Source organism: Indibacter alkaliphilus LW1 (genome assembly GCF_000295935.2).
GTDB classification, from domain to species: Bacteria; Bacteroidota; Bacteroidia; order Cytophagales; family Cyclobacteriaceae; genus Indibacter; species Indibacter alkaliphilus.
Map to the genome: position 1 here is coordinate 57,672 of NZ_ALWO02000040.1, position 57,671 is coordinate 115,342.

A 57,671-nucleotide genomic window follows, 5' to 3' on the forward strand; every position below is an offset into this window, starting at 1 on the left:
TGATTCCCTTCTATTTGTATGGTTTTATCGCTCTCGGCGATGATTTGATTATTCCAGATTGCTTTCATAGTCATTCTACTTGGTTTTAGTCTTTGTAAGATTCTACTTCCTCTTTTATTTTGCTGAGTTGCCTCCACCTCGCTGTTTGGTAAAGCACTATGTACAATATCAAACATATTGGGGTAGCTATCAAAGCCCAACCTGAAATCGCCATCATGATCCTGGAAGAAAAGACTGCAATCATCTCTGTAAATCCTCCAGCAATGGAAGCTTGCAGCTGCTCAATGGTCAATGGGTATTTTTCTGCACCATGTACAAATTCCCCTACCCTGACAAAAGGAATTATGCTTAAGAGTTGCAGTGGTGTAAGCAGATAACTGACACTCAATGCCAAAGGAAGGTTTAGATTTAGCTTCAGGATGACCAATGTCAACAATACTGTAATAGTCCCCAAAACAGGGAAAACACTGATGTACACTGTCAAGGTCAGACACAAGGCCAATTCTTTTGGATTCAATCCTTTTCGGAGATAAAACTTGATCTGATTTTGGATTTTTCTGAAATCCATTCCTTGTATTTTTGTTGAAGTTTTGTTTTGACGCTCTTTATACAACCCCCGCAATGGAAAAATTGATTCATATATTCGTTGAATTCTCAAAAAAACACAGCGATACTCTAATTTTTCCTAATTTCGAACTCCAAAAAGGATTATTACATTTTTTATAACAGACTTGATTTATGGCTGAAAAAGAAAATCTCAACAAACAAGATCTTATCAGTAAGCTTCAAGATTGCAATAACCCCTACATTCTCTTCCAGGTCAATCAGATTCTTAGAAGGCAGGAAAAGCTTGAAGAAATCAAATCCGTTGCCGAAGATTACCCGATGTTTTTGGAAGAATCTGCACCCAGAGATATGCGGATCATGACCCATCAACATCCTCCCAAAGGTTCCCTTCTGGCAAAATACGAGAATGCGATGACACCCCTTATGTACACTCTGGGCTTGTTTATGCTTATCCTGGCAGCAGCTTTGATCAACTTGCTGGCCCATGAGGGTGAAAATATCAGCGTTGCAATCTTTCAAAGCAAGGTAGCTATCCTTTACCTGATAGGCTGGGCAGCGTTTATTCTGGAATTTGGGATAATGCTCTTTGTGAAAAATAAAAGCAAGGCTGAATTAAACAGATTTCAATTTATTGGCAGAATGCAGGCTTTGCTTTTTCCTCCCTCAAGGATGGGAGGAAGGCACTTGATGGATCCTGACATACAATGGATCCCTTTTATGGGCTGGTCCCACAGGAATGAAGGCTTGCTGAAGTATTTGAAAGAGAAATTCTCCATTCCAATGATTGTAATTGCCCTACTGATTATCCCGGTCTTGGTGATTGAGTGGAAGTTTTATGATCAGGTTGAAAATTATCTGCAAACAGATTTGTCATTTGTATTAGACCTTGCCCAGGCATTTATCTGGCTGGCTTTTGCTTTTGAGTTTATTTTAATGGTATCCATTAGCCGTGAAAAACTCGAATATGTCCAAAAAAACTGGATAGACCTTCTGATCATTCTTTTGCCGTTTATTGCCTTTGTCAGGACCATGCGCATCATCAAGGTGGCTAGATTGTCTCAGCTTGCGCGTGGCTATAAGTTGCGGGGTCTTTTGATGAAGGCCCGGCAGGGACTGTTTTTTGCGGGTTTTTTCTACAGAATACTGACTTTCAGAAACTTTCAAATGAAGACTATCAAGAAAAAACTGGAAAAGAATCAAAAGGAAAGAGAAATTCTTGAGGATGAACTCATTGAACTTTACAGAAATATCCGAAGTTAAAAGCTATCGGAAAAATTGATTCGTTGCTCTGATCTAAATTATTTTTGAATCCTGTAGAAGACAAATTAAAGCTATCTCTTACCTAATAACTTCTTTTGCTCTTTTGTTATCTGATGGTTTCCACTTTGACATTTTCCAACAAAATATCAGAAAGTAATTCAAGTTCCCCTGCTTTGAAAAGGTCTTCCATTTCTTCTAATGAGGCCCCCTTAACCTTGGGCTTATAGTTTTCATAATCCTGCAGTACCAGACCTTCTATTTCGTGTCTATTGCTTACTTTTCGGAACCGTACCCCTCCCCCTTCGGTCAGGTATGAATAGGCCAAATAGTCAGTCAAATAAGTATCCTGATTGATCCAATACAAAAATTCATCTTCAAAATCTTCTCCTCCCCCATCTTCGGAAAAGGTCACTTTCACCAGGTGATATTTCTGATCCTCAATTTCAGATTCACCAAGATAAGTCTTGAATACAGCCGGGTCATTTAAGCCATAAGGAAGAAAAGCAAAATATGCCACTGAATTTACGGAATTGGAATAGGCTTTTACCCATTTTTCTTCCAGTTCGACTTGTGTTCCATTCACCGTCCTAACAAATCCGGAATTGTTCAAAACGTCTCTCACCAAGCCTGTGGAGTCGGTAAATTGACGCAGGTATTCAAATGCCTCGGAAGATTTAAAAATCTCATAATACCTGTCTCTAAAATCAAAACTGACTCTGACCTTTTCAAATTGCATGCCTCCATGAGCAAGAATGGCCTTATCAATGATTTTTTCTGCTTCGGATTTTTGACTACAGGAGCTGATAACAGTCATTGCAAGAAAAAGGTAAAGAAAGAATCTCATATTTAGAGAGGTGTCTGGGGTTGAATATATTTTTTTGAAAGGAAGCTCTATAAGCATGCAGGAAGTCTTCAGTTTATTTGTAATGAGTCTTCTCATTTATCCACATCATACATACCATATCCATAAATAGCTCGTCGGTACAAATGGTTCCCTAAAGAATCCACCCTAAAACTTTCTCTCTGAGCGGGCATCAACAAACCAAAAGTACGGTCCCAACCTTGATTGTAAACTAAGCTGTAATGATCACTTGTTTTTACCTTATATGCATAGAGTTCAAAGCTTGATGGGTCGAAATAGTACCACCACTCATCAACACTCGGGTCATTTGGGTCGCCGTCAATGACTTTGACAGTTTCCATCATCAATCCTCCTGTTAGTTCAGTTTTCCCTTCGTAGCTGAGCACCTTTCCCGCATCCAAAAGGTCAAAGGGCTTGCTCAATACATAAAAAGCTGCATCAATATCCTTTTTCTTAGCTGCTAAAAACCCTTTGTTTTGAATATCATTGCTCCCCATCCAATATTGGGTTTTCTTTCCGTCGAAAGTCACTCTATGGGCAATTCCATCCTTCTCCCAGCTCATTTTAGCTTCAAAATAAGGCTTAAGGCGAAATGTATTCTCCTGTGTCACATAAGATTCCGGTTCACCGGATTCATCAAAGAGCCAAATCTCCCGTACCATGGAAATGGACTGAACCTGTTCCCAAGCCTGCCAACCTCCGTGAGCTTCTATGGATTTTTCTATAATCGAAACGGCCTGCTTGTCGCGGGCGGAACAGGAGGAAAGTAAAGTGATAAAAATTACTACAAAGAAATATTTATTGTTCATATAGATTCCTCTTGGGATATATAGTTTTAATTAAGGGCGAAATTAGAAAGAAAATCAATATCCCATACTCCAAAAATATCAAAACAAAACTTTCTGCTACCGGGTCTGATCTGTAAGCACTATAGGACAAAAAAACCAAGCCAGTCCACACCAAAAACACCCTGTCACGAACCAATACCCCTAGGCCAAATGCCGGTATCAAATACCAAGGGTGTACCACTGGCTGTAACAAGAGGTAAATCAAATATATCCATACGGCACCTTGGGTAATCTGGGAGAACGAAGCCACCTTCCAGAAGTATGAAAAAATCAATATTGAAACCAAAGTCACCACACTCAAAGTCGGCCCTAGGTAAATCTGCGGATTATACCCAACTACACCTGCCCAAACCTCCCTTATCAAATAATATACTGATGCGTTGAACTCAAATTTGCTTTGATAAAGCCGGAAACTTTCCCAAAAGCCCTGATGGCCATTCCCCAAAATCAGAGGTATCAGGAATACGGAAATCAGAATCATTGAAGTCAAAAGAAATTTCCACAATTGTTTTCCTGACCAAGACTTCAACCATAAAGGACCTAATATTAAAGGAGTCAGTTTCAGACCAGAAGCCAATGACCAACCCAAAGCAGCTGAGTATACCTTTTTTTTCTCCCAGAAGTATATCCCCAACAAAAGCCCAGTAAGGACAAGTCCTTCAAAGTGTAGATTCCCGGTCAATTCCAAAATCACTAAGGGATTGAAGGCATAGAGCCATAGAAAATTCAAGGAAAGTCCTTTCAATCTGATGATCTTGAATAGCAGTAAAAAAGACAATCCTTCAAATACCAAAATCACCAGACGTAGCAAAATGATATTCCAAAGCAGTTCTTCACCGGCCAGGCTGCTTACCCAAAATATCACCTGATGCACGGGTGGGTACACTGAATAATACTCAGGTGAATTCATATTGGATAACAAATGACTCCAGTATGAAAAGTCATGTTCAGGGTGTAGCTTGTCCAAGACCTCAACTGGCAAAAAACTGTAAGGATTAATACCATTGGCGATCAATTGCCCATCAAAAACAAAACGGTAAAAATCATCAGATAAAACAGGAATTGCAGGCAACAAAATCAACCTGATGAGTAAAGCAGCCAGTAAACCCTCATTGAGTCCAATTTCAATCTTTTCTCTATAAATGACCTTGTAATAAAGTCCGAATAAAAAAGTGTAAAGCCCAAGCTGCCAACCAAAATCAGTTCTTTCGAAATGATAGTTCATCAAAGCAAGTGCAAAGAGAACAGCAATCAGCAGTAAGGCTTTTTTCACATCAATAAATGGAAAATGATCAATATTTCAAATTCAGCTCTTTTCTCAAAAACTCATCCTCCACTTTATTTCTTGTCCAGTAATCTACCACTTTCAATCCCTTTCTTTTGGCTTTGGTCACCTCTTTGCTGCCATCAGAGCGGGTATCTTCTTCCTCCCAAGCCATGATTTGAAAAGGAAACTCTTTTTCAAAATCAATTTTGACCACCCTGCTTCCGTTACTGTAAGCCACTTCAACCTGACTTCTGTTTTCGCTGATGTCCCTTACTCTAACGAAGGCTTCTTGCTTCTCAAAATCCTTGTGTGTAAATCTCTGGTAAAACAAGGAAGGAAGCATCTGAACACTTCCGGTTGGAATCTGGCCAGGGTCAATCCTGATCAGGTTCCAAATATCATCTTCGGCCAAACCACTGAATGAAAAAGTATCATCACCTTCCTGCTCAAAATAGGAGAATAATTTACCTGAGTAACTTTCTCCGCTTTTCAGATTAAGCTGCGCAAATGACTGGCCGCACCATTCTTGGGAAGAAAGCGTGAACTTGACCCCATTCGATTGTTCCTTGGTAGGTGTAAATGCAGAAAGCATCATATGGTAAGGGTAAATCCCAGTGACAAAGTCTCTGGTTTGGTTCATTTTGATCACTGAAAGTTTGTCCCTTCCTGCATCCCCAGGATTATCCAATTTCACCTGTTTTTTTCTGGAAAAATCTTCTGTAACAAAAATCAAAACGGCTTCCCCTTCTCTGGGCTCTCCATATCTATATTGGGTAAGCTCAAAGCTGCTAAGTTCCGCTTTACCCTGAAACCAGTATTTCCCCCAGGCATCAAAATCAATATTTTCTCTTTGAGGCTTACTGCAACTTGCAATTATTACCAAGCTCAATAGTCCAAAAATTATTTTTTTTAGCATAACTCTTTCCTTAAGGTTCTAAATAAACTGTCTTTCCTGATTTCGCCGACTCAATCGCAGCATCCAGGATTTTGGCCACAATCACATTATTCTCCAAAGTGTATAACCCAAAGGGTGGTAAATTGATTTCCCCATTGATCACCTCTGCAAAATACTGAAAAGGATTGGAATAGGTCCCTGTTTTATTTTTGTCCAGAAACTGTACCATGTCTTCAGACTGTCCTTCAATGCGCATATCCAATCTCTCTTTTTCAGGAGCTTTGAGATATCCTTTTTCAAAATAAACATCCATGTCTTTCCTGTCAAAAGGCCAATTCCAAGAAGCTTGTATGATGGCTTGAGATTCTTTGTAGGTTAAAATAATAGTTGCTTCATCCTCCACATGGGTATAAATGTCATCCTTATAGGTCTGGGTAATGGCAGTCACAGAATGAGGAACCTCTCCATCAGTCAGCAAAGTCATGATATTGGCACCATAACATCCAAAATCTACCAATGCACCTGCTCCGTTTTGTTTCGGATCTGTCAACCAATCCAAAAACTCTTTACCAACACCGATCTCTTTTGGCCCTTTATGCCCATGATGAAAAACTGCTTTTCTTATCTTCCCAAATTGATCTTCTTCTGTTTTGGCTTTATGAACCAAAGCATCTGTGCTGGGATACCAGGAAGTCTCATAATTGACCAATAAATGAATACCGTTTTCTTCGGCAAGCATTTTCATGGCTTCTGCTTCTTGCGCACGAAAAGCCAATGGTTTTTCTACCATGACATGAATCCCCCGTGGAGCAGCTGCTTTGACAATATGGATGTGGTCGGATATTGGACCGAAAGCAAGAACGCCATCGGGTTTAATTTCATCCAGCATTTTCTCCAAATCATCGAAAAACAGGCCATCATCCAAGCCATAATTATCCTGAAACTGCTTTTTAACTTCAGGGTTGGACTCATATATCCCCAAGAGTTCGAAATCTCCTTGAAATGGTTTCTGAAAAATCCAATGGGAATGTCCATGGGTCAAGCCGGCCATGACAAACTTGGATTGGGCGAAAAGACTTGCTTGAGTCAGAAAAAATAAAAAAAAGCAAAGGCTAATGATTCTTTGGGTCATTGTTTTTGGGTTTGATTGCAGAGTCAAAAATACAGAACACGCACCCAATCACACAAAAAGAAGGAAACTAATTACCAGTATTTCCAAATGGTCCAAAGAATCTTATAGCCTGCACCAAAAACTCCCTTCACCGTTCCGCTAACTTTGGAAACACCAATTCGCTTCCTGTAATCCACCGCTACCTCTGTGGTCTTCCAGCCTGCTTTGGCAGCTTTGATCTGCATTTCTATAGTCCAACCGTAATTCTCATCTACCATCCCCAGAGATTTCAGCTTTTCCCACTTGACGGCACGAAAAGGCCCTAAGTCCGAATAATCTGTTTTGTAAATCATTTTCATCAAAGAGGTAGCCAACCAGTTGCCGAAGATTTGGGGAAAGGTCATGGAGCCGACTTCCTTTTCACCTTTTGCTCTGGATCCAATTACCATATCAAACCCTCTCTCGGTAATTGGAAGGATCACATCCTCCATCTGTTCGGGGAAATCACTGTAATCTGCATCTAAAAAAACAAGGATGTCAGGTTGGGTTTCCTGTTGGCCAATATATTCCATTCCTGTCAGGCATGCTTTGCCATAACCTCTTTTTGGTTCATCTAAAACAATAGCTCCAGCAGCTCGGGCAACTTTCACTGTACTGTCATTTGAATTATTGTTGACTACAATAATATTTCTGACAAAATCAGGAATATCCCTAACCACCAGTCCAACGGAGTTTTCTTCATTGAAAGCAGGAATAAGCACATCCACTACCGGCATGCGCTTATTCCCATGCTTAAACTCTTGCTGCATCAAAGGAGGCAATTAAGAAAGTTTGGCTAAAGCTCCTGCAAGATCTTCTTTCAGGTCCTCGACATCTTCTATACCCACACTCAGTCGGATCAGTGAATCTACCAGACCAACTTTCTCTCTCTCTTCTTTTGGAATACTGGCATGCGTCATGGAAGCAGGGTGACCGCAAAGTGACTCCACACCTCCCAGTGATTCTGCCAAAGAGAAATAATGCAGATTTTCCAATATTTTATTAGCGTCTTCAATTTTATTCCCCTTGAGTGTGAAGGAAATCATTCCCCCAAAATCCCTCATTTGTTTTTTGGCGATATCGTGATTTGGGTGATCCTCAAAACCAGGCCAGTAAACCTTATCAACCTTTTCCTGAGTCTTTAGGAATTCGGCTATGGCTTTTCCATTTTGGCAATGCCTTTCCATTCTCAAATGCAAAGTCTTAATCCCTCTCAACACCAAAAAACAATCTTGAGGACCAGGGGTAGCTCCACAGGCGTTCTGTATAAATGCCAATTGTTCTGCCAATTGATCGTCATTTACTACAATTGCTCCCATCACTACATCTGAGTGTCCTCCAAGGTATTTGGTCACTGAATGCATGACCAGATCGGCACCTAGATCAAGTGGGTTTTGTAGAAAAGGAGTAGCAAAAGTATTATCCACACCAAAAAGCAATTTGTGTTTCTTCGCTACTTTGCCGATTTCTTCAATATCAATGATATTCATCATTGGGTTGGTTGGTGTTTCAGCCCAGATCAATTTCGTATTTTCATTGATGTATTTCTCAATGTTTTTGGGTTCTTCCATGGAAATAAAATGAAATTTAATGCCATAGCGCTCAAATACTTTGGTAAAAATTCTGTAAGAACCACCGTAAAGGTCATTGGTGCTGATCACTTCATCCCCTGGATTCAACAATTTGATGATGGCATCAATTGCGCCCAAGCCTGAGGAAAAACACAAACCATGTTTTCCATTTTCCAAAGCTGCCAGATTATTTTGTAAGGCAGTACGGGTAGGATTATGCGTTCTGGAGTACTCATACCCTTTGTGATCCCCTGGAGATCTTTGTATATAAGTAGAGGTTTGAAAAATCGGGGTCATGATTGCACCTGTTGATGGGTCCGGTTCTACACCGGCGTGTATTGTTTTTGTTCCGAATTTCATAAGCTTTAGTTCTAAAATTAAATGGGTTTGAATGGTTTATTTTTTTCCTTTGTGATTGCGCAGCTCAAAGATGGAAAAAAAGCAAAGTATATTCAAGGAATTCAAAAACGCCGGCAGGAATAATCCAAAAGTGGCATTTGCAATTCTTTGGGTGACTTTGATGCCTTCCATTGGGAGCCTGGTAACCGTCCCTTGGGCTTTGGCAAACTCAGCATGGATGAGTCAACTTGCTTTTGACAATAGCATAACCATTCTGATAGCCCTTTTAGTTTCAATTCTTTTGATGGGCCTTGCCCTGATGCCTACCACACTGATTGCAGGACTTTCAGGTTTCTTTCTGGGATGGCAAGCATTTCCTTTGTTAGTAATGGGTTACACACTAGCCACCGTACTTGGTTATGCATGGGGAACGGGGCTTGGAGGAAACAGCCTTTCTTTGATTTTAAACAAATATCCTAAGGCCGAAGCTTTGATAGAAAAAAAGAAACATAATCTGGGGGAGCTTATATTTTTTGTAAGGCTAAGTCCGGTAATTCCATTTGCCATGTCCAATTTGCTTTTTGCACTGATGAAATCCGGCTATACAAAACTAGTCATCTTCGGCACTTTGGGAATGTTGCCCAGAACCCTTTTCGTATTTTTTTCAGGAACATTGGCCTCAAGCATCTATTCCGCAATCATGCAAAAAAGTGGGACTGGGGAAATTGTTGTATTAATCGCTTTATTCGGTCTTAGCGTTTGGGGTATCTGGCGCTTTTTTACCAAAAAAACTAAAATTCCATAGCATAAAGGTCCAACACTTCGTCCTTACCCTGTAAATAAAAATCACCCTGTAAGCCCATCCCCAATTTCAACAAAAGCTTTTGCGATTTGAAATTTTCTTTGGAGACGATCGCATAAAGTTTTGAAAAGAGCTTTTGTCTCTGAGCATTTTCAATCAAAGCTTTTGAACTTTCGAATGCAAAACCCTTTCCCTCATATTCGGGTAAAAAAGCAAATCCTATATCAGGAGCATTCAATTCTTCTCTTTGAAGAAATCCAAATAAACCGATCTTCTCTGAGGAAAGGGGCTTCAACTGAACCAGATACAATCCAAATCCATTTTTCCCATAACTACTTAATGGACCGGAGTCCAAATAATCCTCTGCGTCCTCTATATCCCTGACTCCCCGATCTCCAATATGCTCTAACCAACCCTTTGTATTGAGCAAATGAAGAATAAATCCCGAATCCTCATGTGTAAGTTTGCGTAAATGCAATCGTTCAGTCACCAAAATGGGGTCCATAGACTCAATTAAAGAAAATTACCTCAGTAGATACATTTTGCCATAACCCTGCTTAAAAGCTTTGTCTCCAGCAGTAGCCCTAGGCTCTACGAATGTACCATTTTTCCTGACCAAAACTCTGTAAATATAAACTCCATTGGCCAACTGATCTCCAAATTCATCCCTTCCGTCCCAGGCATAATCTGAGAGATTATTCCCTATACGGATTGGTCCAAGCTCATCTTGAAGGATTTCCCTCACTACTCTTCCTGTGACAGTCATGATTTGGATTTTCACCTGATCAGGTACTTCCGAGCCTGTTACGGTAAACACAAAGCGTACTGAACTGCTGAACGGATTCGGATAAGGGTAAAAGTTAGTAATAGTCGCTTCATTGATTACTTCAAAATTAATTTCAAAGGGTTTTTCCACTCCCAAATCCTCCGTCACTACCCTAAAGGTGTACATCCCATCTTCCAAAGGCCCAGGTTTCAGTTCAATTTTGAAATCTGAGTCTTCAGTGGCTTCTGTCCAATTTACTTTTTGATTGCTGAAGCTCAATCGCTCAAACTGACAACCATCACATTGTTTTTTGAGGAAAAGATCAATTCCCATTGTATCCTTTTTGTAAATAAGCGTCTGCTCATTTTTGAGCAAAGTATTGATCATTACCGAAGGAGAAACAATATCTCCATCCATAATATAAATCCCATCAAAATTGACATCCAAAATAGCCGTACTGTTGTCCGGAATCACAATAAAATAGGACCCTAAGTCAATGAAATTATTCCTGAAAGTCTGCTCCATTTGTATTCGGGGATTAGCAAAAACCTCCACTTCCACATTCCCTCCTCTTCCGATAGAATTAAAATCCAAACTGAACTCAAAGCTCTCCCCAGCGGGCAAGGCAGGAATTTTTTTCCTGAATTCCTCTCTTCTTCTCTGACTGGCATTATTGAAACTCCATTCTACTACAATTGAATCCGTAAAATCATATTTGGAAATATTGATAAACTCAAAATTCAAAACCGACTCCTCCCCTTCCTGAAGTGTAATCTGGTCTTCCCTGTTTTTGAATACCAACACACCTTCCGGTACTCCTGTATAATTGACCTGCCATTTGTCCAACTGCGCCGGAGCTGTTGACTCTTGGTCATTCATGGCATAGCGCAACCTCAGGTAAGGATACGCCGAAGGATTGATTGATTCCAAGTTAAAAGTAGATTCCCGAACACTATTGAAAAGGACTTGTTCTTCCCCATTAGACCTGATACCGATCACATCAAAGGAAGCCAGCTCTTCATTGAACCAATCCCTTTGGTTAACATTATTGAAAAACTGCTTCCACTCAGCAGCGGGACCAATCCTTGGTGTAAGAATGGTACCTGAGGTAAAATAACCCTCAAGGTCTGTTTCAAATTGAATTACCTGTTGGTTGGTCTCCAATTCCAAGTCTCTCTGGGCGACAATCTCCATTGCTTCCCCTGGTCTCATCCCCTTTCTGCCATAAAGCACATAGGGGTCTCCGCTTTTCAGGTTACGGAGAAGGGCTTCATTGGCACCTACTTCTTTCATTTTTTCAAAAGCCTCATCAGGCCATTGCTCAAAGGTCACATTGCCAACTGAGAAAATAACCACATAATCGCCTTCTTTCAATCCATCTATGTAATCAATCAAAATGGACTGTCCCGGCTGGGTGATCCAGGCATTTCTTATACTTTGAATTACCTGAGGCACCCTTCCACAAGACCTTCCATCCAAAATATCAAAACCCGGAACAGGTATCACTAAATAAGGTGTCAGAGAGCGCTGTTCAAAAGCAACCAGCCCTAGGGAACCATCAGGACAAAGCCTGGAATTGACATTGTTTACATTGTCAATAATGTAGGGAACTCTATCGAGATAAAACTGGGTATTTCTGAATGTAAGGCTGTCAGCTTGATTGCCAAATGTAAATACCTCAATGTTCAAGTTGGTATCAGGATATTTCCAGATTCTCTGATTCTGGTCTATTTCAAGATTACTTAATAGATTACTTTCCAATTGAGGCATGGTGCGTTGTGTCCAACCCTCCGGTCCATCATTGATATAGCTAAAAGAACTTACGGTCCAGTCCTCTGATTCTCCTTCTCTGGGTTCAGAAAATCTTGACCTCCAATAAAAGGTCAGAGAATCTCCGGGATTTACATTTTGGAACAAATCCAGCTTCCAATTGATAAGGTTATTGGTGGTGATTCTATTTTCCTTTCTGTTGGCTGAAGAAAAATTGGGACTGGTATCTATTTGAACAATTACATTCCTCGGCTCTACGGATTTACCAGGAATCTGAGCAATCAATTCAACCTCATTTGTATTGACTATACCAAACTCAGCTGGTAAGACATGCAAAGTCCCACTGAGAGGAACAAATTCTGTCACCGTCACTGAATTATTGGAAAAAGTCATCTCAGACACACTCCTGTCATGATTGATCTCAATGGTGAAGATATTTTCGCCAAAAGCAGCAATACCGGTATTGGGGACTGCGAAGTCTATAGTATCCTTTCGAGTAATCGGTGCTAACATTTTAACAGGATAATTCACACTGTTGCCATCCGGCAACCTTCTTCCCACCCGCAAGGTGATGGAATCAAGATCTACTCTTCCAAGGTTCTTGACCACGAATGACAGCCTTAATGAATCCGCCAATGCATTGAATGGCTCCCCTTCAAATGCTCCCAAAGTCACATCAGAGGCTTCTATTGAATAATCCGCTTTATTGGCAGGAAAAAGGCGAATGGCCGGATCTCCTAACATAATCAGTTGCTCAGCATGCGCCCTATTGACGACTGAGGTACCATAACGTTGGAAAAAGAGTTTTTCTGTTTCCCTGATGACTTCACCCACTGGCTTGTATATCGTGGTAGAATCAGAAAAAGCTTTGGCATAAAATGACTCAGAGTACCTTCTCAAATAAACATCCACTCCTATGCTGGCGTGAGCCATGAAATTGGTAGCACCTTTCCCAGGGGCGAGCACCCAATCTTCTCCAAAAGTGTAGGCATTGCCAAATGCATTCCCCGCATCACATCCATTGAGCAATAACATGGGATATCTGCCCCGATTGTTATATCCCATAGTGGGGTCCGACGCAAAGCCAATTTCAATATCTATCACAGATGGGGCTCCATGACCAAAAAAAGTAATCAGGTTGGTTCCTCGATTCACATCTTTGGAGATATCGATCAATTCAATAGTAGAGTTGGATCTTTTTCTGTAAGTGGTCACATTCCCTCCCAGAAAAGGACCTTCTGCAATGGTTTTGAAACCATTCAGAAAGTTAAAATATCTTGTGAGTTCAAAAGCAGAAACACCTCCACTCAGGTGAATAATTTCTTTCATCCAGTCTTCCGACACACCCATGGCATCTTTTTCTTTGACCTTATCCAAGTAATTGGCGACATCCTCAGGAACTCTTGCCGGTATTCTACCTGTGGCTACTGCCTGAGCAAAAGGGTTTTGGGCATCCAGTCCTATGGAAAAATTATTATCAGCATAAGGATAACCCGCTGGTGGTACCAAATCCTGGAAATTGAAAATAGCAGGTCTTTGTCTGTAGAAATAGGTAACATTATTTTGCCTTGCAGTAGTAAACATTCCCATGGCTCTCCCTACAAGAAAAAGGAATTCCGGTTGATGTCTCGGGTAGTATTCTCTTAGAAACTCGTAAACCGCCAATGGAGTTTTTTCTCCAAAAGTAAATTGATCATACAGTTCATCAATATTGACCACCAATGTGTCATAGCCTCCTCCTCCCGGGGATGCTCTGTGTTCTGCATAAGCCTTAACAGGGTCAGCATAAGTAGAAGTAGGTGTTCTCAGTACCCTGTGTGTGAGAATAATGAAATCAGCCTTTATAGAAAGTAAATTTCTGAAATTCACCCTAGGCATGATATTTATCTCTTTGATGTTGAGCTGATTTTCGACCAAAATTTTTGTTTCCTGACCTTGAATACCTCCTGTCAAACGAACAGTATTCCCAGACTTATTCACAGGAATCCTAACAGGATTGATTGGATCAGCTATATCATAGGCCACATAGTTGGAAAGGGCATTATCTATCTCTATGTTGGAACTTTGCGGATCGAGGATAAATACCTCTGCACTGAAATCGCCATTCTCTACTTGCTTAGGGTAAGTAAGTCTTATATATGCGACTGAAACATTGTCCACATTTCCACTTCCCATGGATGTAATCCTAATACTTAAACTACCATCAGGGTTGAAGTCATTGGAGTTCAGTGTCAGGGATTCGTTGACTACTTCAAACCCACTGTACTCAAATCTTCCTATTTCCCTTACTGAGCCAGTGGTTGGGCCTGCAGAAATTGCAGTCAGGTGTGGAGTATCTGACCTTCCAGCCAATCCGATTTCCAGTATTGCAGTTCCTGTTGAAGCTATCTGGCCCAATTCATTCAGGGAAATCAAAAATGGATTGTTCTTTGGGATAGGAGCACTCATCCAGCCCTGACCCTGCTCAAAAGCAGCTAAACGGACACCTGGATTGTAAGTCCTCCCAAGGTTATATTGATTGGCAAAAACTTCAGTTTTTTGAGTTTGGTAATTACTTAGACTTGGGTTGGAAGAATTTGGGTTGGGTCGGGTAGCCATTCTTTTCCCGGGGGTGTTTCCTATGGTGAGAAAAAAAGCAGTGGAATCATTATGCTGATTGTACAGGCGATTTCCCAAATGAGATGGATCTGAAAAGAATTTTTTATCAAGTTCGGCATCATTCTTTTTTCCATAAAAATCTATAAAGTCATTGGGATCAAATCGTCCATCTTGCTCTCCTTGGACAAATATGGCAACTTCCTCTCCCCGGTGAAATAGTTTGATATTCCTTGGATCAACGGCGCTGGGATTGATTCCCGAAGCTGATAATGAAGTAAAAGTAATTCTATGAATGCCGTCCTCAGCAGTAGACACTTTGTAGTATGGCTGGCTATAATCAATCCAAGCAGACTGGGAAAACCCTAGCATTGGGACCAAAAGTGTAAGCCATATAAAAACCAATTTTTTAAGCATCAGTCATTCCATCCTTTATGCAACCTGAACCTGTTGCTGTGTTCTTTCAAACTCACTTTCACGCTGATCACATGAGAATAGGGTGTTTGGGAGATTCCGCCAATATCCGTAAGTGCGTAGTCAATATAGAATTTTTCGTTGAGAAAAACCCCTAGTCCAAAGCTTGGCTTCCAAGCCATGTAAAACGATTCATCAAAATCCTTGATCCTTTGGACATTACTTCCTCCGGCTCTCAGGAAAACCATATTTTTATAACTTGCTTCAATACCCGCCCTCGGATCAAAACTCACCAGATTGGTCCTTAATATTGTATTCCGCATTCCGTCAAATGTAAAATCCAGATCCAGCACACCCTGCAACTTAATTTCATCATTGATTTCATAATCTCTGGTCACACTGAAAATTGCCCTTGGCAAAGTGAGTTCAATACTATTGACCGGAATTACATTGTTTGTCTGGGAATAAACATCCCTGACCATATCGGCATTGTGAAACCAAGCATTGAATGTGGATGTCACATCTCTTAGCATAAAACCAACCCTCCATTGATCCAATAGGAAAATACCGCCTACGTCCAATCCAAACCCCCAAGCCTGGGCGAATTTACCCACATTTCTATGGATGATTTTAGCATTTCCTCCTATTTTAAAGACATCACTCACATCCCTTGCATAAGATAAAAGTAAAGCATAGTCCGCAGCATTGAAAAACTGAATATTGTTATAATTCAAAGCTCCATTGGCATCATACAAAAACCTGGTATCCGGAATATCATCCACACCAAACCTGATCACTGAAATCCCTATTTGGTTGTCCGCATCGATTGCAGTACTGTAACCTAGATAATCAAACTTGGCTATACCTGCGAAATATTCCGCATGCATCAGGGAAAATTCATGCTCGTGCTTGATTCCGATCAAGCCTGCAGGATTCCAAAAAGCCGCAGTCACATCACGAACAGAAGATACTTGCGCCCCCCCCATTCCGAGTGCACGTGCTCCGATTCCAATATTCATAAACTCATTGGAATATTTGGGCGCAATAGTCTGTGCACTTATAGTAGTACTAAATGCGAAAAGAAGTATACAAATGAAAAACCGCAAAACGCCCATGTTTTTTGTGGAAAATACCAGTGCAAAGTAAAAATAAATACTTTACTGAAAAGCTTATTTTTAAAAAATTCCACGCTTAAAAAAATCACAAAGTGTACGCTTACGAACATGTTTATGTCCACTTGGATCACAAATTCAGTTTCTCAAAACAAAATCTGTTTCTTGGAAAAAGATTTTTCGCTTTCATCAAATATTTTTCAAATGCGCTCTATTTGAAATTAAATGCAGTTTTTTTTATTACCAAGGTAAAAAACAGTACCTTTTATAGCCTAGTAGCGGGCAATGAGCTGGGGCTTACAGTTGAATTGGTACAGTTTTTCTATCAATCTTGGCACGGACCGGAAATCTTATCTCAGATTCCTTTCCTGTCAAACCATTTATCATAGAAAAACATGAATGCTTCAAACACCCAAATACAGATGAGAAAGGGACTTTTGGAGTTCTGTATTTTACACATCATTTCCAGAGGTGAAGTATACGCCTCAGACATGTTGGAAGAATTGACAGAAGCCAAAATGATTGTAGCGGAAGGTACACTTTACCCATTATTACAACGGCTTAAGAATGCATCACTGGTCTCGTACAAGTGGGTGGAATCAGAGTCAGGCCCACCTAGGAAATATTACCTGATTACTGAAGAAGGAAGGGACTTCCTAAATACACTCAACGAAACTTGGGAATCCCTTGTAAGCTCTACGCAAATGATCACCTCAAAGCAGTAAAACAATGAAAAAGACCATAAGCATCAATATAAGCGGAATCCTTTTTCACATAGAAGAGGATGGGTACGCTACTCTCAAAAAATACCTGGAAGCTATCAACAGGCATTTTTCCCATTATGAAGACAATCAGGAAATCATTTCTGATATTGAAAACAGAATTGCTGAGATATTTCTGAGCAACCTCAAAAACAACAAACAAGTCATTACAGCTGAGAATGTCAGTGCCCTGATTGAAAAAATGGGGACTATAGCTGATTTTAAAGCTGTGGAAGAGGTGGAAGAGCCTGTAGCAGAAGAAAAACAAAAATCCGAAGAACCGGAAAATGACTTCTATAAGTACATTACCCCTCCGGGTCAAGGACCAAAAGGTTATAAAAAACTCACCCGACTTGAAAACAGAAAAATCCTTGGAGGTGTATGTGCAGGAATAGCCCATTACCTTTCCATTGATCCTTTATGGACAAGGTTGGTTGCGATTTTATTGCTTTTTAGTGGCAACATTAATTTTGGCAGACCTGCATGGGACTTTCTTCCCTGGAACCTAAAGTTCAGCTTCTCATTGGGTGCTTGGGCACTGATCGCTTACATAGTCCTGTGGGTGGTCCTGCCTGTCTCCTACGATGAGCCTGAAGATAAGCATATCAAAAAACTGTACAGAAACCCAGATGACAGGACCATTGGCGGGGTAGCGAGTGGTTTGGCTGCCTACTTCAACATTGAAGTAATATGGGTGAGATTGCTATTCATTGGATTGATTTTCGCTGGTGGCTCCGGATTTGTAATTTACCTGATCCTTTGGATTATAACCCCACAGGCCAAATCCATCACTGAAAGAATACAGATGAAAGGAGGTGCGATTACTTTGGACAATATCGAATCCACCATCAAAGAAAACCTGAACCCTTTGCCTCCTAAAGAAGAAAGTCAGACAAGAAAAATACTGCTGACCCCTTTCAGGGTTTTAGGGAGAATTATTGAAGGAATAGGAATGGCTCTTGGGCCCTTTGGAAAATTCTTACTCTCTGTGGTAAGGGTGTTCTTCGGCCTGATTATCTTCTTGATAGGCATGGCTATCACCATTACCCCACTGGTTTTGCTTGGTGTATATTTCGAGCTCTTGCCCTTCAATGGAAACCAGATCTATATGGATGACATTCCTGCTCAATGGATTACAGATATACTTCCATTTTGGCTGGCAATAGCCACAGGTTTCGCGGTCATGATTCCTGGGATTGTTATACTGCTGCTAGGAATCAGTGTGATCATCAAGAAAAGCCTGATCGAGGGAAGATTTGGATTGATTGTACTGGGAGTCTGGTTACTGAGCATTGGCATAGCGGCTTTCCAACTTCCAAAAACCATCGCCCAATTCAAAAATGAGGCTACTTATACTCAGGAAAGTGTTCTGAATATAGAAGAAGGAACATTAGTCCTTAAAGCGGAAAATTACATATCAGGACGAGGATTGTATGAAATGATCAATCTTCAATTGCAGGGCACGGACGGAGAAGACTTGGTTCTGATTCAGGACTTCAAATCAAAAGGAAGAGGACATGAAGATGCTTTGAACAATGCCAAACAAATCGAATACAATTATAGCGTACTGGATTCCATTTTGACCTTGGAAAGAGGGATAGACCTCAAAAAAGTGGATCGATTCAGAGGGCAAAATCTCAAGCTCACCTTGGAAATCCCCTACGACCGAGCCTTTATCATGGACAAATCTATCCTACCTATCATCAGAAATACACTTTACAAAAATGGATATAGAACTCGAGATGTCAATACCAAAAACCACTGGGTCTTCAATGAGGATGGGTTACTTTGCCTGAATTGCTCAAACAATGCAAAGCTCACTTCTTCGGATAGTTTGTCGATCGAAAAGTTTAAAGGTTCATATTTTATGAATGAGTAAAAAGAATGATACTAAACCAAAAATAGCGGCCTGTTTCTCAGGCCGCTATTTTTTTGACCAATTTGCATAAATTGCTTTTCTCTGATATACAAAATATGAAGAGATGAAACCGAGCAAGACGGAAGCTTCACACAGTGGAATGAATATTCCAAGCGAGGTACCATATGACCGCTGAAAAGAAATTATAAACATATGAAATATTACAACTCATTTCCTGTAGGAATCATTACCTTGAAGATAATCCTGTTATTTTTAAAAAAATAAACCCAAACAATATGCAAGTTAAACTTAAGTTTTTAGGCGGAGCAAAAACTGTTACAGGTTCAAGATATTTGGTAGAAATTGGGCATTTCAGGATCTTGGTAGACTGTGGCCTTTTTCAAGGACTGAAAGACTACCGAATCCGTAACTGGGAAGCTTTTCCTGTCAATCCAAGAGAAATTGATGCCGTGATCTTGACTCATGCCCATATTGATCATTCCGGCTATCTACCAAAATTGGTTAAAGAGGGCTTCAATGGCCAAATACACTGTACTTATCCTACAGCCGAATTGGTAAAAATACTCCTTTTGGACTCTGGTAAATTACAAGAAGAAGAAGCACAATATGCGGCCAAAAAAGGCTACTCCAAGCATGAAAAACCATTACCACTTTACACCAAAGAGGACGCTGAAAAAGTATTCCATCTGCTCCAACCGGTAGAAATGACCGAAGAAGTAAGCATCTCTGACAACATCAAATTCACTTTCTACAATGCAGGGCACATACTGGGTGCTGCAATTGTAAAGCTTAAAATCAAAGGGGAAAACCAAGAGAAGAAAATCGTTTTTTCAGGTGATCTTGGCAGGTACCATGACCCCATTCTCAATCCGCCTGCAAGACTTCCCTTTGCTGATATATTACTACTTGAATCAACTTACGGAAATAGAAAACAGGCGCATGTAAAACCGGAAGAAGAGCTTGGAAGAGCTATAAGAGAAACATATAGAGCAGGTGGGGTTTCCGTTATACCGGCTTTTGCAGTAGGCAGAACCCAGATTATTTTATACTATCTTTTTCTCTTGAGACAAAAAGGAAAGATTCCGGACATTCCCATTTATGTTGATAGTCCCATGGCAATTGATGTCACCAAATTGTACAAACAGTTCAGCAATTACCATAAACTGGGCTCCATGTTTGAGGATGATGGAAGCAATCCATTCATGTACAAAAAGCTTCATTATTACCAAAGCCAAGAAGCATCAATGTCACTAAATGCCATCAGGGGTGATGCCATTATTCTCTCAGCAAGCGGCATGGCCACAGGAGGAAGGGTTCTCCACCATCTTTACAACAGACTTCCAAACGAACAAGACAGCTTTATTTTCGTTGGCTATCAGGCAGAAGGTACCCGAGGCAGACGAATATTGGAAGGAGAGAAAACATCCCGTATGTATGGAATTGAAGTCCCTATAAAATCCAAAATTTACTACATAGAGGGGCTTTCAGCGCATGCAGATCAGGATGAATTGATAGAATGGACTGAAGGTTTTGTCTCTAAACCCAAAATGACATTTTTAATACATGGAGAAAAAGAAGCCGCAGAAGGCCTTTCCAATAGGCTTAAAGAAGACCTGGATTGGTCGAGTATCATCCCAGAATATTTAGAAAGCTTTGTTTTATTTGACGGCCTCTAACTAAGTCTTCTGAATAAATTTGCCAATCAGGAAGCTATTCCGCTTCTTGACATAAATAATTTTGCAGAGTTCAGGAAATCTACCTATATCGAAAACTATTTACAGAATAATACTATTTATGAATTTTAATTTCAACAAGACAAAAATCAATCAAGGAACAATCAAAGGGATCTGTTTGCTGTTTTCCGGAATCCTGATCAGTTCCTGTGCTTCCTTATCACCGGGAAATAATACTTTGGTTGCTACATCAGCACTTCAACCCAAAAAAGCAGAGATGAGCAAGGAAGCCCGTGAAAACTGGCAACATTTAGATCTGCTTCAGGATACTATCCCAGGCATGAGTGTGGATAGAGCATATAAAGAAATTATCAAAAAGAAAAAAGGCGAAAAAGTCATCGTCGCGGTCATAGATTCTGGTATAGACCTAAAGCATGAAGATCTTACAAGCGTACTATGGACGAATTCAGGAGAAATCGCCGGAACAGGTAGAGATGATGACAATAACGGGTTTGTGGATGATGTCCATGGTTATAACTTCCTTGGAGAATCTTATAATGAGCAACTGGAATTTGCCAGAATTCTTAGATTAGGCATTGGAGATGAAGCCTACCAGGCCAAAGCAAGAGCAAGATTTGAGGAACGATTGGCTGAAACCAGCCAAATTGTGGGCCAAGTCCAACAAATGTTCACCGCGCTTAATGAAGCCGATGCTGCTGTACAAGAAGAACTTGGTCAAGAAAATTATACCCTTGAAGATCTTGAAGGAATTCAAGCCAGTGGACAACTTGCCATGCAGGTAGGATTCCTCAGTCAAATGCTCAGCAGAGCAGATGATCTGGAAGAAGTCATGGAATCTTTAAATGGGGCTTATGATTATTATTCAGACCAGTTGAATTACAACCTGAATGTAGATTTTGATGGCAGAGAAGAAGTCGGTGATGATCCTTATGATTATGATGATCAAGCCTATGGCAATGGCAATCCTAGCCATAGGGTAAAAGATGAAAGCCATGGAACACATGTGGCCGGAATCATTGCTGCCGATAGAAATAACGCTGAAGGAATCCGTGGTGTAGCTAATAATGTGTCCATCATGAGCGTAAGAGCGGTTCCCAATGGGGATGAGTATGACAAAGATATCGCCTTGGCCATTCGATATGCTGTAGACAATGGAGCCAAAGTCATAAATGCCAGTTTTGGAAAAGACTTTTCACCCAACAAAGAGTGGGTTTACGAAGCTTTACAGTATGCTAGTGAAAAGGATGTTCTTTTTGTGCATGCTGCAGGAAATGATGGCAAAGACCTGGACAATCCGGAAAATCCAAATTTCCCCAATGACCATGATTTCAATAATGGACAGGAATTTACAGACAATGTCATCACTGTTGGGGCATTGACAGCACAATATGGTCCTGGTATGATTGCAGCCTTCTCAAATTATGGAGCCAAAAATGTAGATGTGTTTGCACCAGGAGCTCAGATTTACTCCACCATGCCAGAGGGAGAATACACTTTCCAGAGCGGAACTTCCATGGCAGCTCCCGCTGTAGCAGGCTTAGCGGCATTGATCAGATCATATTACCCGAAATTGACTGCCGTACAAGTGAAAAAAATCATTATGGAATCAGGCCTGCAACCGGAAGTGAAAGTCAGGGTTGGAGGTGAATCCAATGAGCTTTATGCATTAAGCGAGATTTCAAAGTCAGGCAAAATCGCCAATGTATACAACGCTTTGGTGTTGGCAAATCAAGTATCCAAAGGAAAAGTAGAACTATGATACTTCGGTACCAGTGTTCCAATTGAATAAATTTTCTAAAAACCCAGCAATACCTAGAACTTCAAAAGATCACAAAACCGGTTCATGATAGGACCGGTTTCTTTTTTGCTTTCCTATTTCCTACCTTTGAGAAGCTTTAGGGGTGCCCGGGCGGGCTGAGAATATACCCTTTGAACCTGATACGGATGATACCGGCGAAGGAAAAAGTCCCACCTGACCAAAGCCTTGGCTTGCTGTGCTCCTGAAGTTTTTTATCTCATTCATCAACCCATTTTCAAATCATGGAAGCAATAACCAACGCATTTAAAAAAGTAAAAGAGCAATCCCCACTAGTCCAGAGCATTACCAATTATGTGGTCATGAACAACACGGCCAATGCATTGTTGTCATTGGGTGCATCTCCAATCATGGCCCATGCAAGATCCGAAATGGAGGACATGGTCAGCATTATAAGTGCTCTTGTAGTCAATATAGGTACTTTGGATGAATACTGGGTGGAAAGCATGTTGGCAGCAGCTAAGAAAGCCAAATCAATGGAAAAACCTTTTGTGCTCGACCCCGTGGGAGCAGGAGCCACTCCATACAGAAATCAAACACTTACCCAACTGATCCAGATCGGCCCATCCATCATCCGGGGAAATGCCTCTGAAATCATGTCTTTGGCATCCGTTAATATTCAATCAAAAGGTGTGGATAGCAGCAACACTTCTGATGAGGCTTTGGATGCTGGAAAAAGACTTTCAAATGAAACAGGTGCTGTTGTCTGCATTTCCGGAGAAGTAGATTATGTGATTTTAAGAGATAAAGTCGGAAAAATCAAAAACGGAAATCCTATGATGGCCAAAGTAACTGGAATGGGTTGTACCGCTTCTGCTATAGTTGGAGCTTTTGCTGCCGTTGAAAAGGACCTTTTCACGGCTACTATGGCGGCTATGGCTGTAATGGGAGTTGCAGGAGATTTAGCTGCTGAAAAGGCCGAGGGACCAGGAACCCTTCAACTACATTTCTATGATGCACTTTATCAACTAAACCCAGAACAATTGGCTGAAAAGGCTATTGTAGAATTCCAATAATGATAAAATCATTTCCTTACAGACTATACTTGGTAACAGACGAGGCACTTTGTCTGGGTAGAGATTTTTTTTGGGTAGTGGAAGAGGCGATCAAAGGTGGAGTAGACCTTGTTCAGCTCAGAGAAAAAAATCTTGGAATGGAAGCGTTTATCCAAAAGGCAATCAGGCTCAAGGAAATATGTGAGAAGTACAGGGTGCCATTGATCATCAACGACTCGGTAGCTGTGGCACAGGCCGTAAATGCCGATGGCCTGCATATTGGCCAAAATGATACTTCAATATTTTCTGCCAAGAAAATATTGGGCATAGACTACCCAATTGGGCTTTCACTGGAGAAAAAAGAAGAATTATATCAAGCCCAAGCTAAAGAGGCCTGGTATTTTGGTATAAGTCCAATTTACTCCACCCCTACCAAAACGGATACTTTCTTTGAATGGGGACTGCAAGGACTTGCTGACATGAGAAGGTCCACAGACAAAAAACTGATTGCTATTGGTAGAGTCAAAGAGTCCAACGCAGCCGAAATTATAAGTCATGGGGCAGACTGTCTCGCTGTAGTCTCAGGAATCTGTTCTGCCAGTGCACCTGCAAAAGCAGCAGAGGCTCTCAGAATTGAAATAGAAAAAGGCTTAAAGCAACAATTATGGTGAAAACTTACATACCTGTACTCAGCATTGCAGGCTCTGATAGTGGAGGAGGTGCAGGGATTCAGGCAGACCTGAAGACATTCTCTGCATTAGGTTGCTACGGCATGACCGTAATCACCGCAACAACTGCCCAAAACACAAAAGGAGTAAGAAGTATCAACAGTATTCCTGTCAAGCATATCAGGGAACAATTGGAAGCCATTTTGGAGGATATCTACCCAAAAGCAATAAAAATCGGTATGGTCAACCAACCTGAAGTGGCCATTGCCATTGCTGATATGCTCAAAAATCATCCAAAGGTCCCTATTGTTTTTGATCCGGTAATGGTCGCTACTTCAGGGGATCGCTTAATCGCTTTTGATACCATTCAGGTATTAAAAGAAACACTCTTCCCCATTTCTACCCTGCTCACTCCAAATTTGGATGAAGCAACTATACTTTCAGGCCTGGAAGTGAATTCTGAAAATCTGATGGAAGCATCGGGAAGGGAGATTGTCAATATGGGTTGTCAGGCCGTTTTGATCAAAGGAGGTCATCTTAAAAATCCTATTGTCAAAGACCTTTTGATTCAGAAAGGTGAAAAAGCGATCACATTTGAAAGCCAATATGTCAATACTAAAAATTTACATGGAACCGGGTGCACGCTGTCCTCTGCGATAGCTGCTGAATTGGCAAAAGGAAATTCCATGCCCGTAGCGATTACAAATGCCAAATCCTATATCAATGGAGCCATTGAATCCGGCAAAGATATCACTACTGGAAGCGGCCATGGTCCCTTAAATCATTTTTATGAACCTCAAAAACAAATCATCGATGAAGTGGAGTGAAAAAGCCTGGGAACGTATAAGCCCGCTATATAGTAAAATCATTCAAATGCCTTTCAACCAAGAATTGATGAATGGCTCCTTACCCAAAGAAAAATTTAAATTTTATATGGCTCAGGATGCCTATTATTTGGGTGAGTTTGGAAAAACACTGAGCACCATTTCAGGCAAACTGGGGGATTTGGAACAGGTTTTGGCGTTTTCCCAATTTGCTTCCGGGGCTATTGTTGTAGAAAGAGCACTGCATGAAAGTTACTTTGTGGAATTGGGCTTGCCTGAAGAGGTTCAGCCCTCCCCTACCTGTCTGCTTTACACCAATTTCCTACTCAAGACTGCTGCTTACGGTAATGTGGAGACAGCTGTAGCCGGTGTGTTGCCATGTTTTTGGATTTACAAAAAAGTAGGGGATCATATTTTTGCAGAGCAAGACAAGTTCCCCAACAATCCCTACAAAAACTGGATTGATACCTACTCTGGAGAAGACTTTGCAGAATCAGTGGTCAAAGCCATTGAAATAACAGATAAATTGGCAGCCAAGGTCAGTCCTTCAGCCCAAGAAGAAATGTTTACGGCATTTGAAATGGCCAGTAAATTGGAGTGGATGTTTTGGGATTCGGCTTATCGGTTGGAGAAGTGGGCTGTTTAAAATCTAGAATTCATTTCCCGCAATGACGCAAAGAGAAAAAGAAGTTGAAAAGCTTGATTGACCAAAATGGCTGTTTTCTTGGTGTTTTTGCTTGAACTGATGTTTTGAGGACGAGAAGATTTGTGCAGGAGACTCAACCTGATGGTAATGCCAATTCATCAAATCTTTCAAATTTACAATTTATTGGTAAACAGACGATTTTCAATCTGAAATCTTAAATCTTAAATCTTAAATCTTAAATCTTAAATCGCATATAGACCCCTCCTCCGTCGGGGAGACATGGTGAAGATTGTTCCAGTCTTGATCATCAAAAAAAACTTCATCCTTCATCCCTCATCCCTTATCCTTCATCCCTCATACCTCATCCTTCATCCTTCATCCTTTTTCCCCCTTCTACCTCAGCGCTTCCCACAAAATCTCCACTGGATGCTTAGCTTTTTTGCCTGTACCATCGGCAATCTGATGGCGACAGGATGTACCCGGAGCAGCAATCAATGTACCTTCTGCAGCTTCCCTCACAGCGGGGAACAAGACCATCTCCCCAATCTGCATACTGAGCTCATAATGTTCTTTTTCATATCCAAATGATCCTGCCATCCCGCAACAGCCAGAGGGAATGATCTCTACACTGTAATTTGTTGGAAGGCTAAGCAATTTCTGCGTCCAAGTAAGGGATGATATAGCTTTCTGGTGACAGTGACCATGTAGTTTGATATTCTGAGCCTGGCCGGTAAACTGATCGCTTGTAATATTGCCTGCAGCAATTTCCCTTCCGATAAATTCATCAATGGTCAGGGTATGAAATTTCAGTTTTTTTGCCGCTTCCACCCATTTCGGGCTGACCAACTTGGGATACTCATCTCTGAAACCCAATATTGCCGATGGCTCAATCCCTACCAGAGGAGTATTGCTATCAATCAGTTTTTCAAAAATTTCCACATTGGCATCTGCATGCTTTCTGGCCTTAACCAATAAACCTTTGGAAAGTGCTGACCTTCCGCTTTCCTGATGGTCAATCACCTTTACGTCATAGCCTAATCTATTAAGTAATTTGATGGCAGTAATTCCTATTTCAGTATCGTTATAATTGGTGAATTCATCCACAAACAAATAAATGGTTTTGATGATTTTCTCTGGAACAGGAAGTTGTGGATAGCTTTTCTTATACCAAGTTCTGAGATTCACCTTTTGGAGGGTGGGCAACTGCCTTTTTGATGCCACTCCAAGAATGGATTTCATCAAGCCACTGGTCAGACCATTATTCAATGCAAAATTGCTTAGCCCAGGTAAAACTCCCGCCAGTCCATTGAGGTCATTGATATGGGCAAATGCCTTAGAGCGCAGAGGGACTCCATGTTGCTTTTGGTATTGGTAAAGGAATTCGGCCTTCATAGAGGCCATATCCACATTGGAAGGACATTCAGCCGTACAGCCTTTGCAGGAGAGACAAAGGTCCAAGGCCTCTTTGATTTCAGGATGGTCAAAGGGGTTGGATTTTTTATCCAAAGTCAAAAATTCCCTCAGGGTATTGGCCCTGCCCCGTGTGGTATCCTTTTCATTTCTGGTGGCTTGATAGCTTGGGCACATGGTTCCTCCTGAAGCCGGTAATTTCCTGCAATCTCCCGAGCCATTGCACTTCTCCGCCATTCTCAAAAATCCGCCCACATGTCCAAAATCCATCAATGTTTCCTGCGCAGGAGTCTTCATGTCAGGCTCATATCGGAGAAAAGTATTCATAGGAGCCGTATCCACGATTTTACCGGGGTTGAAGATGTTATCAGGATCCCAAGTGTATTTGATTCTTCGGAAAAGTTGGTAATTATCCTCTCCGACCATGATGGGAATAAAAGGTGCCCTCACACGACCATCTCCGTGTTCACCGGAAAGTGAACCATTGTATTTCTTCACCAGTTTGGCTACATCCAGAGAGATCTGATAAAATTCTTCCTGGTCTTTCTTTTTCTTCAAATCCAATATTGGCCGTAGGTGTATTTCCCCTGCACCCGCATGAGCATAGTGGACAGGTTCCTGCCCATACGCCTCCATCATTTTGTCAAATTCATCAATATAGGCGGCAAGGTCTTCGATATCCACTGCGGTATCTTCTATACAGGCTACTGCTTTTCTGTCTCCCGGGATATTGGCAAGCAGTCCAAGGCCTGCCGAACGAAGGGCCCAGGCAGACTTGGTCTTGTCAGGCCCGATAATAGGGTAGGCATAACCTAAATCTGTAGCCTTAAAATCTGCTATCAGCTGTTGAGCTTTTGATCTGGCTTCATCTTCTGTATTCCCGGTGAATTCCACCATCAACAAGGCCATAGGGTCGCCTTCCACGAAATACCGATTTTTGCTGTATTCAATACTTTCTTTGGTACAGTCCAGGATAATCTTATCCATCAATTCTACTGCTGTAGCGGGATGTTTCATGGCGACCTGCGCAGCAAGCATGCTTTGGTGAATGGATTCAAAATGAGCTGCGACTACTACTTCTACCGGATCCGGTAAAGGGTCAAGGGATATTTTGATTTCCGTGGTAAATGCCAAGGTTCCTTCTGATCCGGAAAGCAGTTTGCAGAAATTAAACAGCTCTCCTCCTTCTTGAAAAACATCTGTATCCAGCAAGGCATCTACAGCATAACCTGTGTTTCTTCTATGGATACTTTTCTTTGGGAAATTCTCCTCTATATTTTTTTTAGCTGTGGGATCGGACAATTCAAGTTTGAGTTGCCTATAGACCTCTCCTTCTAGACTATCCAACTTGCATTTTGCTTCAAACTCATTCTTTGAGATAGGTTCGAAAATAGCCTCATTTCCGTCAGAAAGTATAGTTTTCAACTGAATGACTTTATCTCGAGTGGTACCATATACAATGGAAGTTGTTCCAGAAGAGTTGTTGCCCACCATGCCGCCTATCATGGCCCTATTGGCAGTGGAAGTAATGGGGCTGAAAAATAGTCCGTGTGGTTTAAGGAACCTATTGAGTTCATCTCTGACCACACCAGGCTGAACCCTGACCCACCTTTCCTCCTGATTGAATTCGAGAATAGAGGTGAAGTACTTAGAAACATCCACTACTATTCCGTTGCCCACGCATTGGCCTGCCAAGGAAGTCCCAGCTGTGCGGGGAATCAATGAAGTCTTATTTACCTTTGCGAAAAGAATCAATTGCCGGATGTCTTCTACACTTTTAGGAAGTGCCACTGCCAAGGGCATTTCTCTGTAAACAGAGGCATCCGTGGCATAAAGTGTTTTGGTGAGGGAATCAAATTTCAGGTCTCCTGCCAGTTTTGCTTTAAGGTTTTCCAGGGCAGGCAATAGGTTAGGTTTGGTCAAAGTCATAGCTCAAAAATAAGCAATAGAAGTTTTCCTTTTAGGGATTGGAGGAAGAAAAAGGGTAAGTGTAAGTTTTAAAATATTTTTGAATCTGAAAAATTAAATTCTACCGACAAACCATCTGCGCACATCAGCGATATCTGAGGGGTAAAATCCAATGAAATTTTGATAAACAATATGTTTTCCCTAACTTATAGCATGGTTGTAAGAAAAAAACATACCAAGATCCAAAAATCCGCTAGTTATCCAAGCCTTGACGTCATGGAAAAATCAGCAGGCAGACAGCTACAGTACCATAACCTTTACCAGGTCAGTGAACAGAGTTCGGAACTTTTTGTGGAAGATTTGGATCAAGAAGAAAATGACAGCACTTCCAACCATTTGGTTTTGATAGTTCTTGGTTTCCTTGTGATCCTTTCTATCTCTCTCTTTTTTCTTTAATTTCCCCCTAATTTGCATTTAGATTATACGATAGTTTTGGAAGCTAGTTCCAGACTGTTTTATATTGCCGGAAAAATAGGCCTATGTTCTTTTACCTTTCCCAGTTTCTGAGTTTTTTGGCAATGCCTCTAACGATAATAATTCTGCTTTTTGCTGCGGGATTTATATTTCATAAAAAATCATATTCCAAAAAACTGTTAATCGCAGGATTTGCTTTCTTACTTTTATTCAGTAACCCTTTTTTGTCCAACTTAACCATGTTGGCCTGGGAACCTAATTTCAAACCATTTGTAAATCTTCCTGAATATGAGCTGGGAATCGTACTAACAGGAGTCACCAACTTAAGCAAAACAGCTTATGACAGAACTTTCTTTGACAAAGGGGCCGACAGGGTCACTCATGCCATACAGCTTTACAAACTGGGGAAAATCAAAAAAATACTCATCACTGGTGGACAAGGATTAAACCCTGTCAATACGAATACAGAAGCTGAATGGCTGAGAGATGTGATGCTTTTGGCAGAAATCCCTGCAGAAGATATTTTAATAGAAAATCAAGCCAAAAACACCTACCAAAATGCGGTACTGGCAAAGGAAACTTTAGAAATTGCTGGATACAGACCAGATCAAGAGCATTTGTTGATCACTTCTGCATTTCACATGAGAAGGGCCAAAGGTTGTTTTGATAAAGTAGGGCTTAGGACTGTGACTTTTCCGGTAGATTATTACACCCACGATATCAAGATCGATATTCCAAATTTACTTTACCCTGACCCAAAAAGCATGGCAACTTGGCACACGCTCTTTAAAGAATGGATCGGAATTACTGTGTATAAAATTGCAGGCTACATTTAATCTACCAAGTGGTTTCCCGAAGCTTAGGGAAAGCCCTTATGATATCTGAGAGACTTATTTGTCCTACTAATTGACCGTCTTTGAGAACCGGAAACCTTCTGATTTTCAATTCCAGAAATTTTTGTGCAGCATCGAATAAGCTCATTTCCGGTGAAAGGGTAATAACATCTTTAGTCATATGCTCTTCCACTTTCCCTGGAAATGAAGGGGTGTTGGAATATTTTCCTTTGATGATTTCCTTGAGACAATCAACTTCGGATATTATGCCTACCAACTTTTTGTCATGATTGATGACCGGAGCACCTGAAATTTTTCTTTTGGTCAGCATGTCCAAAACATGATCTATAGAATCTTCAGGATAAAAAGTAACGAGATTGGTACTCATGTGATCCTTGACCATTATGGGAGCGTCGGTCTTTTTGGGTTCTACAACCCTGACACCTTGAAAACTTTTTACCATGGCTATTTTGAATTTTATTGAGCTGAATAAATTAACACTAAAACCTCTAAATTCAAAATCTCATTTCACAAATCATGTTTTAAAAAGAATTATACAACTGAAATACCTTGAACCTAAAAATTGTTTTCGAGATAAATATAAGGCACCCAATCACCCATTGGAAAAGCTCTGGAGGTGGAAAAATCAAAACAACCCAATATCAAATCCTTCTTCCCATTCCCTGAAATATCAGCAGCATCCATGGTCATTAAATTATACTTGCCCAAATCATCTTTTTTATAAATATCAAAATTCAAACTTCCGGCATTCTCTAGATACAGAAAATTATTTCTTTGTCCGTTTTCCCTTTCAGGAAAATAAGACAACACTGCCAAATCAAGCCTTCCGTTGAGATTAAAGTCTTCTACCAAAAGGGCACTTGCTCCATGAAAAGGTTGAAAATAGGATTCGGTGAATTTATTTTGGCCATCATTCTTATAAATCCTCACACCATGATAAGGCTTAGGAATGATTGAAAGATCTGCATTGTCCCCTGATACCATTATGATGTCTTTGTAGCCATCTCCATCCATGTCTTCAAAAAACATATCCGAAGCCCCGAAAAGCGGTTGGAATCCCAGCCATTTTTCTTCCCTGAATTTCCCTTTGCCTTGATTGAGGTAAACATACACCCCTTCATAGGCCTGAGTCATCAAAGCTATCACATCCGGAAGTCCATCTCCATTAATGTCTTCTATAATTGTCTTTCTTGCACCTGGCCTGTTATTAAAGTATCTTTTGGTGTATCCACTATCATTTTGCTCATACCAGACCAATTGACCGACATGATGTCCAAATTCAGAGATGACAATATCTTGCCTTCCGTCTTGATTGAGATCTTCATAAACAAAGTGTACTGGTCTAGTGAGACTATCCAAAACGGGACTAACTCTTTTATCCGAAAAATTACTATATGACTCCAACTTACCGATAGAGGTATTGGAAGGATCCATTACCCCCATAGTGAGAAGGTCATACCTATCTTTTCCATAGAAATAGATATCCGAAGCAGGACTTGAAATCCCAATAGAATCTTTGAGATCATTGCGCAAGACATCTGCCTTAAAAACCTGCCTAAATCTATCCCCGAAATAAAGGACACCTTCTTCCGACTCCCATCTTAAAAAGGTGGTGAAATTAGGTCTTTGTTTCCCTGTCTTGGGCACTATGATTTTCCAATTTTCAGCCTCTTTAATCGACTGAAAATCAAGACCATTATCCGGCAAACTCTCGGGAGAATTTTCCAAATAATAGGATTCCATCATTTTCCATTCGCTAAGAGAAATCAATGCCTGCTTGGCATAAATCCCTTCAGGAGCATCAATATCAGCGCCTACCGCATGTCCAAAATCCTCTTCTGTAATCAGCCCCATCCTTCTTCTCATATCCGGCAGAACAGAATTTTTCCAAGTAGCTTTGTCCAACAATGCCGGATCGGGTTTAAGGTGACAAGCTCCACAATAAGCATCCGTAAGGGTTTTTCCATTCATTACCTCTTCAGCTATACTTATAGAAGCGACATGGTCGAGGTCAGACTTTTCACTTTCACTTCTTTTGGAACAAGCAAATAAAAAAACACAGAGCAGTAAAAAAGTGGATATATTTTGCATTTGGGATTTGATTTTCACTAGAAAAATAGTGTCAACTTTACAGTTAAACCACCTCTTTGGGATAAATGGAAAAATGATTATACCAAATCAGGATAATTGTCTGATAATTTTAGCGGGGCTTCCCATAGCCAGGACATTGGCTGGAATATCTTTTGAAACCAGGGATCCTGCGGCAATGGTGGTATTCTCACCTATGCTTACCCCAGGAAGAATCACAGAATTCCCTCCTATCCAGCAGTTGTCACCAATACTGACCGGTAAAGCTTTGGTGAGATAAGGTGCAGAATCAGGCTCCTGATTCTGTAAGACGCGTTCTTTGGCCGAAAGGGGATGAGTAGCAGTATAAACCTGCACGTTAGGACCTATAAGTACATTTTGACCAATTATTATTTTGGCACAGTCAAGCAAAACAGCTCCGGTATTAATGAAAGTATTTTTCCCAATTTCTATGTGCATCCCATAGTCACAGTAAAAAGGTGCTTCTAACCAAACACCCTCTTCCAACCTGCCAAAAAGCTCCTTCAGCAACAATGCTTTTCCTTCAGTATCTCTGGAAGACAAAGCATGCCATTTTTGCAAAAGCTCCTTGGCCCTATGGTAGCATTCCAATAGTTCGGGATCCCTGGAATTGTAATATTCCCTGCTTAGCAACTTTTCTCTTTCGGTCATTTAGCTTATCGCTTTTTTAAATTTCAATACTTCAAATTCATCTATTGTCAGGACCTTTTTAAACATTCCAGGATCTGAGGAAAGGCTGACTTTTGAATACACAAACCGGCTTTTTGAAGGTCTGAATCCCTTACAACTGGCATGAATCTCTTGAAATGCTGAATGATTTTTGAACTCATGAACATGTTCGGATCTGGATCCACCACCTGGCATGATGATAATCCTTCCTGCTGCCCAATCCATGTAGGATTTGATATTCTCCAGTCCCAAGCTGACTGTATTTTCTCCTCCGGAAGTAAGTATCCTCTTAAATCCAAGGGATACAATTTCCTCCAGTGCTATCTTTTTGTCCACCGTAATGTCAAAAGCCCTGTGAAATGTGCAGGGCATTCCTTCTGCAGCTTCCAGCAAATACTGACAGGCTGCTTTGTCGACCTGTCCGACTTCATCCAAAACCCCAAAAACAAAACCCTCAGCTCCATAAGATTTCAAGATCTGAATATCATTGCGCATTGCTTCCAATTCTTCTTGCTCATATACGAAATCCCCCCCTCTTGGTCTTATCATCACAAAGACAGGGGTATTGATTTTTGATTTGATCAGCTTCAGCAGTCCTGCACTGGGGGTAGTACCACCCTCGCCAAAATCCGCACACAATTCCAGCCTGTCAACCCCAAATGCTGATGCCCTCAATGCCGCTTCAACTGTATAGACAGGAGCTTCCAAAAGTATTTTTCTCATTTAAACCAAGATTTAGAATCTACCAAAACTTTCTCCTGTTGGTTGTGTCTGGCAAAGTTAAAACCAGGGTGTACTGCAAAAGCTCCTGATTCCCCATCCTTATTGATGGCCAAAAAACCCGCCTGAATATCTTTGATATCCTTGCTGTTTTTGGCTACCAGTCTTCTTACCGCTTCTTCGCATGCTTCCTGGGGTGTCCTTCCTTGACGCATCAGTTCAACAATCAAAAAACTTCCACAAATTCTAATAATTGACTCCCCCAATCCTGTGGCAGTGGCAGCCCCGACTTCATCATCCACATACAAACCCGCACCTATGATAGGACTGTCCCCTACCCTACCGTGCATTTTGAATGCAAGACCAGAAGTAGTACAAGAACCCGCCATTTTCCCGTTTGCATCAATTCCGATCATTCCTATGGTATCATGGTTTTCTATATTGATGATCGGCTTGTATTTTGACTCTACTTTCCACTCCTTATACATTTCCTCAGCTTTGGGGCTTAGTGTTTCCTCTTCCATAGGGAAGCCCTGCGCAATGGCAAACTGACGTGCTCCTTCCCCCGCCAGCATCACATGGGGCGTTTCTTCCATAACCCTTCTGGCCAAAGAAATCGGATGCCGTACCTGCCTCACAAAGGCAACTGTTCCACAGGAGCCATCCCCTTTCATAATAGATGCATCCAAAGTGGGGATACCCTCTCTATCAGGAAGCCCCTGAAGTCCCACAGATAAGTTATCCATATCGAGTTCTGTTACTTTCACACCTTCCTCCACTGCATCTACCAAGTTTCCGGATTGCACCAAAACCTCCCAAGCCCTATCATTGGCCGGCATGCCGTGCTCCCAGGTACTTAAGATAAGGGGTTTTTGACTTTGTGATTTTTTGGAAAAAGTGAAAGCTTCACCGGCTTTCAAAATTCCCGAAGGGAGCATCAATGACGTCCCCAATAATGAGGTTTTGAGGAATGACCTTCTGTTAGACATGGGGTTTTATATTTTTAGATATTATCATGAACAAATCAATGTGGCAACAATATCATAAAAATATCAAGGACTTCTTTAAACTTTAATAAAAAAATTAAAAAAGTATCGACCATTGGTAAAAGACTATTTACGCATTTCGAAAAACAATCTTAATTTTGAACTTGCTTAAAAGTCTAACCTGCCAGGTTTTACCTAATATTTTGGTTTAAATTATTTAGATTTATTAACCTGGCAGGTTTTAAGCTTATTTTAGATTCTGAATATCGGAAATTTTACGACAAACGTGATTTAAAGAATTTACCTATGGTTTAGAACCAATCCCATAAATCGGGACAGCTTATCCATGAATATCGGTGTGCAATAAAAAACAAGATTTTTAATGGCTACTGGCATCATTCCGGATCTACTTATCTTAGACTATACAAAATTAAATACCAAACATAAAGCCCATGAGACCTTATATACTTGCTGAAAACAACTGGAAGAACCTCAAAACAGAACGTTTTGAACTGGCAGTTCTTCCTTGGGGAGCAACTGAAGCCCACAATTACCACATGCCTTATGGTACGGACATATATGAGGCGGATGCCATTGCCGGTGAGGCCGGTAGAATTGCCTGGGAAAAAGGCTCAAAAGTTACAGTGCTGCCCACTATCCCTTTTGGTGTAAATACTGGCCAACATGACATCTACTTGGATATCAACATGAATCCAAGTACCCAAATGGCCATTATCAGGGACATTCTCACTGTACTCAACAGACAGGGAGTCAAGAAATTTCTGATTGTCAACAGTCATGGAGGTAATGATTTTAAAACCATGCTCAGGGAACTGGGACTTGAATTTCCGGAAATGTTATTGATGACCTGCAACTGGTTTCAGGCTTTGGACAAAAGCAAATATTTTGAGAAAGCCGGAGACCATGCTGATGAAATGGAAACCAGCCTGATCATGCATTTACACCCGGAATTGGTAGGTCCTTTGGAAGAGGCCGGAGACGGAAAAGAAAAAATGCCGAAGATCGAAAGTCTAAAGGAAAAATGGGCTTGGGCAGAGAGACGATGGTCACAGGTCACAGAAGATACCGGTATTGGCAATCCTAAAAAAGCAAGCGCAGAAAAAGGCAAAAGGTATTTTGATGACGTTTGCCACAAAGTGGCCAAGCTGATGGAAGAAATATGCCAAGCTGATATTGGGGATTTGTATAAGTAGAAATTAGAAGCAAGAAACAAGAAGCAAGACACAAGAGTCTCAGAAATTTCCGATTTACGACGCTTTGTTAAATTTTTATGGATGAGTTCTTAGAATTGCCTCACCTTGTCATCTCGACGCAGGAGATATCTGATCTAATTTTAAACCAATGACACACTTTATTTCATCCCAAGCTCAGCACCCGTTAGCGGCAGGTCCTCTTGATTTCCTCTGTAATCTATACCCTTTATGGATTTCAAATTCTCTGGTAAGATTATCGCCTGAGACGAATTACTGAGAAAACCAGAACGGTTGTAAACCTCAATCTTTTGGCGCTTACCATCCTGAAATTCCAAAATCAAGCTATGAAACTTTGTAGGGGTATTAAATATCTGCTTATCTGATGCTTGTGTACTTTCATGAATCAATAGCCTAGATCTATTTTGAGAAGAAATATATAACTGTCGACCATCCTTTCCCATAAGCAAAACCATAGCTTTGGCATCACCAGGAACTACAAAACCACTTTCTAAAGAGCGAACAGGCTCAAAACCTCCTTTTCCATCACCCAACAAAACTAATCCGTTGAATGCATCATACCTTCCCGAAAACACTTCATTACCATAATCATTTCCAATCAAAAGCACATCCAATTCCCCATCACCGTTGACATCCGCTATGGTGATACCATTGACAGGAGCTGTTTGAGCCATTAATGGCAATTCATGCACCTTAAACTTCCCTCCACCGAGATTTTCAATGTAAGACGTCCTGTCATAATTCCCTTCAAGCTGGACTACATCTTCCAGTTCTTCCGGGGTAAAAAGGCTCTGCTCAGTTACTCTGCCATATTCTTTGTACCTACTGAATTTTCTCCTGAAAAGCGTACTTTGACCATAGAGGTCATCCCAGTAGTGTGCCGGAACAGAGAGGTAATTCCCCGAATTGTCTTTGAAATAGGTGAAAATCACAGGATCAATACTTTTGTTTCCATCAAAGTCCTTGGCGTAAACCCTTACCGGCCTTTCCTCAGAAGGATGATAGTAATTATTGGCTCCCAAATTTCCAAGGATATAATCAGTCTTGCCGTTCTTATTGAAATCTCCTGTTGCAATACTATTCCACCAGCCAAGATATTTTTCAAGGCCTGTATTATTCATTTTTTCCAATGAAGAACCATTATTTTTGAAGATAGTGATTGGCATCAATTCTCCTACCACCATCAAATCCGGAATACCATCATCATCGACATCAGTCCATACCGCATCAGTGACCATCCCCACATTTCTTAATTCCGGAGCAACTTCATCAGTTACATCTTTGAGCACACCAGATTCATTTCTTAAAATAAAAGAACGGTCTGGAAGCGGGTACTGTCCTATGCCTGTTCTTCCTCCTACAAAAAGATCCATGAAACCATCTCCATTGAAATCTGCGGCACGAATCACTGTTCCGCTGGCTTCTACTTTTGCCTGATCAGTAGATGCTTTGGAGAAGTTCCCCTTTCCGTCATTGATAAAAATACGGTCTATATACTCTTCTGCTCCCGGTCTGAATTCAGAGCTTCCGGATACCAAATAGAGGTCGAGATCACCATCATTGTCCAAGTCAAAAAGCATAATCCCCATTTCCTCGTAGCGCTTATCTTCCTCTTTTTCAAAAAGGTTTTTTTCTGAAAAAGTACCATCATCCTCCTGAAAATAAATTACCGGAGAATAACCGGCTGCACTTCCTACAATAAAATCCTCATTGCCATCACCATTGATATCCCCTACTGCCAAGCTTGGACCAAACTGAGTGAGCTTGTGTGGAAGTGTACGCTGTATATTATAATCTATTTTATCCTCCTCCTGATGGAAAAAGTCTACCCCCAATTCAGCAGAAACCTCTTTGAACATTGGACTAACCTCTTTAGGACTGAAAGGAAACTTTGGTTTTTTTAAACCTGGGTTTAATGCATTGGCATAATTGACTTCGAGCACCTGATTCGGTTTCACAGGCTCAATTGACTGGTGCCTCCCATCCTGCCATAACACTTCCAAGATCAGGCCCTCTCTTGATTCCCCTAATCCAAAATGAACAACATCTTCTACAGCAGACATGTAACCTCTTGAAATTTGCTGCTCGTGGTAAATAAAATCACCGACAGACTTTCTGAGAACCAATTTGGCACCTATACCCATTGGATTGTCAGTAGGTCCTTTCAGTTTCACTCTCAGGTAATTTCCCTTTTCCGATTTATTATGTAGGGTGTTTTCAAAAACAAAAGCCGGATCATTGATATTATTGACGACATAGTCTAAATCTCCATCCCCATCCAGATCCACAAACACGGCTCCATTGGAAAAGGATGGCTTATTGAGCCCCCACTTTTCCCCAACATCTTCAAAGGTCCAATCCCCCTTATTTTTAAAAGAGTAATTGGGTATTTTGACAATGGGTATGGAATCCAGAAGCTGCCTTGTGCTAGCTACACCTCCAACATCCGCCCGATAATTGGCAAAATCCTTATCTGTGATGTCCCGGGGAAAACCATTGGTCACCAACAAGTCCCGCTGCCCGTCATTGTCCACATCCACAAACAAAGGAGACCAGGACCAATCGGTCTGATACACCCCTGCCATAAATCCGATTTCGCTGTAAGGTACACCGGGACCATTACCCACATGAAGCATATTTCTTACATGCTGGTATTCATAGCCCCACTGCTCATTGGAAATATAGGTCTGATAAGGATTCTTGGCGATGGTGGTTTTCTTTCTGAAATTGGTTTCGCCCAACATATCCAAAGTAATGATATCTACAAATCCATCATTGTTGTAGTCCGCTATATCAGAGCCCATAGAAAACATGCTTTGGTGCCGGATATATTCCTTAGTCTGATTGGAAAAGGTGCCGTCCTGATTATTGATATACAGGATATCATTCGGCGTGTAATCGTTGGAAATATAAATATCCGGCCAGCCGTCAAAATTGATATCTGCAATGGCCAATCCAAGACCAAAGCCTTCTATGGTAATTCCTGCCTCAATGGTCACGTCTGAAAAAGTCCCATCCCCATTATTGCGGTAAAGTCTGTCATTATTGATTGCAGAACCATCCGTTATTTTCTCTCTGAAATTGGAAGGGATTGATTTACTCTGTTCATTATTGAGGACATAGAGATCCAAATGACCATCATTATCATAGTCGAAAAAAGTAGCCATCATGCTGTTGCCCGTTTCAGCAATCCCATATTGGGCAGCCTTTTCTTCGAAGTAAGGATTCCCGTCTTCATCAAGACCTTGATTTACAAAAAGCATGTTTGCTCTTTTTTCCATTTCCGGAAACATTGCGGCACAGACATAAATATCCATCCAACCATCTCCATTGATGTCCACAATGGTCACACCCGTACTCCACCTATCGGCAGCGGCTGTGCCTGAACCATTTGTTATGTCTTCAAATTTTAGGTTTCCTTTGTTGAGGTATAGTTTATTAGCCACCTGATTCCCTGTAAAGTACAGATCCGGCAATCCGTCATTGTTGAAATCAGCGACAGCCACACCGCCTCCGTTGAAAATATATTCGTCTGTCAGGATATTGAAAGAATCCGTTTCTACAATTTCATTATTGAAATGAATACCGGTCTCATTTGGGGACTTGAGGACGAATAAGGTTTCGGGGGATTTTTTGCAGGATGAAAGCAGCACCAAAGCACTGCACATCAATAGGATAATTCTCATGGGTAATAACAGGTTGTGTTGGGCTTAATAGAAACCAAATATTGGTATTTATTTATTAAAAGGCGAAAGGATTTGAGGGAATTTTGACTTTAAAGGCCAATTACCAAGCTTAGACCAACAAATAAATGTGATGGAAATCTACGTGTAGGCTGTAAATAATGTGATAGAGGGTGAAGGGTATGTCCGTTCGTGAGGACACGAACGGTGGCGGTAATACATATAGACATCTTTTAGCTCTGCCCCTCGAAAATCGTATCCGCCCGGATGACTAGTCGGACAGGCTTCATCCTTGTCAATAATAACTATTCACTTTTTCATCCCTCATCCTTTCCCCTATTCACTAATAACTACTCACTGACAACTATTCTCTCCCGACCATGTCCCGTAGATGTCCCGTGTGTGTCCCGTAAATTCGCCTACTTTTCGCTAAAATCAAAGAATTCATTGTACTTTTTTGAGGAAATAATTTATCCAAAAAAATCTTGGTGAATTACACCCTTTTGAGGTCTGAAAAAATTCATATAGACAATTTACAAATTTACCCTTTACCTGACAGTATCTACTTTTGCCCAGGTTTCACAGCCCTGAACCAATCCCATAAAGGAACTGCAAATTGCCTTTTTCTTCCTCAAGTCCACCTTTTGATTTTGAAGAAAAAGGGTTTGGAGCTTTTGATATTTTCCTTTCAGAAATGCCAGTTTACACTCCTCCAAACAACACAAAAAAAGGATGGCTTTCACCATCCCTTTAAAGATATATAAATTATGAGGTTTAATGGTTCTTAGTTGAAACCAGGGTTTTGCACAAGTCTATCTCCCATCAAGTCAATCTGGAACTGAGGAATTGGAAGTAGTTCATCTCTTCCAGGAGTGAAACTTGATCCACCGAGAGCTGCAACCAAGATAGCAGCATCATGAGCAAAATAGAAATCCAATTCTTCTTTCGCAATACCCCATCTAACAAGATCATAAAATCTTTGACCTTCCATACCCAGCTCTAATTTTCTTTCGAATCTTACGGCTGTCCTGGCAGTATTGGCATCAGTCCAAGCAGATTCATAAAGTCCGACTACATAATTAGCTGCCATAGAACCATCATCTCTTAAGAGTTTAGAATTTACTGCTCTTTCTCTTACTCTATTTACCAATTCTCTTGCACGCTCAAGGTTACCCAATTCGACTTCTGCTTCTGCAGCCATCAACAATACGTCTGCAAACCTGATGATCATGATGTTGATTCCGGTATATCCTGGAGTCCAAGAAGCATTATCCTGAAAAGTGCCTTCTTCAGCTCTCTGGTAAACATATTTTTTCGGAGAATAAGGACCTCCATTAGGTTGGTTTCTGATCCAAGCTTGTCCTGGATGGTCTTGCCAATCCAAATAAGGAATACCTCTTCTACCTACCGTATGATCCAATCTTGGATCAAGATTTCCTGCATCAGGAGTGAAAGGCTGATCAGAATTAATACCTTGATCATTTGCCACCCTATTAGCTGGTTGATTAAAAGAATTATCAATCAATGGTAAACCTTGGGCATTTGTTCTAAAGCTATTCACAAAAGAAAAAGATGGCTGAAAGAATCCACAACAGTTACCTGGTCCATTTGGGCCGGTATTGTAAGGGAAGTTCAGGTCAAACTCAGGATTTGCATTGTTTACAGATCCTGTACCTGCTGCGGACTGATAAGCCCAAATTGATTCCTGATGATTGTCATTTGCTCCACGGAACATGTCATCATAATAAGGCACCAAGCCATAGCTCAAACCATTTGAAGTAACCCCATTCGCAATGATATCATCAAATAACTGCTTCGCATCTGAGAAACGCTGTTGGTACATGTAAACCTTAGCCAAATAAGACTTGGCTGCCCAAGAGTTAACTCTACCCACCTGTGCCTGAGTTGCGGGAAGGTTGTCTACTGCAAATTGAAAATCGGCAATTACAAAAGGAAGTACATCCTGGTCATTTCTCAATTCATTGAATCCTTCAGTACCATAATCATTATCTACATCCATGATGGGGACCCTGTTATAGTTTCTCCATAGCTCAAAATAGTAATGACCTCTTAAAAACCTGGCCTGACCCTCAATATTTGCGGCCTGGGCGTCAGAGACGTCTTCTCCTCTCATTGCCAAGAGTCTTAAAGTACTGTTAGCTCTTGCAATACCTTCATAAAGACCTTGCCAATTGTTCTCAATAACATCAATGGTTGGATTGGCTTCAAATCTTTGAATAGGATTGATAGTAGCAAAATCACCGGGGTCAGTGCCTTTATTGGCATCTCCCCCTCTGATACTTCCCCACACCCAATTGGAAGGAGATGACATACGCTGATCCCTCCCGTTCACTTGAGAATATGCACCAATCAAGGTAGCATCAATACCTTCAAGTGAAGTAAGCTGAGCTTCTGAAAGCTGTCCCACAACTGGGACATCCAGAAAGTCTTCGCAACTGGTACCCACAAGCATAATTCCTGCTGTTAAGGCTGCTGCAATTTGAAATTTAAATTTTTTCATAATATATAAAGTCTATGAATTTTTGCTGTTAACACTTTGTTTCACAGAATGTTTGATTAGAAACTTAGGTTCAAACCAATGGTATACTGTCTTGTCACAGGATAGTTACCTACATCCACACCGAACGCCAAATCTACATCACCACCTACCATCGGGTCAAGACCATCATATCCGGTCAAAGTCCACAAGTTGTTAGCTGAAGCAAAGACTCTTAGTCTTTCCAGTTTCCATCTTTGCAACAAAGATTGAGGCATGGTATAACCAAGTGTCAGGTTCTGTAATCTCAAGTAAGAACCATCCACTACATAATAGCTATTTCCAACTGTAGATGTACTTTCATTTGCTGTTCTTTCAACTTGAGGAATACTTGAGGTTGGATTCTCTGGAGACCAAGCATCCAAAAGCCTTCTTGAAATAGCAGCACCTTCAAATGTCTGATAGAAGTCTGTAAACCATCTCCACTGTGCCCAGATTTGGTTTCCATAAGTTCCGTAGAAATAGGCTGACAAATCAAAGTTCTTGTATCCCACTGTAAAGTTCATACCTCCTGTAAAAGATGGTACTGGAGACCCTAAGAATACCCTGTCATCTGGGGTAATAGAACCATCCCCATCAACATCTCGGTACTTGAACCTTCCTGGAGCAGCACCTGGCTGAGAAGCATGGCTTGCAACATCTTCTTCCGATTGGAACAAACCATCTACCTGATACCCAAAGAAAGAAGAAAGTGGCTGACCAACAGCATTTCTAATAGGCTGAATACCTCTAAAGTTAGGATTAGCATTCCCTGAAGTTATAAAATCCAAACCTGGAGCTAGTGATACGATTTCATTTTTCAAGAAACCACCATTCACTTGCAACTCATAAGTCCAGTCATTGCTCAAGTTACCTCTTGTAGCGACCAAGATATCCAATCCTCGGTTCATCATTTCACCGATGTTAACCGCAGGAGCTGCTGCTCTAAATCCCGCTACAGAAGGAATTGGAACCTGGAACAATAGATCTCTGGTATCTTTTTGCCAAAGATCCACAATCACGTCCAATCTTCCTCCAAAGGCAGTACCGTCAAAACCAATATTTGAAGTGACAGCTGTTTCCCATCTCGCATCCGGGTTTCCTATTCTTGATCTGTAGAAACCGATCAATGCGGAAGAGTTTGATCCTGCTATATCATAAGAAGAAAGTCCTATGTTACCAGCGAACAAAGAGAATTGGTTGTTAGGATCCACGTTATTGGAATTACCCATTTGTCCCCAACCCCCACGGATTTTTAAATCATCCAACCAAGTGGCAGAAGCCATAAAGCTTTCGGAAGAAAGTCTCCATGCTGCAGAGAATGCAGGGAAGGTACCATATCTAAAGTTCGGTCCGAATCTGGAAGAACCATCACGTCTTATTACCGCAGAGAACAAATACTTGTCATTCAAGGTATAGTTAACCCTAGAGAAGTAGGAAAGGAAATTTACACCTAGTCCCTGACCTGAGTTCACGATTCTGGTTGCCACTGGCAAGTTAGAGATTGTAATGAAATTAGGATCTTGAGAGAATGGATTCTGTCCCGTTGCACTGATATTTCTGGAAACACCTGTGTTCAATGCCTCTTGCCCTACGATTACATCAAAAGCATGCATGCCAAAGGTCTTTTTCCATTGTGCGGTATTGGTAAATGTCCAGCTGAAGAAATATCCAGCTCCTTCATTATAACCAAAAGCAGAGTTGTTTTCAGAGTTTTCGTATTGCAGCCTGCTAAATCCAACATTATAAAAGTTGTTATACTGGCCACCTATAGAAGTTCTCAAAGTTAGGTTTTCAATTGGATCAAATTCTAAATAAACATTTCCAAAAGCATTGGCATTAAAGTTTCTGTTGTCCAAAAGACCTTCTCTATTAGCTACAGGGTTTCTAGGGTTGTTGAAACCTCTTGCAGCTGTACCAGCATATCCCCCAAATTCATCACGAACTGGTATGATTGATGGCATACGGAAAGCTTGTAGGATATCGTTCTCATCCCTTGCTACACCTTGTCCACCAGCTCCTCCAGTCTGGCCTAATACTTGACGGTAGGTTGCTTGGAAATTTTGACCAATCCTTACTTTGCTACCTAAATCATGCTCAGAGTTCGCTCTTAAGGAAATCCTTCTAAAATCATTCCCAATTAGGATACCCCCTTGGTCTTGGATACCCAATCCAAAGAAATAACGGCTGGTTTCAGTACCACCTGAGAATCCCAAAGAATGTCTTTGAATAGGAGCAACTCTGGTGATTGCGCCAAACCAATCTGTACCTTCTCCAGTGGCTGCTCTCACCAATTGGTGAATGGAACCTCTGGTAGGGTCAATATTATATAATTCTCTTTGCTCCTCAAGCTGTGCAGGGCTCAAAGGGCCTGCGACACCAGCTGCTCCACCTACATTGATATAATAAGGCAAAACAGGCTGTTGGCCACTACCAAACTGAGGGTGAATACCTGCAAAATTAGGCTCTCTGCCATCAAGTCTTGCCTGATTTCTTTCCGCCTGCCAGGTGATATCTGCATATTGTTGTGGGTTTGTCATGTCCAAACCAGCACCTGGAAATGTCCAGCCAGTCATGCCATTGTAATCAAAGCGCATTTTTTGGGCTTTTCTGGAACCTCTTTTGGTGGTGTAGATGATCACACCATTGGCAGCCCTGGCACCATAGATAGAAGCAGCAGCAGCATCTTTCAATACTGTAGTAGACTCAATATCATCAGGGTTAAGGAAGTCAGTATTGCCTACTGGCACACCATCCACAATATAAAGTGGCTCGTTACCACCGAAAGCACCAAAACCACGTACCCTGATTTGGGAAGAAGTTCCTGGCTGACCATTAGTTACCACTGTCACACCTGCAATTCTACCTTGTAACGTTTGCTCAATGTTACCAGTAGGGATAATGGTAAGGTCTTTTGGATTTACTGTGGAAATCGCACCGGTTGTTTCACGACGGCTATCAATGGTATAACCAGTGATAACCAATTCGGTAAGTGTTCTTTCGTCAGGATTCATAGTCAGGTCCACTACAGACCTGTTACCTACCACTTGCTCGATAGTAGTATATCCGATAAATGAGAATACCAACACACTTTGGTCAGAAGGAACATTGAGGGAGTATTTTCCGTCAATATCCGTCGCTGTACCTGTGGTGGTACCTTTAACTAGGACAGTTACACCGGGAAGACCATCTCCGAATTCATCGAGAATGGTACCCGTCACTGTTCTTTGGGCCAGTGCTGTGGCACTGGAAAGCACTAAGAGTAATATGAATACACTTAAGCCTTTGTAAAGTTTTTCCATAAACATAGATTGATTGGGTAATAATTATTAATTGATAAGGTTTGAAAGCAATTAACTTTTCATTAATCATGCAAACGTTTGCAAACTTTTGCAAAATAATTGCAATAGTTTGCAAGGCGAGTATTAGCCTTTTTCCTATTGCTTGATTAAACCACGATAACTGTCAGGCTATCTATTCTACAATCCCGAGATTCAATTCGGGAGGTCTATTAAATGTACTGCTAAAACGATTTTGTAATCTTAAATAAAAAAAGGGGATTGAGTCATAGGCATCGAGATTTGGGGTTATTGTTAATATAGGTTTCAAGGTTATTTTGTTTGAGTTAAATACTTCGCAAAAGTTTGGATTTAACTGAATAAAGCTAAACTTTCTTTATGTATTTTTTACTTAACAGGAACTAATTTAAGAGATTAAAGTAGAATACAAAAATTTTTTTCCAAAATCAGTTTTTAATTTTTTTTAACAAATCAAAAGTCCTTTTAACAAATATTTATATTACTACTTTATCGAAAAATCCTTATAAAATCTCTGTCACCCCTATATTGACTGAAAAGAATCTCTTTTAATGCTTTTTCTTTCAGAAATTCTGAGCGCTCTACCGCTTTTGCCAAATTTTCTACTAAGCCTTGCTCATCTCCCGAAACAGCCGCAACCAAGGCCAATCCATAAAACCCATAGCCATAATCTCTGTTGAATTGAATAGATTCTTCAAATGCAATCAAAGCCTGACGATAGTCTTCCGCCAAAAAATAAGCAAGACCTTTATTGAAAAAATTTACCTCATTTTCCGGAGCACGGTTAAACCTGATAGTAGCTAGCCTGTAGTCTCCGTTTAAAATATCCAAAGCTCCCCTGAGACCCTCATTGGCTCTTAGAAATACATTGCTTTCATCCTTCTCCATGGCTGAAGCTTCAGAAATTGCAATATAAGCCTCAAACATATCCCCTCTCAAAATCAATGCCCTGCCCATATTATGCATGGAGATGGAATTGGTCTGAATCCTGTTGGCCTCTCTGAATTGGATGACAGCATTATTGATCAGGATGTTCTTTTCTCTGGTATCCAATGCTCTATTTGCCTGATTGAGATATACCACTCCAAGGTTGTTAAAGGCAATTACTGATGGGTGAATTTCTACGAGTTTGGCATAAATCCTCTCTTTTTCCTGAAGTCTTTTGGCCTCTTGACCGGCATAGATTAAATGTTCCTTGGAAAAACCCTCCAGACCTGACCCCTCCTGAAGCATTTTATAAACAGAGGCCGCAATTTCAGGATCTGAAAACCTGGAGTTTTCCAACACTACTTCTACTTTGGCAGTTCTGAGTTTGGGAAATAGCTCTGAAGACACTTTTCTGAAAGTTGGCAAAGCTCTCATTTTGCTGAGCTGGTTTGAAAAGTTATCATTGGAAGTTATAATGGAATAATAAGCTTCTTTTTGGGCTGAAGTAATGCCCTCGTAATCCCTTAACAAAAGTCTGAAATCAAACCAATCATTGATTCTAAAGGAAGTTTCCAGAGGAATGGACTTAGCTACTGACAATGATTTGATCCTTTTGGCCAGGTTTTCTGCCCGTTGAGAGGCAAGGGCGGGATTGACCAATTCAGCATCCTCAGGGGAAATCAGTCCTGTCAGTTTTATTTTTGTAATGACATAGCCTCTTTCTCCCCGATTCAAAAAATTATACAATTCATTGGGAAGACTACGACCTGGAACTTCGCTGCCACCTCTGCCAAAGTTGACAGCAAATTCCCTTATTCTATCTGTAGAAAAACCTGAAAAATCAGTGGTGATATAAATCCCCAATTCCTGAATAGGCTCATTGGGGGTAATTTGTCCCATGCGTGTAAGGAGTACAGAAGCATTGACCCCAACTGCCAGCTCTTTTAGCTCTGGCGTGAAAACCCTGTCTTTTTGAAATACCAGGGCTTTCAATGCCAGCGTACCTGTATCCATACCTTCCAGATAAGGGAAAGTGATTTTTTCATCCAATCTCAATTCCTGGGCAGGCTGCATGTATACTCCATCAAAAGCAGTAAATTCACCAAGTCTTAGCGCGCCTTCTCCATATCTATATTCTGGATACAAATACACTTTGGTATCTTTATTGAGTAGACTTAGCGGTAAGGCTCCTCTGATGTTTACCCTGACTGAATCTTTGTGGAGAGATAAAATTTCAGGTCTTACTGAAATTCCATCCAATAACGATTCATATTTATTAATTTTGGGGCTACAAGAGAAAATGAATGTAAAGACAAAACAAAACAGAAGAATATACCCTTGATTTCTAAACATTTGAAGCACTTATAGTATTGTTGAAGATATTCGGAATATTTTATTACATTTAAGCAAAACCTAACCAACGATTATGAATCAACTCAAGTTATTTTTCGAAGAAAGAGCCTTTGGAGTCTGTTCCAAACTGGGGGAGAAATTCAATTTTCCTATTGACTCAATCCGCTTGTTTTTTATTTACAGTTCATTTATCACACTTGGCTCTCCCATCATCCTTTACGTGAGTATGGCTATGATGATGAAAGTTAGAAAATATCTCAGAAAGATGAACAATCCTGTACTATTTGACTAAAGCTCTGAGAATTTCCTCTTACCAAGCAAATAGTATTCCCAAAGAATTGACCTGATAGTTGGGAAAGACGATGGCACAGTATTGCCTTTATTTTCAACAAGTTGATTTTTTAAGCTCAAAAACTGTCCGTGTGCCCTTAATACTGCTACTGCATCTTTGAGCTGCCCTCTAAAAGCGAATACTAACGCCGCCAAAATATCCAAGCCAATTCTTTTAAGATAGGTTTTCCTAAATTCAACAGGGCTTTGATTTTTCTTCAGGGTCAAAAGACTGTTTCTGAAATTCAATAAAGTTTTGAAAGGATTGCTTCTTGAAAGTGTAGCCCCTCCCTGATGATAAACAGCTATATTATATATATACTGCAATTTCCAGCCATCATTCCTTAGCCTCCAACAAAAATCGATTTCTTCCATATGTGCAAAAAATAAGGGATCGAACCCTCCGTATTCATGAAACAGTTTTGCTTGCACTGCCATGCAGGCCCCTGAAGTCCAATCTACTGCTGCCACGTCGTTGTATTGACCTTGATCTTTTTCTATTTGGGTGAAAATCCTACCTCTGCAGTAAGGATACCCCAATGAGTCCAGGTATCCTCCAGCTGCACCGGCATGATCAAAGTAGTCTTGATGAATGGCCGAGAGAATTTTAGGTTGAACAGCAGCCGTTTCAGGATTTGTTTCCAGCCAATCAATCAGGTTAGCATCCCAATCAGCAGTAACTTCCACATCAGAATTCAATAATATATAATATTGATACTTACCTTCAATTTGCTTTAAAGCTTGGGTATATCCTCCGGCAAAACCATAGTTTTGGTCTAGAACTATAAGGGCTATATCAGGAAATTCATGTTTTAAAAATTCGATGGAATCATCAGCGCTATTGTTATCAGCCACAATTATCTCAAAGGTGGAATGTGCTACCACTGAGGGTAAAAACTTCTGCAAAGTGTTTATACCATTATAATTGAGTATAACTATGGCCGCTTTTCGCATCAAAACATATTTCCAAAATCCATCCCTGGGATGTTGGGCATCATGCCATCTGTAGCTGACTTCATTTCTTCTTTGATCTTGATATCAATCTCTTCCATGGCTTTATTTGTCGCAGCTACTATGAGATCACTCAACATATCTTTATCCGATTGATTGACCAAGGAATCATCCATTTGAATGGTAATTACTTTTCTGGCTCCATTTACCGTCACTTTTACCATTCCGGCTCCTGATTCGCCTTCTGCCCTGAGGTGAACTAATTTGGACTGGGCTTCTTTGATTTTAGCCTGCGCCTCTTTCACCTTATTCATAATACTCATCAAATCGAACATGTCTTTTGCTTTATTTCCGGCAAATATAACTTTTTCCTTTCAGTCTGCTTAATCCATTGGACACAAACCAACAAATAGTCCAACCGTTAATGGAAATTAAATTTCATAAATATAAATTATTTAGAATTTTAATAAATGAAATGAAACCTATTCCAAAATTAAACGATAGCATCTTTATAATAGCCAAACACTTTCAACCAAATTAATTATGAAGACCGTAGAAAAAATTGAGAAGGAGAAAATCACAGAACTGAAATTTTCAAAAAAAGAAGTTCTTGAAAATGAAGTAGAGAAGAAAAGGAGAAACTTTGAATTGATGCGGGCTCAAGCTTTGGGAAACCTCCTGAAAAACAAGGTGAATATCACATTCGAAACAGCGGATGAAAAAATATATCAAGTCAGTACAACTGTTTGGGCAGTAGGCGCAGAATACGTCAGCTTAAAACAAAACCTTTTTATTCCTGTCAATGCCATTTTGGAAGTAGATTGAACTGGAACCGACCACGCATAAAGCTTTTTGAAAGAACATTTCCAAAGTTTAAAACTTTGGAAATGTTTGCTTTTAACACGCTCTTAAAATAATCATTGTTTGACTTTTGATCAGATATATTCACTGAAGGTATTTTGCTTATAAGGATTGTTTCAATTTTTCCACTGCCGTACTTAAGTCCATCAGCTCCTGGATTCCTGTTTTTAAATCTTTAAGAGAAACCTTTCTTTCTGATATTTCATTATCCCCGAGTACAAGTACGAAAGGAATATCTTTTTTATCCGCATAGGTAATCTGTTTTTTCATTTTGGTCTGGTCAGGATATAACTCTGAAGAAATCCCCGCACCCCTTAATTTGCTCAAGACCATTAATCCATAAGCATAACCCTTTTCATCAAAGTAGCTGATCAGTACTTTTGTTCGATCCATATTACTTTCAGGAAAAAGTCCAAGCTCTTCCATGACATCATAAAGCCTATCCACGCCAAAGGAAAATCCAACACCCGAGACACCTTCAAGTCCAAAAACTCCCGTCAGGTTATCATATCTGCCCCCTCCACTCACAGAGCCAATGGACACATTATTTACTTTGACTTCGAAAATAGCTCCTGTATAATAAGATAACCCTCTGGCCAGGACTACATCAAAATCAATATTTGACTGATTTTCACCATATGTCTCAAGGAGTCCAAAAACCTCTTCCAATTCAGCGATTCCCTTCAGACCGGTCTCTGAACTTGCCAAAAAGCTTTTTAAAAACTCAAGCTTTGAAAGGTTGTTCTGATTCAGCTGGATAATTGGGCTAAGTTTTTCGATGGAGGCTGAGGAAAAACCTCTTTGAGATAATTCTTCCTGTACTTTTTCCCAACCTATTTTATCCAGTTTATCAATGGCAACACAAAGCTCACCTTCTCTTCCTGACTCCCCTATCACTTCAGATAGTCCCGTCAGTATTTTTCTATTGTTAAGTTTGATACTATAGTCCGTCAAACCCAATTTAGCAAATACCCTTTTGATCATCAGGATAATTTCCAACTCACAGATCAGGCTATCAGTCCCTACTACATCAGCATCGCATTGGTAAAATTCCCGGTAACGGCCTTTCTGAGGCCTGTCTGCGCGCCAAACAGGCTGAATCTGAAATCGTTTAAAAGGAAAGGTAATGTCATTTCTATTCATCACGACATACCTTGCAAACGGCACTGTAAGATCGTATCTCAACCCCTTTTCAGCAAGCAAGGGAAGCACTGCTGAGACTCCTTCCTGTAGGTGCTCCTCTTTTACATTCTTCAAAAAGTCTCCGCTATTCAGGATTTTATACAAAAGCTGATCCCCTTCATCTCCATATTTACCGGTTAGGGTACTTAGGTTTTCCATGGAAGGGGTTTCCAATTGTTGAAAGCCAAAAAGCTTGAAAGTATCCTTAATGGTATCCAGAATAAAGTTTCTTTTGGCCATTTGAGATGGACCGAAATCTCTTGTTCCTTTGGGTAAGCTTGGTTTTTGAATGGACATCTTTTGTTTTATTTTGCCCAAAGTTAAGTAAAATCAAAATTTTATTTTAATTTTGCACCTCATTTGAGACAACATAAACAGATAATACGATGGCTGTTACTACATTAAAAAGAAAATTGAAAAGAAAAAGACAAGCTCAAAATACAAGAGTTTTAAAAATCAAACAATTGAGTGCCAAGCCGGTAATCAAAAATGTTGATGTTGAAGAATTGAAGAAAAACTTCGACAAGTAAGATTTACTTTTTCTGTAAAAGAAATAATAAAGGCGGTCAATTTTGATCGCCTTTATTGTTTACTACATCGTTTTGATTTTTCCCAATAATACCAAAGTATATAATAGCTATTAGCTATACACCTGGATTCTTAAAATTGATACACCTCGAAAACAGCTATATCATCATGATCTGCATTCTCTCTTTGAATCGCCAAGCCATCCTTTGTCACAAAATACGCGCCATATTTGATCAAGTATTGGTCATAAGGGATAGCATATTCATCTTTAAATTTAAACGCTTTATCAAAAACCATTACTGAATAATTTCTTTTTAAATTCTCCAACCCTGTCTGAAAAATATCAATAACTCCATTGAATATTGGGTATCCCACAATTCTATAAAACTCCTCTTTATATGGATTGTAGAGTAAATTGACAAAAACGAAATTAGAGGTGTAATTTGAAGAGATATCCATCATTTCGCTGATGGAAGGTTTTTGTTTCAAATCATCTTGCGACAAACCTTTTTTCAAAATCATTCGGTTCTTTTTTTGTCCCTTTCCTTCCAAGTTGATTTTTTTCTCAAATTTCCAATTGCGATCATACTTATACACTGAATTCGAAGTTGGCCAATTCACATAATAGCACTGTCCAACTTGTTGGTAAGACCAATATAGATATTCGAAAATACCGTGAAACCCCTCCACATACTCATCTTCTATTGGGCATATCGGTTCAATAGTTTCATCATTCCAATTTTGAATACGGATTATGGACGAGGAACCTTTTTGCGCAATAAAATAATTGGCAATTTCCAAATGATTGCCTGAAACCACTAAATCTAAGTGTCCGGGAACAATATGTGGTTTACCAGGCACATCAGCACTTTTTAAATTTGTTTTGATCCTGATTTCTCCTTCGCTGTTGGTCAGGAAGAGTTCGTTAAATTCATTGATTAAAAAAATTGAATCTTCATTGAAAAAGGAATATCCTGAGATTTTCCTGTAATCAAGATTGGGATCATAGTATATAGAGTTTTCAAGATAACCTTCTTCCAAATTATAAAAATCCAATCTATTTAAACTGTAATTTAATGTAAGTAGCTTTTCTGTAGTGCCATCAAATACATATTGCGGATAAAGCATTTTATAAGAAGACAGTGAGTCAATATATAACTCATATGTAATAATGGGATTAGACAAATTTTTAAGATTTTCAAATTGAGCATTTTTCTTTTTGCAACCCCCGAAAAAACAAAACCCAGCTAAATAAATGATATATAAACAATTTTTCATGTTTAATTATAATTTAAATTTAACATAATTATAAAAGGAATAATTTCTCCTTATCAACTTAAACCGGTTTCAGTATTATTTCAATTATAAAAAAAAAAAATGACCACGCAAGAAAAATTACTAAAAATTAAATAATTACTTTTTTTCTACTTTGTTGTAGATTAAAGTCAATAATAAATTCTTATTAGCTAATTTTTTGAAATAACACCTCTCTTGCCCAATTCGACTACTTTCAAATTGGATGTTTTCCCATTTTCAATTTCAAAAAGCAACATAGTTCTCACCACATGAAATCCATGCTGACCGATAGCACCCGGATTCATATACAAGCAGTTTAATTCCCTGTCAAATTCAACCTTGCAGATATGAGAGTGTCCGCACACAAACAATTGTGGTTTTTCTGTTTTCAAAAGTACCTTAATTCCTTTTGCATATCGGGGTGGTTTTCCGCCGATATGGTTCATCAGTATTTTCATGCCTTCCAATTCAAAAATCAAGGTTTCCGGAAACCGTTCTTGGGCAGATTGATCATCAATATTGCCTGTAATGGCACGGATATTTTTACCTGAAGGCAAAGCACCTATGACTCCCAAATCACCAATATCCCCTGCATGCCAAATTTCATCCACTTCTTTGAGATGATTTATTGTGGCTTCATCAATGTATCCATGTGAATCAGAAATCAACGCTACTTTTACCATGCCTCAAAAGTAAATAAGATTTAAAGCCCTTCAAAAGTGTGGTTTTAAACTTTTCGGAAGGTAAGTAAAACCTTATTATTCAGGTCAAAAGGAATAAAAGTTCTGAAAAGTAATTGTGGTTATGTGCCTTTTTAAGTCAGAATTTTCTCTAAATCCCTTATTAAGCAAGTTAATCCAATTGTGAACCTTTTATCAGTACCTTTATCCGACACTCAAAATACATTGGAAAATAAGGCATGATATGCCAAAGCTTGTTTTGGATTTGAGGGATTAGTTCCTATTTTTACGAGCCAAAATATTGTCTATATAATGAGAGTTATCCAATTCAGAGAAGCTTTACGTGAGGCCATGTCAGAAGAAATGAGACGCGACAAAAATGTGTTTCTCATGGGCGAAGAGGTGGCAGAATATAATGGAGCCTATAAGGTTTCCCAAGGAATGTTGGACGAATTCGGTCCGGACAGGGTTTATGATACTCCTATTTCCGAGCTCGGTTTTGCTGGTTTGGGAGTAGGCGCAGCGATGAACGGTCTAAGACCACTTATCGAGTTTATGACCTTCAATTTTTCCCTGGTAGCCATAGACCAGATCATCAATTCGGCAGCCAAAATGCTAGCCATGTCGGGTGGGGCATATAATGTACCGATCGTATTCAGAGGTCCAACAGGTAATGCAGGCCAATTAGGGGCTACGCACTCTTCCAATTTTGAAAATTGGTTTGCCAATACACCGGGATTGAAAGTTGTTGTACCTTCAAATCCCTACGATGCCAAGGGCTTGTTGAAAGCATCTATTAGAGATGATGATCCAGTGATTTTTATGGAATCTGAGTTGATGTATTCTGATAAAGGTGAGGTCCCTGAAAGCGAATACCTACTTCCTATTGGTGTAGCTGACATCAAAAGAAAAGGAAAAGACGTCACCATTGTTTCTTTTGGAAAAATGATGAAAGTAGCCTTAGAAGCCGCAGAAGAACTGGCGAAAGACGGAGTAGAAGCAGAGGTTATCGATTTGAGAACCGTGAGACCAATTGACTACGCCGCTGTAGTAGAGTCAGTGAAAAAGACCAACAGGTGCGTGGTCGTGGAGGAAGCCAATCCACTTGCTGCGATTTCTTCCGAAATCACATACCACCTCCAAAGGTATGCATTTGACTATTTGGATGCCCCAGTAGTAAGGGTCAACTCTATGGATGTACCTTTGAGTTATGCTCCTACCTACATTGATGCTACCATACCAAATGTCAAGAGAACCTTGGATGCGGTAAAAGACGTGATGTATAAAAAGTAACCATAACAGATTAAATTTATACGGCCTTTGGAATTGCTTCCAAAGGCCTTTTTTATTTATTACTTTACACTCCTACACCTCTGCTGACTGGTTCAAGTCTTCAGCCCTGGTTCAAGTCTTCAGACTTGGGCCAACCCGCCCCAGTTTTCAAACTACATAATTTAGGTCAGAGCAAAACTCAAAGATATCTGTCAGTCTAGCTTAGTCCTCCTCCATTATCCTATTGTCAACTTGCCAAGCTAGCCGTATAGCTACTCTTTAGGCAGGCTATTTCAGCATGGCAAGTACTCAAAATCGCTGTAGACTAAGGGTATTTAAAACCAAAAAACCAGCATACCTGAGAATCCTTTTAAAAAACAACCACTGACCTTATACACCATCATAATCCTTCTTGACTCATTATTATTCATTCATTATTCGAAATTTTATTTATAAAATTGAATATCGAACAAAGAACATCGAATAATGAATGATGAACCAAAACGGTCAAGGTTATTTAGGGAAAGACAAACCCTCATCTCTCATCCTTTATCCTTCATCCTTTATCCTTCATCCTTCATCCTTCATCCTTCATCCTTTATCCTTTATCCTTTATTCCCTCATCCTTCATCCCTCATCCTTCATCCCTCATCCCTCATCCCTCATCCCTCATCCTTCATCCCTCATCCTTCATCCTTTATTCCCTCATCCTTCATCCCTCATCCTTTATTCATCTCCTATCCTTCCTAAAATCTGCTACACCAAAAAAAGACCACCCTGCTAAAACAAGGTGGCCAATCTATTTATCAACCAATCTAGTGTACTTTATTAATTATTGTTCATCATGGCACCCGAAGCGCCGCTATCACCTTCTTTGATATCGTCGTTGGTCACCCCTCTTTTTCTCCTTCTAGGTCCATCCATGCTCAACTTACCTATTCTGTAGTTGAAGTTGATCTTGAAGTTCATATTCCTCAAGGTATTGCTTCCTTGCTGCATGATCATTGGAGTATTCAATTCGTTTCTGATGACCATTTCTCTGGTTACAAAATTCTCAGCACCGAATCCGATACTACCTCTTTTTTCATTAAACTGTTTGTTCAAATTCAAGCTATACATTCCAAAACCACCAGCAAAGCCCTGCAATTGAACCTGTCTTCCTCTTGCAAAAGCAAATGATTGGATCTGCCAATTATTGGGCAAGGAATAATTGGCAAACAACCTACCACTGATTACAAAGCCTTGGTTGGAGGCTGCAAACATAGGATCATCAAGTCCGTTGGTCAAATCGGCAAAATAGCCATCAATACTTCCGTTTAGAGAAAACTTACCTGAAAGGTTAACATTTGAAAACACTGAAAACCCATAAGCTCTTTCAAAACCGATATTTTCATAAGTAGTGTAAATGATATCATCATCCATTACTGTTCTCACTGGTTGAATTGAACCTGTGGTGTTTCTGAAATAAGTGGTGAAGTTCAAGCTTGAGCCCTTGAAAAAAGTACTGTAAGACAATTCGTAATTATCTGTCAACTCCGGATCCAACAAGGGGTTGCCTTGTGTAATTTGCTGTGGGTTGGCTGCATTGATGTTCGGGTTCAGGAAGTTTAAGAATGGCCTTTGAACCCTTCTGTTATAGGCAGCTTTTACCATATTTCCCTTTTCAAGTTTCCTGCTCAGATTTACACTTGGAATCAATAAGCCATAGGAAGGAATATCCGCATCAATTTCTGAATTTCTAAAGTCCGCGTTGATGGTGGTATATTCATATCTCAGACCACCTTTGAAAGAATAGTGTTTCAAGAAGTTGGTCATGTAAGAAGCATAAGCCGCAGTCACATTCTGATCATAACTGAATTCGTTTGAAAGATTGATATCGTCTACTTTCTCAAATTCACCATCGGAACCCTGGGCAGTGAAATATGCAAAATCACTTTCTGCTCTTCTCAAGATATTTTTAGCACCGTATTCCAATATCTGAGTTTTACTGTCACCTATTGGCGTCACATAGTCCATTTGGACTGTGAATTCTTGATTTCTACCGAGGTTATTGTTTTTCACTCTGCTTAGGATATCATCGAAAGTCCCTGTATAAAGACTATTGATAAAATCATTGGTGAGGTTATTTTGACTGTACAAACCTGAAATACTGAATTCCTTGATCGGCTTTTCATAGGTTTTGGTATAGTTGTAATTGACATCCACATTATTGGAAAGATTTCTGACATTCACATCCCTAAGCAGCGTACTGACCAATTCCTCTTCCATAAAAGTCTCTGTCAAGAGACCATCCTGACGGTTTTGCATGTTTCTCAAACCAAAACTAACAGAGGTGGTCATGAAGTTGTATTTATTGATCTCATAATCCCAACCAAAGTTATATCTACCAAACATCATATTTGTTCTGGTATCAGCTGACTGCAAAATATTCAAGGTAGTCCCATCTGCATTGGTTACCATTTGATTGTTGTCGAAAGCACCTACAATATTGTACCCGGCTCTTCCAAACCCACCTAGAGTCCAACCCATTTTACCTCTTTTCAAGCTGGCGTTCAGACCAAGATTTGATCCCCTGATACCTGCACTGCTATTGATATTCAGAGTAGCACCCTGTAAGTTGTTTTTCTTGGTTACGATATTGATCACACCACCTGTGCCCTCTGCATCATACTTAGCAGAAGGAGAAGTGATCACTTCTATTGATTTGATCTCCTCGGCAGGAATCTGCTTCAAAGCTTCTGATACGTTAGATGCTACAATGGCTGATTGCTTGCCATTGATCAAAACCAAAATATTTGAACTTCCTCTCATAGAAACATTACCGTCCAAGTCCACTGATAACATAGGAACTCTCCTCATTACATCAGCAGCATCTCCACCAACAAGGGTGCG

General features: G+C 40.3%; 45 protein-coding genes and 1 riboswitch (2 of these 46 cut by a window edge). Of the genes, 16 read left to right on the forward strand and 29 right to left on the reverse strand.

The window, feature by feature from the left end:
* Positions 1 to 68, reverse strand: the start of a protein-coding gene (locus A33Q_RS15330) for a DUF427 domain-containing protein (RefSeq protein ID WP_009034663.1). Its footprint begins 214 nt before the window's first position; 68 of the gene's 282 nt are visible here — the first part of the coding sequence; its start codon is at positions 66 to 68; the stop codon falls past the left edge of the window.
* Positions 69 to 85: 17 nt separating this feature from the next.
* Entirely contained in the window at positions 86 to 568 is a 483-nt protein-coding gene (locus A33Q_RS21635) for a DUF2062 domain-containing protein (RefSeq protein WP_009034664.1), read from the reverse strand.
* Between the two features lie 170 nt (positions 569 to 738).
* On the opposite strand from A33Q_RS21635, the gene A33Q_RS15340 reads away from it, so the two are divergent.
* On the forward strand, positions 739 to 1,827 hold the full coding sequence (locus tag A33Q_RS15340; RefSeq protein WP_009034665.1) for a hypothetical protein: 1,089 nt from the start codon (positions 739 to 741) through the stop codon (positions 1,825 to 1,827).
* 106 nt (positions 1,828 to 1,933) lie between these two features.
* Here A33Q_RS15340 and A33Q_RS15345 read toward each other — a convergent pair whose 3' ends face one another.
* From A33Q_RS15345 to A33Q_RS15375, 7 genes are all read right to left on the reverse strand, one after another.
* Positions 1,934 to 2,671: a DUF6503 family protein gene (locus A33Q_RS15345; RefSeq protein WP_016255362.1), complete on the reverse strand. Its 738-nt coding sequence runs from the start codon at positions 2,669 to 2,671 to the stop codon at positions 1,934 to 1,936.
* 92 nt (positions 2,672 to 2,763) lie between these two features.
* Positions 2,764 to 3,498: a DUF6503 family protein gene (locus A33Q_RS15350; RefSeq protein WP_009034667.1), complete on the reverse strand. Its 735-nt coding sequence runs from the start codon at positions 3,496 to 3,498 to the stop codon at positions 2,764 to 2,766.
* Positions 3,488 to 4,810: a polyprenol phosphomannose-dependent alpha 1,6 mannosyltransferase MptB gene (mptB, locus tag A33Q_RS15355; RefSeq protein WP_009034668.1), complete on the reverse strand. Its 1,323-nt coding sequence runs from the start codon at positions 4,808 to 4,810 to the stop codon at positions 3,488 to 3,490. The genes A33Q_RS15350 and mptB overlap by 11 nt, the downstream gene beginning before the upstream one ends.
* 19 nt (positions 4,811 to 4,829) lie before the next feature.
* Positions 4,830 to 5,720: a hypothetical protein gene (locus tag A33Q_RS15360; protein WP_009034669.1), complete on the reverse strand. Its 891-nt coding sequence runs from the start codon at positions 5,718 to 5,720 to the stop codon at positions 4,830 to 4,832.
* Positions 5,721 to 5,730: 10 nt separating this feature from the next.
* Complete coding sequence (locus A33Q_RS15365; RefSeq protein ID WP_009034670.1) at positions 5,731 to 6,831, reverse strand: Gfo/Idh/MocA family protein; 1,101 nt, start codon at positions 6,829 to 6,831, stop codon at positions 5,731 to 5,733.
* Between the two features lie 71 nt (positions 6,832 to 6,902).
* The gene (locus A33Q_RS15370) at positions 6,903 to 7,619 is read right to left on the reverse strand and encodes a glycosyltransferase family 2 protein (protein ID WP_051394875.1); all 717 of its coding nucleotides are present in this window, start codon (positions 7,617 to 7,619) and stop codon (positions 6,903 to 6,905) included.
* Between the two features lie 12 nt (positions 7,620 to 7,631).
* Positions 7,632 to 8,780: a trans-sulfuration enzyme family protein gene (locus tag A33Q_RS15375; RefSeq protein WP_009034672.1), complete on the reverse strand. Its 1,149-nt coding sequence runs from the start codon at positions 8,778 to 8,780 to the stop codon at positions 7,632 to 7,634.
* A 70-nt stretch (positions 8,781 to 8,850) separates the two neighbouring features.
* On the opposite strand from A33Q_RS15375, the gene A33Q_RS15380 reads away from it, so the two are divergent.
* A complete protein-coding gene (locus tag A33Q_RS15380) occupies positions 8,851 to 9,564 on the forward strand; it encodes a TVP38/TMEM64 family protein (RefSeq protein ID WP_040490548.1) in 714 nt (237 codons plus the stop codon).
* On the opposite strand, the gene A33Q_RS15385 is transcribed toward A33Q_RS15380, so the two are convergent.
* The 3 genes from A33Q_RS15385 to A33Q_RS15395 are packed head-to-tail and all read right to left on the reverse strand — an operon-like array spanning position 9,551 to position 16,221.
* Positions 9,551 to 10,066: a GNAT family N-acetyltransferase gene (locus A33Q_RS15385; protein ID WP_009034674.1), complete on the reverse strand. Its 516-nt coding sequence runs from the start codon at positions 10,064 to 10,066 to the stop codon at positions 9,551 to 9,553. The two genes, A33Q_RS15380 and A33Q_RS15385, sit on opposite strands and share 14 nt — an antisense overlap.
* Before the next feature lie 18 nt (positions 10,067 to 10,084).
* Positions 10,085 to 15,109 (reverse strand): putative type IX secretion system sortase PorU2, encoded by a 5,025-nt coding sequence (porU2, locus tag A33Q_RS15390; RefSeq protein WP_009034675.1) that lies wholly within the window; start codon positions 15,107 to 15,109, stop codon positions 10,085 to 10,087.
* Complete coding sequence (locus A33Q_RS15395) at positions 15,109 to 16,221, reverse strand: putative type IX sorting system protein PorV2 (protein ID WP_009034676.1); 1,113 nt, start codon at positions 16,219 to 16,221, stop codon at positions 15,109 to 15,111. The genes porU2 and A33Q_RS15395 overlap by 1 nt, the downstream gene beginning before the upstream one ends.
* Before the next feature lie 392 nt (positions 16,222 to 16,613).
* Here A33Q_RS15395 and A33Q_RS15405 point away from each other — a divergent pair, with 392 nt between their 5' ends.
* From A33Q_RS15405 to A33Q_RS15440, 8 genes are all read left to right on the forward strand, one after another.
* On the forward strand, positions 16,614 to 16,943 hold the full coding sequence (locus tag A33Q_RS15405; RefSeq protein ID WP_009034678.1) for a PadR family transcriptional regulator: 330 nt from the start codon (positions 16,614 to 16,616) through the stop codon (positions 16,941 to 16,943).
* 4 nt (positions 16,944 to 16,947) lie between these two features.
* Positions 16,948 to 18,858 (forward strand): PspC domain-containing protein, encoded by a 1,911-nt coding sequence (locus A33Q_RS15410; RefSeq protein ID WP_009034679.1) that lies wholly within the window; start codon positions 16,948 to 16,950, stop codon positions 18,856 to 18,858.
* A 275-nt stretch (positions 18,859 to 19,133) separates the two neighbouring features.
* Complete coding sequence (locus tag A33Q_RS15415; protein WP_009034680.1) at positions 19,134 to 20,534, forward strand: MBL fold metallo-hydrolase RNA specificity domain-containing protein; 1,401 nt, start codon at positions 19,134 to 19,136, stop codon at positions 20,532 to 20,534.
* Positions 20,535 to 20,652: 118 nt separating this feature from the next.
* Positions 20,653 to 22,311 (forward strand): S8 family peptidase, encoded by a 1,659-nt coding sequence (locus tag A33Q_RS15420; protein ID WP_009034681.1) that lies wholly within the window; start codon positions 20,653 to 20,655, stop codon positions 22,309 to 22,311.
* 128 nt (positions 22,312 to 22,439) lie between these two features.
* Positions 22,440 to 22,531: riboswitch (TPP riboswitch) on the forward strand.
* 61 nt (positions 22,532 to 22,592) lie between these two features.
* Positions 22,593 to 23,384, forward strand: a complete 792-nt coding sequence (thiM, locus tag A33Q_RS15425; protein WP_009034682.1) for a hydroxyethylthiazole kinase — start codon at positions 22,593 to 22,595, stop codon at positions 23,382 to 23,384.
* Positions 23,384 to 24,034: a thiamine phosphate synthase gene (thiE, locus tag A33Q_RS15430; protein WP_009034683.1), complete on the forward strand. Its 651-nt coding sequence runs from the start codon at positions 23,384 to 23,386 to the stop codon at positions 24,032 to 24,034. The genes thiM and thiE overlap by 1 nt, the downstream gene beginning before the upstream one ends.
* The gene (thiD, locus tag A33Q_RS15435) at positions 24,028 to 24,858 is read left to right on the forward strand and encodes a bifunctional hydroxymethylpyrimidine kinase/phosphomethylpyrimidine kinase (protein ID WP_009034684.1); all 831 of its coding nucleotides are present in this window, start codon (positions 24,028 to 24,030) and stop codon (positions 24,856 to 24,858) included. Before thiE ends, thiD begins: the two co-directional genes overlap by 7 nt.
* Positions 24,845 to 25,501: a TenA family protein gene (locus A33Q_RS15440; protein ID WP_009034685.1), complete on the forward strand. Its 657-nt coding sequence runs from the start codon at positions 24,845 to 24,847 to the stop codon at positions 25,499 to 25,501. Before thiD ends, A33Q_RS15440 begins: the two co-directional genes overlap by 14 nt.
* Positions 25,502 to 25,894: 393 nt before the next feature.
* Here A33Q_RS15440 and A33Q_RS15445 read toward each other — a convergent pair whose 3' ends face one another.
* On the reverse strand, positions 25,895 to 28,840 hold the full coding sequence (locus A33Q_RS15445) for an FAD-binding and (Fe-S)-binding domain-containing protein (RefSeq protein WP_009034686.1): 2,946 nt from the start codon (positions 28,838 to 28,840) through the stop codon (positions 25,895 to 25,897).
* A gap of 255 nt (positions 28,841 to 29,095) precedes the next feature.
* Here A33Q_RS15445 and A33Q_RS15450 point away from each other — a divergent pair, with 255 nt between their 5' ends.
* Complete coding sequence (locus A33Q_RS15450) at positions 29,096 to 29,275, forward strand: hypothetical protein (RefSeq protein ID WP_016255372.1); 180 nt, start codon at positions 29,096 to 29,098, stop codon at positions 29,273 to 29,275.
* A 257-nt stretch (positions 29,276 to 29,532) separates the two neighbouring features.
* On the forward strand, positions 29,533 to 30,129 hold the full coding sequence (locus A33Q_RS15455) for a YdcF family protein (RefSeq protein ID WP_016255374.1): 597 nt from the start codon (positions 29,533 to 29,535) through the stop codon (positions 30,127 to 30,129).
* 1 nt (position 30,130) lies between these two features.
* Here A33Q_RS15455 and A33Q_RS15460 read toward each other — a convergent pair whose 3' ends face one another.
* The 5 genes from A33Q_RS15460 to A33Q_RS15480 form a co-directional block, all read right to left on the reverse strand.
* Positions 30,131 to 30,589: a CBS domain-containing protein gene (locus A33Q_RS15460; RefSeq protein WP_009034689.1), complete on the reverse strand. Its 459-nt coding sequence runs from the start codon at positions 30,587 to 30,589 to the stop codon at positions 30,131 to 30,133.
* Positions 30,590 to 30,702: 113 nt separating this feature from the next.
* The gene (locus A33Q_RS15465) at positions 30,703 to 32,238 is read right to left on the reverse strand and encodes an FG-GAP repeat domain-containing protein (RefSeq protein WP_009034690.1); all 1,536 of its coding nucleotides are present in this window, start codon (positions 32,236 to 32,238) and stop codon (positions 30,703 to 30,705) included.
* 87 nt (positions 32,239 to 32,325) lie between these two features.
* Positions 32,326 to 32,907, reverse strand: a complete 582-nt coding sequence (locus A33Q_RS15470) for a sugar O-acetyltransferase (RefSeq protein ID WP_009034691.1) — start codon at positions 32,905 to 32,907, stop codon at positions 32,326 to 32,328.
* Positions 32,908 to 33,648, reverse strand: a complete 741-nt coding sequence (locus tag A33Q_RS15475) for a copper homeostasis protein CutC (RefSeq protein WP_009034692.1) — start codon at positions 33,646 to 33,648, stop codon at positions 32,908 to 32,910.
* Positions 33,645 to 34,634, reverse strand: a complete 990-nt coding sequence (locus A33Q_RS15480) for an isoaspartyl peptidase/L-asparaginase family protein (protein ID WP_016255375.1) — start codon at positions 34,632 to 34,634, stop codon at positions 33,645 to 33,647. Before A33Q_RS15480 ends, A33Q_RS15475 begins: the two co-directional genes overlap by 4 nt.
* Before the next feature lie 449 nt (positions 34,635 to 35,083).
* Here A33Q_RS15480 and A33Q_RS15485 point away from each other — a divergent pair, with 449 nt between their 5' ends.
* Complete coding sequence (locus A33Q_RS15485; protein ID WP_009034694.1) at positions 35,084 to 35,845, forward strand: creatininase family protein; 762 nt, start codon at positions 35,084 to 35,086, stop codon at positions 35,843 to 35,845.
* A 158-nt stretch (positions 35,846 to 36,003) separates the two neighbouring features.
* Here A33Q_RS15485 and A33Q_RS15490 read toward each other — a convergent pair whose 3' ends face one another.
* The 5 genes from A33Q_RS15490 to A33Q_RS15510 form a co-directional block, all read right to left on the reverse strand.
* A complete protein-coding gene (locus A33Q_RS15490) occupies positions 36,004 to 39,549 on the reverse strand; it encodes an FG-GAP-like repeat-containing protein (protein WP_009034695.1) in 3,546 nt (1,181 codons plus the stop codon).
* Positions 39,550 to 40,094: 545 nt separating this feature from the next.
* Positions 40,095 to 40,292: a hypothetical protein gene (locus A33Q_RS22005; RefSeq protein WP_016255376.1), complete on the reverse strand. Its 198-nt coding sequence runs from the start codon at positions 40,290 to 40,292 to the stop codon at positions 40,095 to 40,097.
* A 38-nt stretch (positions 40,293 to 40,330) separates the two neighbouring features.
* Positions 40,331 to 42,067, reverse strand: a complete 1,737-nt coding sequence (locus tag A33Q_RS15500; RefSeq protein WP_009034697.1) for a RagB/SusD family nutrient uptake outer membrane protein — start codon at positions 42,065 to 42,067, stop codon at positions 40,331 to 40,333.
* A 56-nt stretch (positions 42,068 to 42,123) separates the two neighbouring features.
* Positions 42,124 to 45,390, reverse strand: coding sequence for a SusC/RagA family TonB-linked outer membrane protein (locus A33Q_RS15505; protein WP_009034698.1), 3,267 nt, complete (start codon positions 45,388 to 45,390; stop codon positions 42,124 to 42,126).
* Positions 45,391 to 45,888: 498 nt separating this feature from the next.
* A complete protein-coding gene (locus A33Q_RS15510; RefSeq protein WP_009034699.1) occupies positions 45,889 to 47,586 on the reverse strand; it encodes a tetratricopeptide repeat protein in 1,698 nt (565 codons plus the stop codon).
* Positions 47,587 to 47,752: 166 nt separating this feature from the next.
* Here A33Q_RS15510 and A33Q_RS15515 point away from each other — a divergent pair, with 166 nt between their 5' ends.
* On the forward strand, positions 47,753 to 47,971 hold the full coding sequence (locus tag A33Q_RS15515; RefSeq protein WP_009034700.1) for a PspC domain-containing protein: 219 nt from the start codon (positions 47,753 to 47,755) through the stop codon (positions 47,969 to 47,971).
* Here the strand turns inward: A33Q_RS15515 and A33Q_RS15520 are convergent.
* Together A33Q_RS15520 and A33Q_RS15525 are read right to left on the reverse strand one after the other, a co-directional pair.
* Positions 47,968 to 48,963 carry a glycosyltransferase family 2 protein gene (locus A33Q_RS15520; RefSeq protein ID WP_009034701.1) on the reverse strand — a complete coding sequence of 332 codons (996 nt, stop codon included), beginning with the start codon at positions 48,961 to 48,963 and terminating at the stop codon, positions 47,968 to 47,970. The two genes, A33Q_RS15515 and A33Q_RS15520, sit on opposite strands and share 4 nt — an antisense overlap.
* A complete protein-coding gene (locus A33Q_RS15525) occupies positions 48,963 to 49,295 on the reverse strand; it encodes a YbaB/EbfC family nucleoid-associated protein (RefSeq protein WP_009034702.1) in 333 nt (110 codons plus the stop codon). Before A33Q_RS15525 ends, A33Q_RS15520 begins: the two co-directional genes overlap by 1 nt.
* Before the next feature lie 208 nt (positions 49,296 to 49,503).
* Between A33Q_RS15525 and A33Q_RS15530 the strand changes: the two genes are divergently transcribed.
* Complete coding sequence (locus tag A33Q_RS15530) at positions 49,504 to 49,785, forward strand: hypothetical protein (protein ID WP_009034703.1); 282 nt, start codon at positions 49,504 to 49,506, stop codon at positions 49,783 to 49,785.
* 138 nt (positions 49,786 to 49,923) lie between these two features.
* Here the strand turns inward: A33Q_RS15530 and hisS are convergent, their stop codons facing one another.
* The 3 genes from hisS to A33Q_RS15545 form a co-directional block, all read right to left on the reverse strand.
* Positions 49,924 to 51,300: a histidine--tRNA ligase gene (gene hisS / locus A33Q_RS15535; RefSeq protein WP_009034704.1), complete on the reverse strand. Its 1,377-nt coding sequence runs from the start codon at positions 51,298 to 51,300 to the stop codon at positions 49,924 to 49,926.
* 363 nt (positions 51,301 to 51,663) lie between these two features.
* A complete protein-coding gene (locus A33Q_RS15540) occupies positions 51,664 to 52,716 on the reverse strand; it encodes a DUF4221 family protein (RefSeq protein WP_235062810.1) in 1,053 nt (350 codons plus the stop codon).
* A gap of 281 nt (positions 52,717 to 52,997) precedes the next feature.
* On the reverse strand, positions 52,998 to 53,510 hold the full coding sequence (locus tag A33Q_RS15545; protein ID WP_009034707.1) for a metallophosphoesterase family protein: 513 nt from the start codon (positions 53,508 to 53,510) through the stop codon (positions 52,998 to 53,000).
* Positions 53,511 to 53,819: 309 nt separating this feature from the next.
* On the opposite strand from A33Q_RS15545, the gene A33Q_RS15550 reads away from it, so the two are divergent.
* Positions 53,820 to 54,800 carry a pyruvate dehydrogenase complex E1 component subunit beta gene (locus A33Q_RS15550; protein WP_009034708.1) on the forward strand — a complete coding sequence of 327 codons (981 nt, stop codon included), beginning with the start codon at positions 53,820 to 53,822 and terminating at the stop codon, positions 54,798 to 54,800.
* Between the two features lie 807 nt (positions 54,801 to 55,607).
* On the opposite strand, the gene A33Q_RS15560 is transcribed toward A33Q_RS15550, so the two are convergent.
* Positions 55,608 to 57,671 carry the 3' portion of a TonB-dependent receptor domain-containing protein gene (locus tag A33Q_RS15560; protein WP_009034710.1) on the reverse strand. 456 nt of this gene lie beyond the right edge of the window, so the window shows 2,064 of its 2,520 coding nt (coding positions 457-2,520); the start codon falls outside the window, past its right edge; it ends in the stop codon at positions 55,608 to 55,610.

Bases quoted from the DNA above. Each gene is read 5' to 3' on its own strand.
- A33Q_RS15525 (WP_009034702.1), bottom strand. From the start codon at position 49,295: ATGTTCGATTTGATGAGTATTATGAATAAGGTGAAAGAGGCGCAGGCT.
- A33Q_RS15440 (WP_009034685.1), top strand. From the start codon at position 24,845: ATGAAGTGGAGTGAAAAAGCCTGGGAACGTATAAGCCCGCTATATAGT.
- A33Q_RS15530 (WP_009034703.1), top strand. From the start codon at position 49,504: ATGAAGACCGTAGAAAAAATTGAGAAGGAGAAAATCACAGAACTGAAA.
- A33Q_RS15460 (WP_009034689.1), bottom strand. From the start codon at position 30,589: ATGGTAAAAAGTTTTCAAGGTGTCAGGGTTGTAGAACCCAAAAAGACC.
- A33Q_RS15470 (WP_009034691.1), bottom strand. From the start codon at position 32,907: ATGACCGAAAGAGAAAAGTTGCTAAGCAGGGAATATTACAATTCCAGG.
- A33Q_RS15485 (WP_009034694.1), top strand. From the start codon at position 35,084: ATGAGACCTTATATACTTGCTGAAAACAACTGGAAGAACCTCAAAACA.
- A33Q_RS15445 (WP_009034686.1), bottom strand. From the start codon at position 28,840: ATGACTTTGACCAAACCTAACCTATTGCCTGCCCTGGAAAACCTTAAA.
- A33Q_RS15370 (WP_051394875.1), bottom strand. From the start codon at position 7,619: ATGCAGCAAGAGTTTAAGCATGGGAATAAGCGCATGCCGGTAGTGGAT.
- A33Q_RS22005 (WP_016255376.1), bottom strand. From the start codon at position 40,292: ATGGTGAAAGCCATCCTTTTTTTGTGTTGTTTGGAGGAGTGTAAACTG.
- A33Q_RS15410 (WP_009034679.1), top strand. From the start codon at position 16,948: ATGAAAAAGACCATAAGCATCAATATAAGCGGAATCCTTTTTCACATA.
- A33Q_RS15360 (WP_009034669.1), bottom strand. From the start codon at position 5,720: ATGCTAAAAAAAATAATTTTTGGACTATTGAGCTTGGTAATAATTGCA.
- A33Q_RS15450 (WP_016255372.1), top strand. From the start codon at position 29,096: ATGGAAAAATCAGCAGGCAGACAGCTACAGTACCATAACCTTTACCAG.
- A33Q_RS15500 (WP_009034697.1), bottom strand. From the start codon at position 42,067: ATGAAAAAATTTAAATTTCAAATTGCAGCAGCCTTAACAGCAGGAATT.
- hisS (WP_009034704.1), bottom strand. From the start codon at position 51,300: ATGTCCATTCAAAAACCAAGCTTACCCAAAGGAACAAGAGATTTCGGT.
- A33Q_RS15505 (WP_009034698.1), bottom strand. From the start codon at position 45,390: ATGTTTATGGAAAAACTTTACAAAGGCTTAAGTGTATTCATATTACTC.
- A33Q_RS15455 (WP_016255374.1), top strand. From the start codon at position 29,533: ATGTTGGCCTGGGAACCTAATTTCAAACCATTTGTAAATCTTCCTGAA.
- A33Q_RS15380 (WP_040490548.1), top strand. From the start codon at position 8,851: ATGGAAAAAAAGCAAAGTATATTCAAGGAATTCAAAAACGCCGGCAGG.
- A33Q_RS15340 (WP_009034665.1), top strand. From the start codon at position 739: ATGGCTGAAAAAGAAAATCTCAACAAACAAGATCTTATCAGTAAGCTT.
- A33Q_RS15480 (WP_016255375.1), bottom strand. From the start codon at position 34,634: ATGTCTAACAGAAGGTCATTCCTCAAAACCTCATTATTGGGGACGTCA.
- A33Q_RS15475 (WP_009034692.1), bottom strand. From the start codon at position 33,648: ATGAGAAAAATACTTTTGGAAGCTCCTGTCTATACAGTTGAAGCGGCA.
- A33Q_RS15420 (WP_009034681.1), top strand. From the start codon at position 20,653: ATGAATTTTAATTTCAACAAGACAAAAATCAATCAAGGAACAATCAAA.
- A33Q_RS21635 (WP_009034664.1), bottom strand. From the start codon at position 568: ATGGATTTCAGAAAAATCCAAAATCAGATCAAGTTTTATCTCCGAAAA.
- porU2 (WP_009034675.1), bottom strand. From the start codon at position 15,109: ATGCTTAAAAAATTGGTTTTTATATGGCTTACACTTTTGGTCCCAATG.
- A33Q_RS15415 (WP_009034680.1), top strand. From the start codon at position 19,134: ATGCAAGTTAAACTTAAGTTTTTAGGCGGAGCAAAAACTGTTACAGGT.
- A33Q_RS15375 (WP_009034672.1), bottom strand. From the start codon at position 8,780: ATGAAATTCGGAACAAAAACAATACACGCCGGTGTAGAACCGGACCCA.
- A33Q_RS15515 (WP_009034700.1), top strand. From the start codon at position 47,753: ATGAATCAACTCAAGTTATTTTTCGAAGAAAGAGCCTTTGGAGTCTGT.
- A33Q_RS15490 (WP_009034695.1), bottom strand. From the start codon at position 39,549: ATGAGAATTATCCTATTGATGTGCAGTGCTTTGGTGCTGCTTTCATCC.
- A33Q_RS15545 (WP_009034707.1), bottom strand. From the start codon at position 53,510: ATGGTAAAAGTAGCGTTGATTTCTGATTCACATGGATACATTGATGAA.
- A33Q_RS15405 (WP_009034678.1), top strand. From the start codon at position 16,614: ATGAATGCTTCAAACACCCAAATACAGATGAGAAAGGGACTTTTGGAG.
- A33Q_RS15395 (WP_009034676.1), bottom strand. From the start codon at position 16,221: ATGGGCGTTTTGCGGTTTTTCATTTGTATACTTCTTTTCGCATTTAGT.
- A33Q_RS15345 (WP_016255362.1), bottom strand. From the start codon at position 2,671: ATGAGATTCTTTCTTTACCTTTTTCTTGCAATGACTGTTATCAGCTCC.
- A33Q_RS15465 (WP_009034690.1), bottom strand. From the start codon at position 32,238: ATGCAAAATATATCCACTTTTTTACTGCTCTGTGTTTTTTTATTTGCT.
- thiD (WP_009034684.1), top strand. From the start codon at position 24,028: ATGGTGAAAACTTACATACCTGTACTCAGCATTGCAGGCTCTGATAGT.
- A33Q_RS15550 (WP_009034708.1), top strand. From the start codon at position 53,820: ATGAGAGTTATCCAATTCAGAGAAGCTTTACGTGAGGCCATGTCAGAA.
- A33Q_RS15520 (WP_009034701.1), bottom strand. From the start codon at position 48,963: ATGCGAAAAGCGGCCATAGTTATACTCAATTATAATGGTATAAACACT.
- thiE (WP_009034683.1), top strand. From the start codon at position 23,384: ATGATAAAATCATTTCCTTACAGACTATACTTGGTAACAGACGAGGCA.
- A33Q_RS15350 (WP_009034667.1), bottom strand. From the start codon at position 3,498: ATGAACAATAAATATTTCTTTGTAGTAATTTTTATCACTTTACTTTCC.
- thiM (WP_009034682.1), top strand. From the start codon at position 22,593: ATGGAAGCAATAACCAACGCATTTAAAAAAGTAAAAGAGCAATCCCCA.
- A33Q_RS15365 (WP_009034670.1), bottom strand. From the start codon at position 6,831: ATGACCCAAAGAATCATTAGCCTTTGCTTTTTTTTATTTTTTCTGACT.
- A33Q_RS15385 (WP_009034674.1), bottom strand. From the start codon at position 10,066: ATGGACCCCATTTTGGTGACTGAACGATTGCATTTACGCAAACTTACA.